39 protein-coding genes are annotated in these 45,192 nt (G+C 69.8%); 19 read left to right on the forward strand and 20 right to left on the reverse strand.

Translation table 11 applies throughout. From position 1 onward, the window contains the following. The coding region (locus tag HLK59_RS23265; RefSeq protein ID WP_240982598.1) for a protein kinase at positions 1 to 1,243 on the reverse strand (1,243 nt) is incomplete at its 3' end. Between the two features lie 336 nt (positions 1,244 to 1,579). Here HLK59_RS23265 and HLK59_RS23270 point away from each other — a divergent pair. Continuing rightward, the gene (locus HLK59_RS23270) at positions 1,580 to 3,199 is read left to right on the forward strand and encodes a protein kinase (protein ID WP_171143439.1); all 1,620 of its coding nucleotides are present in this window, start codon (positions 1,580 to 1,582) and stop codon (positions 3,197 to 3,199) included. A 203-nt stretch (positions 3,200 to 3,402) separates the two neighbouring features. On the opposite strand, the gene HLK59_RS23275 is transcribed toward HLK59_RS23270, so the two are convergent. Together HLK59_RS23275 and HLK59_RS23280 are read right to left on the reverse strand one after the other, a co-directional pair. Further along, complete coding sequence (locus HLK59_RS23275) at positions 3,403 to 4,695, reverse strand: MFS transporter (protein WP_171143440.1); 1,293 nt, start codon at positions 4,693 to 4,695, stop codon at positions 3,403 to 3,405. Continuing rightward, the gene (locus HLK59_RS23280) at positions 4,692 to 5,342 is read right to left on the reverse strand and encodes a GntR family transcriptional regulator (RefSeq protein WP_171143441.1); all 651 of its coding nucleotides are present in this window, start codon (positions 5,340 to 5,342) and stop codon (positions 4,692 to 4,694) included. Before HLK59_RS23280 ends, HLK59_RS23275 begins: the two co-directional genes overlap by 4 nt. A 260-nt stretch (positions 5,343 to 5,602) precedes the next feature. Between HLK59_RS23280 and HLK59_RS23285 the strand changes: the two genes are divergently transcribed. After that, positions 5,603 to 6,451 (forward strand): D-alanyl-D-alanine carboxypeptidase, encoded by an 849-nt coding sequence (locus tag HLK59_RS23285; RefSeq protein ID WP_171143474.1) that lies wholly within the window; start codon positions 5,603 to 5,605, stop codon positions 6,449 to 6,451. 61 nt (positions 6,452 to 6,512) lie between these two features. Here the strand turns inward: HLK59_RS23285 and HLK59_RS23290 are convergent, their stop codons facing one another. From HLK59_RS23290 to HLK59_RS23300, 3 genes are all read right to left on the reverse strand, one after another. Further along, complete coding sequence (locus tag HLK59_RS23290) at positions 6,513 to 6,974, reverse strand: GNAT family N-acetyltransferase (RefSeq protein ID WP_171143442.1); 462 nt, start codon at positions 6,972 to 6,974, stop codon at positions 6,513 to 6,515. Then, positions 6,971 to 7,492, reverse strand: coding sequence for a hypothetical protein (locus HLK59_RS23295; protein ID WP_171143443.1), 522 nt, complete (start codon positions 7,490 to 7,492; stop codon positions 6,971 to 6,973). The genes HLK59_RS23290 and HLK59_RS23295 overlap by 4 nt, the downstream gene beginning before the upstream one ends. An 86-nt stretch (positions 7,493 to 7,578) precedes the next feature. Continuing rightward, positions 7,579 to 8,403, reverse strand: coding sequence for a maleylpyruvate isomerase family mycothiol-dependent enzyme (locus tag HLK59_RS23300; protein ID WP_171143444.1), 825 nt, complete (start codon positions 8,401 to 8,403; stop codon positions 7,579 to 7,581). Positions 8,404 to 8,581: 178 nt separating this feature from the next. Between HLK59_RS23300 and HLK59_RS23305 the strand changes: the two genes are divergently transcribed. Then, positions 8,582 to 9,376 carry a carbon-nitrogen family hydrolase gene (locus HLK59_RS23305; RefSeq protein ID WP_171143445.1) on the forward strand — a complete coding sequence of 265 codons (795 nt, stop codon included), beginning with the start codon at positions 8,582 to 8,584 and terminating at the stop codon, positions 9,374 to 9,376. A gap of 15 nt (positions 9,377 to 9,391) precedes the next feature. On the opposite strand, the gene HLK59_RS23310 is transcribed toward HLK59_RS23305, so the two are convergent. Then, positions 9,392 to 9,889, reverse strand: a complete 498-nt coding sequence (locus tag HLK59_RS23310; RefSeq protein ID WP_171143446.1) for an LURP-one-related family protein — start codon at positions 9,887 to 9,889, stop codon at positions 9,392 to 9,394. Between the two features lie 69 nt (positions 9,890 to 9,958). Between HLK59_RS23310 and HLK59_RS23315 the strand changes: the two genes are divergently transcribed. Then, entirely contained in the window at positions 9,959 to 10,507 is a 549-nt protein-coding gene (locus HLK59_RS23315) for a hypothetical protein (RefSeq protein ID WP_206327500.1), read from the forward strand. On the opposite strand, the gene HLK59_RS23320 is transcribed toward HLK59_RS23315, so the two are convergent. After that, on the reverse strand, positions 10,422 to 11,429 hold the full coding sequence (locus HLK59_RS23320) for a helix-turn-helix domain-containing protein (RefSeq protein ID WP_171143447.1): 1,008 nt from the start codon (positions 11,427 to 11,429) through the stop codon (positions 10,422 to 10,424). The genes HLK59_RS23315 and HLK59_RS23320 overlap by 86 nt on opposite strands. A 53-nt stretch (positions 11,430 to 11,482) precedes the next feature. Between HLK59_RS23320 and HLK59_RS23325 the strand changes: the two genes are divergently transcribed. Then, positions 11,483 to 11,887, forward strand: a complete 405-nt coding sequence (locus HLK59_RS23325) for a cupin domain-containing protein (RefSeq protein ID WP_171143448.1) — start codon at positions 11,483 to 11,485, stop codon at positions 11,885 to 11,887. Positions 11,888 to 11,916: 29 nt separating this feature from the next. Next, entirely contained in the window at positions 11,917 to 13,746 is a 1,830-nt protein-coding gene (locus HLK59_RS23330) for a thioredoxin-like domain-containing protein (protein ID WP_171143449.1), read from the forward strand. Here the strand turns inward: HLK59_RS23330 and HLK59_RS23335 are convergent. The 5 genes from HLK59_RS23335 to HLK59_RS23355 form a co-directional block, all read right to left on the reverse strand. Then, complete coding sequence (locus tag HLK59_RS23335; RefSeq protein WP_171143450.1) at positions 13,734 to 13,973, reverse strand: DUF6458 family protein; 240 nt, start codon at positions 13,971 to 13,973, stop codon at positions 13,734 to 13,736. The two genes, HLK59_RS23330 and HLK59_RS23335, sit on opposite strands and share 13 nt — an antisense overlap. 73 nt (positions 13,974 to 14,046) lie before the next feature. After that, on the reverse strand, positions 14,047 to 15,678 hold the full coding sequence (locus HLK59_RS23340; protein ID WP_171143451.1) for a hypothetical protein: 1,632 nt from the start codon (positions 15,676 to 15,678) through the stop codon (positions 14,047 to 14,049). 163 nt (positions 15,679 to 15,841) lie between these two features. After that, positions 15,842 to 17,137, reverse strand: coding sequence for a M18 family aminopeptidase (locus HLK59_RS23345; protein WP_171143452.1), 1,296 nt, complete (start codon positions 17,135 to 17,137; stop codon positions 15,842 to 15,844). A 77-nt stretch (positions 17,138 to 17,214) separates the two neighbouring features. Next, positions 17,215 to 19,056, reverse strand: a complete 1,842-nt coding sequence (locus HLK59_RS23350) for an acyl-CoA dehydrogenase (protein ID WP_171143453.1) — start codon at positions 19,054 to 19,056, stop codon at positions 17,215 to 17,217. 134 nt (positions 19,057 to 19,190) lie between these two features. Beyond that, a complete protein-coding gene (locus tag HLK59_RS23355) occupies positions 19,191 to 20,054 on the reverse strand; it encodes an intradiol ring-cleavage dioxygenase (protein ID WP_171143454.1) in 864 nt (287 codons plus the stop codon). A gap of 169 nt (positions 20,055 to 20,223) precedes the next feature. Between HLK59_RS23355 and HLK59_RS23360 the strand changes: the two genes are divergently transcribed. The 3 genes from HLK59_RS23360 to HLK59_RS23370 all read left to right on the forward strand — a co-directional run bounded on the left by HLK59_RS23360 (position 20,224) and on the right by HLK59_RS23370 (position 23,111). Next, positions 20,224 to 20,691, forward strand: coding sequence for an SseB family protein (locus HLK59_RS23360; protein WP_171143455.1), 468 nt, complete (start codon positions 20,224 to 20,226; stop codon positions 20,689 to 20,691). A 122-nt stretch (positions 20,692 to 20,813) separates the two neighbouring features. Continuing rightward, complete coding sequence (locus HLK59_RS23365) at positions 20,814 to 21,785, forward strand: pirin family protein (RefSeq protein ID WP_171143456.1); 972 nt, start codon at positions 20,814 to 20,816, stop codon at positions 21,783 to 21,785. 336 nt (positions 21,786 to 22,121) lie between these two features. Continuing rightward, the gene (locus HLK59_RS23370) at positions 22,122 to 23,111 is read left to right on the forward strand and encodes an AI-2E family transporter (RefSeq protein ID WP_240982599.1); all 990 of its coding nucleotides are present in this window, start codon (positions 22,122 to 22,124) and stop codon (positions 23,109 to 23,111) included. Here the strand turns inward: HLK59_RS23370 and HLK59_RS23375 are convergent. Continuing rightward, positions 23,081 to 25,240, reverse strand: a complete 2,160-nt coding sequence (locus HLK59_RS23375) for a SpoIIE family protein phosphatase (RefSeq protein ID WP_171143458.1) — start codon at positions 25,238 to 25,240, stop codon at positions 23,081 to 23,083. The genes HLK59_RS23370 and HLK59_RS23375 overlap by 31 nt on opposite strands. A gap of 183 nt (positions 25,241 to 25,423) precedes the next feature. On the opposite strand from HLK59_RS23375, the gene aspS reads away from it, so the two are divergent. The 4 genes from aspS (at position 25,424) to HLK59_RS23395 (ending at position 30,161) form a co-directional block, all read left to right on the forward strand. Beyond that, complete coding sequence (aspS, locus tag HLK59_RS23380; RefSeq protein WP_171143459.1) at positions 25,424 to 27,187, forward strand: aspartate--tRNA ligase; 1,764 nt, start codon at positions 25,424 to 25,426, stop codon at positions 27,185 to 27,187. A gap of 134 nt (positions 27,188 to 27,321) precedes the next feature. After that, on the forward strand, positions 27,322 to 28,275 hold the full coding sequence (locus HLK59_RS23385) for an intradiol ring-cleavage dioxygenase (protein ID WP_171143460.1): 954 nt from the start codon (positions 27,322 to 27,324) through the stop codon (positions 28,273 to 28,275). 154 nt (positions 28,276 to 28,429) lie between these two features. After that, entirely contained in the window at positions 28,430 to 29,359 is a 930-nt protein-coding gene (locus tag HLK59_RS23390) for an intradiol ring-cleavage dioxygenase (RefSeq protein ID WP_171143461.1), read from the forward strand. Positions 29,360 to 29,561: 202 nt separating this feature from the next. Then, positions 29,562 to 30,161, forward strand: coding sequence for a hypothetical protein (locus HLK59_RS23395; protein WP_171143462.1), 600 nt, complete (start codon positions 29,562 to 29,564; stop codon positions 30,159 to 30,161). A gap of 4 nt (positions 30,162 to 30,165) precedes the next feature. Here HLK59_RS23395 and HLK59_RS23400 read toward each other — a convergent pair whose 3' ends face one another. Beyond that, positions 30,166 to 31,560, reverse strand: coding sequence for an FG-GAP repeat protein (locus tag HLK59_RS23400; RefSeq protein WP_171143463.1), 1,395 nt, complete (start codon positions 31,558 to 31,560; stop codon positions 30,166 to 30,168). Positions 31,561 to 31,647: 87 nt separating this feature from the next. Continuing rightward, a complete protein-coding gene (locus HLK59_RS23405) occupies positions 31,648 to 34,719 on the reverse strand; it encodes a VCBS repeat-containing protein (protein ID WP_171143464.1) in 3,072 nt (1,023 codons plus the stop codon). Between the two features lie 127 nt (positions 34,720 to 34,846). Here HLK59_RS23405 and HLK59_RS23410 point away from each other — a divergent pair, with 127 nt between their 5' ends. Genes HLK59_RS23410 through HLK59_RS23420 form a run of 3 tightly spaced genes read left to right on the forward strand, consistent with a single transcriptional unit; the run spans position 34,847 to position 38,033 of the window. After that, positions 34,847 to 35,458 (forward strand): DUF4956 domain-containing protein, encoded by a 612-nt coding sequence (locus HLK59_RS23410; protein WP_171143465.1) that lies wholly within the window; start codon positions 34,847 to 34,849, stop codon positions 35,456 to 35,458. Next, positions 35,455 to 36,237 carry a polyphosphate polymerase domain-containing protein gene (locus tag HLK59_RS23415; protein ID WP_171143466.1) on the forward strand — a complete coding sequence of 261 codons (783 nt, stop codon included), beginning with the start codon at positions 35,455 to 35,457 and terminating at the stop codon, positions 36,235 to 36,237. Before HLK59_RS23410 ends, HLK59_RS23415 begins: the two co-directional genes overlap by 4 nt. After that, positions 36,234 to 38,033, forward strand: coding sequence for a carbohydrate-binding domain-containing protein (locus HLK59_RS23420; RefSeq protein WP_171143467.1), 1,800 nt, complete (start codon positions 36,234 to 36,236; stop codon positions 38,031 to 38,033). Before HLK59_RS23415 ends, HLK59_RS23420 begins: the two co-directional genes overlap by 4 nt. A gap of 2 nt (positions 38,034 to 38,035) precedes the next feature. Here the strand turns inward: HLK59_RS23420 and HLK59_RS23425 are convergent, their stop codons facing one another. Further along, positions 38,036 to 38,401 (reverse strand): PH domain-containing protein, encoded by a 366-nt coding sequence (locus HLK59_RS23425; RefSeq protein ID WP_046261125.1) that lies wholly within the window; start codon positions 38,399 to 38,401, stop codon positions 38,036 to 38,038. Positions 38,402 to 38,465: 64 nt separating this feature from the next. Then, positions 38,466 to 38,930, reverse strand: coding sequence for a hypothetical protein (locus HLK59_RS23430; RefSeq protein ID WP_171143468.1), 465 nt, complete (start codon positions 38,928 to 38,930; stop codon positions 38,466 to 38,468). 149 nt (positions 38,931 to 39,079) lie between these two features. Here HLK59_RS23430 and HLK59_RS23435 point away from each other — a divergent pair, with 149 nt between their 5' ends. Continuing rightward, complete coding sequence (locus tag HLK59_RS23435; protein WP_171143469.1) at positions 39,080 to 40,432, forward strand: polysaccharide lyase family 1 protein; 1,353 nt, start codon at positions 39,080 to 39,082, stop codon at positions 40,430 to 40,432. A gap of 360 nt (positions 40,433 to 40,792) precedes the next feature. Here the strand turns inward: HLK59_RS23435 and HLK59_RS23440 are convergent, their stop codons facing one another. Continuing rightward, on the reverse strand, positions 40,793 to 41,164 hold the full coding sequence (locus HLK59_RS23440) for a hypothetical protein (protein WP_171143470.1): 372 nt from the start codon (positions 41,162 to 41,164) through the stop codon (positions 40,793 to 40,795). 136 nt (positions 41,165 to 41,300) lie between these two features. On the opposite strand from HLK59_RS23440, the gene HLK59_RS23445 reads away from it, so the two are divergent. Together HLK59_RS23445 and HLK59_RS23450 are read left to right on the forward strand one after the other, a co-directional pair. Then, positions 41,301 to 42,320, forward strand: a complete 1,020-nt coding sequence (locus tag HLK59_RS23445; protein ID WP_171143471.1) for a hypothetical protein — start codon at positions 41,301 to 41,303, stop codon at positions 42,318 to 42,320. Between the two features lie 125 nt (positions 42,321 to 42,445). Further along, complete coding sequence (locus HLK59_RS23450; RefSeq protein WP_171143472.1) at positions 42,446 to 43,123, forward strand: hypothetical protein; 678 nt, start codon at positions 42,446 to 42,448, stop codon at positions 43,121 to 43,123. 42 nt (positions 43,124 to 43,165) lie between these two features. Here the strand turns inward: HLK59_RS23450 and metG are convergent, their stop codons facing one another. Next, entirely contained in the window at positions 43,166 to 44,893 is a 1,728-nt protein-coding gene (metG, locus tag HLK59_RS23455; protein ID WP_171143473.1) for a methionine--tRNA ligase, read from the reverse strand. Positions 44,894 to 45,192 lie beyond the last annotated feature (299 nt).

Genomic DNA, 45,192 nt, shown 5'->3' on the forward strand with positions numbered 1-45,192 from the left:
TTCTCACCTCGGTACTCAACCCTTCCCTTTCTTCGGCCGCGGCAGGTGTGCATACGGTCCAGATGGCGATCACCGCGAGCACGGCGAGGATCCACAGCTTGCCGCGGCCGCTGCCCCGGTTGCCGTGGCCCTCGAAGCCGCCGTCGTCCCCGCCGCCGTAGCCGCCCGGCAGGATCGGCTGCGGGATCTGCGTGGTGCCGGAGGCGTCACCGGGGTGCTGCATGACGGTGGTGCCGGCGAAGCCGCCCGAGGGGGTGTGCCGGCCGTCGTGCATCGCGACCGGCCCGGTGTTCCAGGTGCCGGTGTGACCGCCCTGCTCGTACAGCATCTGGAGCCCGTACTGGACGAGCCCGCGCATCTCCTCGGCCGTCTGGAACCGGTCGTCCGGATCCTTGGCGAGCGAGCGCATGACCAGGCCGTCGAGCTCCGGAGGCGTGGCGTCGGAGACCTCGGACGGCGGCGTCGGGATGTCCTGGACGTGCTGGTAGACGACGGACAGCGGGGTCTCACCGGTGAACGGCGGCCGCAGCGCGAGGAGTTCGTAGAGGAGGCAGCCCGTCGCGTACAGGTCGGAGCGGTGGTCCACCGCCTTGCCGAGCGCCTGCTCGGGCGACAGGTACTGAGGGGTGCCCATGACCATGCCGGTCTGCGTCATCGTCGACTGCGCGCCGTGCAGCGCGCGGGCGATGCCGAAGTCCATCACCTTCACGGCGCCGCCGTGGGTGATGATGACGTTGGCCGGCTTGATGTCACGGTGCACGATGCCGTGCTGGTGCGAGTAGGCGAGCGCCTCCAGGACACCGGAGACGATGATCAGCGCCTGCTCGGGCCCGGGGGCCTCGGCGTTGATCAACAGGTCGCGGATCGTGCGGCCTTCGACGATCTCCATGACGATGTACGGAACGGCCTGGCCGTTCACGTAGTCCTCGCCGGAGTCGTACACGGCGACGATCGCGTGGTGGTTGAGACCGGCCACGGACTGGGCCTCGCGGGTGAAGCGGGCCTTGGAGACCGGGTCCTCGGCGAGGTCGGCGCGCAGCAGTTTGACCGCCACGGTGCGGCCGAGCCGTACGTCCTCGGCCGCGAACACCTCGGCCATGCCGCCCCGGCCGAGTCTGTGTGTCAGCCGGTACCGGCCGTCGCCGACCAGTCCGCCGTTGCCCCACATCTCCGGCGCGTCTGACATCCCGCCGCCAGTCGCCTCGGGGTCGGACGGGCCCTGAGCGCGCTGCTGCTGTGCCATCGGTCCTCGCCGTCGTTTCTGCCCGCGGTGCGCGCGGTGTTGTTACGGTCTCCGTCGGCCACGCTACAGCCTCCGCGCAAGCCTCCGGTCCGGGATGAGCCCGGGGACCGGCCAGAGACGGACCGGTCATCAAAGCGGTAGCACGCGCTGTCGTGCAAATTCTGTGTACCGGCGGTAGGCCACCTGTAACGCTTCCGCGACGCTTCTTTCGCGTACGGTCACGGATCGGGCACCTGGCTTGACCTGTCAGTGCCGTGGGGCAGACTTGGCCGGGAATGAGCCATTCGATCAACGACAGTCGGGCCGGCGCCTGATGGCCGATGGGGGACGCGGAACATGAGCCAGGACGGCGCACACGGCCGGTATGCGGGGCGGGCGATCGCCAACAACCGCTATCAGCTGCGCGACTTGCTCGGTGAGGGCGGTATGGCCTCGGTGCACCTCGCGCACGACACCGTGCTCGACCGTCCCGTCGCCATCAAGACGCTCCACACCGAGCTGGGCCGCGAGCAGGCCTTCCGCGAGCGGTTCCGCCGCGAGGCCCAGGCCGTGGCCAAGCTCACGCACACCAACATCGTCTCGGTCTTCGACACCGGCGAGGACAACCTCGACGGGATGACGATGCCGTACATCGTCATGGAGTACGTCGAGGGCCGGCCGCTCGGCTCGGTGCTCGACGAGGACGTACGGCAGTACGGCGCGATGCCCGCCGACAAGGCGCTGAAGATCACCGCGGATGTGCTGGCGGCGCTGGAGATCAGCCACGAGATGGGCCTGGTCCACCGCGACATCAAGCCCGGCAACGTGATGATGACCAAGCGCGGCGTGGTCAAGGTCATGGACTTCGGCATCGCGCGCGCCATGCAGTCGGGCGTCACGTCGATGACGCAGACCGGCATGGTGGTCGGCACCCCTCAGTACCTCTCCCCCGAGCAGGCGCTGGGCCGTGGCGTGGACGCCCGCTCCGACCTCTACTCGGTCGGCATCATGCTGTTCCAACTGGTCACCGGACGGCTGCCGTTCGACGCGGACTCGCCGCTGGCGATCGCGTACGCGCATGTGCAGGAAGAGCCGGTGGCCGCGTCGCAGGTCAACCGGTCGCTGCCGCCCGCCGTGGACGCGCTGATCGCCCGCGCCCTGAAGAAGAACCCGAACGAGCGCTTCCCCAGCGCCGAGGCCATGCGCACCGAGTGCCTGCGGGTGGCGGCGTCCTTCCAGGCGGCCGCGCCGAGCATCGTCCCCGGCGCGCAGACGTCGAGCGGGGCGGGCGTGGGTTCGGCGGTGTTCCCGCCGGTGGACCAGGGGACTCCGGCGCCGGCCGGCCCGGTCCAGACGCCGTACCAGCCGGCGCCGACGCCGAACCCGTACGGCACCCCGCCGCCGTCGGCGCCTTCCCCGGCGTACGGCTATCCGCAGCAGGGCGGCTACCAGGTCCCCACGCCGGCGCCGAACGCGTACGCCTCGACGCCGCCGCCGTACAACATCGCCCCGCAGCAGGCACCGCCCTCGGGCGGCGGCCGCAAGAGCAACAGGCCGGTGGTGCTCGGCTCGATCATCGTGTCCGTCGTGGCGGTCGGCGGCCTCATCGCGGCGCTGGCGCTGAACGGGGGCGGGACGGACGACGACGCCGGCGGCGACGACAGCGCGAGCCCGACGGTGGCGGCGAGCCACAGGGGCCCCGACACCTCACGGACCATCGAGACGACGAAGTGCACCGAGCCGCTGGAGTCGTACGACGACCCGGACAAGGTGCAGGTACCGGACTTCACCTACAAGAACTGGGACTCGGTGCTGTCCTGCCTGACGGCGGCCGGGTGGAACTACGACAAGAACCCGGTGGACGAGAACACCTACGGCCAGGACACCGTGATGCGGCAGTCCCCCAAGGCCGGCACCGACGTCGACCCGAACGAGGTGGACATCCAGTTCGACATCTCCACCGGCGACCCGTCCTGACGCGTCGCGGGACGGGACCCGAGTTCCCGTCCCGCGCCGTTCTCAGCTGTAGGGGTTGTCGTCGGTGAAGCTCGTGCAGCCGTTCAGACAGGTGCTGCCCTCGAAGCGACCCGAGCGGGATGGACAGGCGGGCGAGGGCGCCTGCGGTGACGAGGGCGTGCCTCATCTTCATCCGGGATCCTCCTGATGCTCGGGCCCCGGGGTTACGCAGGTACGTGCACCGTCTCCACCCGGCTCGCCACCAACCGCTCCCGCTCCCGGCGGATCGCCCGCTTCCGCAGCCGCAGGACCTGGCTGATCCCCAGCGCCTGGAGCACGAAGACCGCGGAGAAGGCGACCCGGTAGTTGTTCCCGGTCGCGTCCAGCAGCACCCCGACCGCGAACAGGGTCGTCATCGAGGCGACGAAGCCACCCATGTTGGTGATGCCGGACGCCGTGCCCTGCCGCTCCGGCGGGTTCGCCGGCCGCGCGAAGTCGAAGCCGATCATCGAGGCCGGCCCGCACGCGCCCAGCACCGTGCACAGCACCACGAGCAGCCACATCGGCGCATGCTCACCCGGGTACGCCAGCGTCACCGCCCACACCAGCCCCGTCGCCCCCACGGTGCCCAGCGCCAGCGGCAGCCGTGCCTCGTGATGCCGGGCGACGACCTGGCCGTAGACCAGCCCGATCACCATGTTCGACAGCACGACCAGGGTCAGCAGTTCACCGGCGACCGCACGGGACAGCCCCTGCGCCTCGACCAGGAACGGCAGGCCCCACAGCAGCAGGAACACCATCGCCGGGAACTGGGTCGTGAAGTGCACCCACAGGCCGAGCCGGGTGCCGGGCTCCCGCCAGGAGGCGGCGATCTGACGTCGTACATAGGCCGCGCCCTGGTGCGGGAAGGGCTCCGGCTCGTGTCCCTCGGGGTGGTCCTTGAGGAAGAGCAGCAGCAGGACCAGCACCACCACGCCCGCGAGCGCGCTGCCCGCGAAGGCCGCCGTCCAGCCGATGCCGTGCAGCAGCCGGGCCAAGACCAGGGTGGAGACCAGGTTGCCCGCCATGCCGACCAGCCCCGCGAACTGCGCGACCATCGGACCGCGCCGGGCCGGGAACCAGCGGGTGCCGAGCCGCAGCACACTGATGAACGTCATCGCGTCACCGCAGCCCAGCAGCGCGCGCGAGGCGAGGGCCATGCCGTACGAGGGGGAGAAGGCGAAGCCGAGCTGTCCGGCCGTGAACAGCACCACCCCGATGGTCAGCACCTTCTTGGTGCCGAGCCGGTCGACGAGCAGGCCGACGGGTATCTGCATGCCCGCGTACACGAGCAGCTGGAGGATCGAGAAGGTCGACAGCGCGGAGGCGCCCACGTGGAAGCGGTCGGCGGCGTCGAGGCCGGCCACCCCCAGCGAGGTACGGAAGATGACGGCGACGAAGTAGACGGAGACGCCGATGCCCCAGACGGCCATCGCGCGCCGGCCGCCCGGGGGGTCGCCCGGAAGGGTGGTGCTCATCGGACCTCGCCCCGTGCCAGGTGGGAGAACCATTCGACGTGCCCGTGGATGAGCCCGACAACCGCCGCCGCGTCGCCGGAGCGCAGCGCGTCGAGGATCTGCTCGTGCTCGGTGAGGGTCTTGGTGATGCGGTCGGGGTGGGCGTGCATCACGGCGACGCCCATGCGGAGCTGCCGGTCGCGCAGCTGGTCGTAGAGCCGGGACAGGATCTCGTTGCCCCCGCTGCGGACGATCTCGGCGTGGAAGCAGCGGTCGGTGACGGCGGCGCCCGCCAGGTCCCCGGCGGCGGCCTGTTCCTTCTGCCGGGCGAGGAGTTCCTCAAGGCGTGCGATGAGCTGCGGCGACGCCGGTACGGCCTTGCGCGCGGCGTGTTCCTCGACGAGCTGGCGGGTCTCCACGACGTCCGCGATCTCCTGCGCGGAGACGGGCAGGACCAACGCGCCCTTCTTCGGGTAGAGCTTGATCAGCCCCTCCACCTGGAGCCGCAGCAGCGCCTCCCGCACCGGTGTCCGCGACACCCCCACGGCCTCGGCGAGCTCGCCCTCGGTGAGCAGGGTCCCGCCCTCGTAACGGCGCTCCAGGACGCCCTGTTTGACGTGGTCGTAGACGCGGTCGGCGGAGGACAGGGCGGCTGGGGCTGAAGGCATGCGCACATCATAGATACAACACGTACGCATCAGGTGCGGCCGTCCATCATGCGGACCCCGGCGCCCCTCCTGACAGTCAAATCCCATCCCGCCCCAATGGCCGCACAACCTTCTGTGCTACTTAGACGTCAGACACATGCGGCCCCACTGCTTTCTGGGCTCAACTCGGCCGCACGCCAGAGGAATTCAACATATTCGGGGTACCTCACTTGATTACCGGCATTCAGGGCATTCGTATCCGCAGGGCCGTAGCCGTGGCCGTGACCACCGGCTCGCTGTTCGCCACCGGAGCCCTCACCGCAGCGCCGGCGCAGGCAGTCACCGCGCCCACCATCACCGCCAAGGGCGGGTTCCTGATGAACAGCGCCACCGGCACGACTCTCTTCTCGAAGTCCGCCGACACCAAGCGGCTCACCGCGTCCACCACGAAGGTCATGACCGCGAAGGTCGTCCTGTCGCAGTCGAACCTGAACCTGGACGCCAAGGTCACGATCAAGAAGGCCTACAGCGACTACATCGTCGCCAACGGCGCCTCGTCCGCGAACCTGATCGTCGGCGACAAGGTCACCGTCCGCCAGCTGCTCTACGGGATGCTGCTGAAGTCGGGCTGCGACGCCGCGATGGCGCTCGCCGACAAGTACGGCTCCGGCTCGACGGTCGCGGCCCGCACCAAGAGCTTCATCAGCAAGATGAACGCCATGGCCAAGACGCTGGGCATGACGAACACGAAGTTCGACTCGTTCGACGGCATCAGCAAGGGCGCCAACGCCTCGACGCCGCGCGACCTGACGAAGCTCGCCCGCAGCGCGATGAAGAGCTCCACCATGAAGACCGTCGTCAAGACCAAGTCGTACACGGCCAAGACGATCACGAAGACGGGCTCCACCCGCACGATGGCGGCCTGGAAGAACACCAACACCCTGCTCGGCTGGAACGGCACGCTCGGCGTGAAGACCGGCTCCGGCACCGAGGCCAAGTACTGCCTCATCTTCGCCGCGACGAAGAACGGCGAGTCGGTGATCGGCACGGTCCTCACCGCGTCCTCGGAGGCCAACCGCACCGCGGACGTGAAGAAGCTCATCAACTACGGCTACGCGAAGATCAGCTGACACGCTGACTCGCTCACGCGAGAACCTGGGAACGGGGGCCTGCGGCGGCAGGCCCCCTTACTCATGTCACGGGCAGGAAGAAGCGCCGCTTGTCCTTGGACTTGGCCCCGATCCGCCCGTAGAACCGGATCGCCCCGTCGTTCCACGCCGGCGTCTGCCACTGCACCTGACCGAGCCCGAGGGCCCGCGCCTCGTCCCGTACGGCGGCCATGAGGGACTCGCCGATGCCGAGCCCGCGGTGTCCGTCCCGCAGGAACAGGCAGTCCATGTGCAGGTACTCGGCGCCGTCCCAGGTGGAGACCTCGGTGGAACAGGTGGCGTATCCGACGACGGACCCGTCCAACTCCGCGACGAGACACCGCAGCCGCGGCTCGGGGCTCCCGAACAGCAGGGGCCGCAACCGGTCCGCGAGCCCGGGGGCGGGCGGCTCGGCCTTCTCGTACACGGCGTGCTCGGCGATCAGGGCGACGACCTCCGGCAGGTCCTCCACCCGCGCCCGTCGCACCACGGGAACACCGCTCACCGGACCTCCCCCTCCAGCACATCCGCGGACCAGGCGGCGAGCCGTGCGTCGAACTCCCCGTCCCCGTCCAGCACACACCGCACCCAGGCGTCCCGCTCGTGCGCGAGGACGGCCGCCTCCCACACACACGGAGCCAGCCCCTGCCGCCCCGGCCGCAACCCCTCCGGCTGCCCGGCGGGCCCGACGAACACCGCGAGATCGGACATGTACCCCTCGATCCACGTGTGCACGAGCACGTAGTCCCCGTCCCCACCGGCATGCACCAGCAGCACGGCGACCCCGAGAGAGCCACGCGGACCGGCGCCGGCAAGGTGCGCCTCGGCGACCGCCAGCCCGCCCTCCGCGCCCTCGACCTCCCGCCCGGGCGCCTCGATCGCGTACGCCTTCACCAGATGCCCGGCGACCTCGTGCGTCCCCAACGGCCTTACGGCACGCGGGTGATGGGTGTCGGCGAGGGCGGCCAGCGCGGGCACGTCCACGGACGCGGGCACTGCTGAGACGGTTCGGAGATCGGCCATGCGGCCATGATGCCGGGTCCTGGCCGCAGGCGAAGGGGCGGCCGCGATCCGAGGTCGCGGCCGCCCCTTCGAGGTGCACGGTCCGGCTACTGCGTCACCGTGAAGTTCCGCAGGATCGCCGCCGTCAGTGCCGGGTCGCCCTCCGCCTTCACCCGGTCCGGTACCGCGTCCGCCGTCACCCGGCCGCAGGCCAGGCGGACGTAGGTCTCCCAGTCGAGGGTGAGGGTGGCGGCGGGGCCGAGGGCGGGGGCCGTCTCCAGGGTGCCGCGGCCCTGGATGTCGACGCGGATCGTGCGCAGGAACTCGATCGGGCCGTGGACATCGAGGACGATCGCCGAGCTGCGCGGGGCGTCGGACTTCTCGGCGACTATGGCGGGCAGCTCGGCGAGCAGGACGTCACGGGCGATGTGCGCGCCGGGGGAGTCCAGGTTGCCGGGACGGCCGAGGGCGGCGCGGAGGTCCTGCTCGTGCACCCAGACGTCGAAGGCGTGCCTGCGCATGGACTCTTCGAGTGTCAGTTCGCTGCTGAGGGGGCCGCGCACCTTCGTACCCGGATCCCGCGACTCGTTCCGCAGCTGGCGGTTGCGGCGGATGATCACGTACTCCAGCTCGGACGTCATCTCCGGCGCCGTGTGGTGGCGGCGGACGTCGACCTGCATCTCCGTGTACCGCTGTTGCTCATTGGTGACGTGGTAGAGGTCGCGAGGCAGTGAGTGGATGGGGCGAGGGTCGCCCAGCATCTCCGTGTCCAGACCGATGACATGGGACACGACGTCCCTCACCGACCAGCCGGGGCACGGGGTACGCCGGTTCCACTCGCCTTCCACGAGCGGCGTCACCAGCTCGGATATCGCATCGATGGAGTGGGTCCAGGCGTCGGCGTAGGGCTGGAGGGTGGGATGCAGACTCACGGAACGGGACCCCTCGGCGGTCGGAGCACGGGCTGGTGATGGCGGCGTTGCCAATGGAGGTGGCTGTCGGCGGGTGTCTTGGAACGCTAAGTTACGCTGCTGTGAGGCACCCCGGCAGTGCTTTCGTGTGACGATCGTAGGCCCGTGTGGACGGCTCGAATGCCAGGACGGTGGTAGTGTGCGCGCCTCGTTGATTCAGATCGCCGTAAGTGAGGGCGAATCGGTCGAATCGCGCCGACGACGGGTGGCCTCGCTGGTACGGGACCAGTCCGGTGCCGATCTGGTCGTGCTGCCGGAGCTGTGGACCACGGGCGCGTTCGCCTACGAGGGGTTCGGCAGCGAGGCCGAGTCGCTGGAGGGGCCGACGTACGAGGCCATGGCGAAGGCCGCGAGCGACGCGGGCGTCTGGCTGCACGCGGGCTCGATCCCGGAGCGCACTCCCGAGGGCACCCTCTACAACACCTCCCTGATCTTCTCCCCGTCCGGCGACCTGATCGCCGCCTACCGCAAGATCCACCGCTTCGGCTTCGACAAGGGCGAGGCCGTGCTGATGGGCGCGGGCCGCGACCTGGTGACGGTCCGTCTGCCCGAGACCACCCTCGGCGTGGCCACCTGCTACGACCTCCGCTTCCCCGAACTCTTCCGCGGCCTCGTCGACGCCGGCGCCGAGACCCTGGTGATCCCCGCGGGCTGGCCGGAGCGCCGCCGGGCGCACTGGACGCTGCTGGCCCAGGCGCGGGCGGTCGAGAACCAGGCGTACGTGCTCGCCTGTGGAACGGCCGGGACGCACGCGGGAGTTCCACAGGCCGGTCACTCGATCGTGGTGGATCCGTGGGGCGAGGTGCTGGCCGAGGCCGGCGCCGGCGAGGAGGTCCTCACCGTCGAGTTCGACCCCGGCAAGGTGGCCGTGACACGGGATCAGTTCCCCGCGCTGAAGGACCGGATGCTGGGCCTCGACGCACCCCGGCGCTAGGGCCCGTCCGGGGTCTCAGTCGGACTCCCGCTCCTTCTCGGCGAGGTGGATCACGCACACCGCCACCGCGATCAGCAGCGCCGGGTCCGCGTCCTCGCGCACGACGTCCAGGCCGTAGGTCTCCCGCACGTGCAGCCATCGCCGGGAGACCACGGCGAGCAGCTCACCGTCGTACTCGACCGCGAACTCCCGGTCGAGGATCTTCCCGCTGACATCGAGTTCGGTGCTGCCGTCCGCCAGGGACACCCGGTAGTGGTTGCGCAGCAGGGACAGCCGCTTGCGCTTGACGGTGGCCAGCGGTTCGCCGTCCCGCTCGATGAGCATCGTGTCGCGCAGGGCGAGCATCTTCTGCCGGATGTCGATCAGGACGCGCCCACGGGTGTCCTTCAGCTCGAAGGTGTCCCGCAGCCGCATGGCCTTGCCGTCGACGAGGAACACCTTGTTGCCCTGGTCGTCCTCGATCCAGTAGTCGTCACCGAAGCCGAGGAGCCGGTCGCGTACGAGGAATCTCATGCCGTTACGGCTTCCCCGACCTGCGCGGCCGAACGCAACCAATAGGCCGTCGGGATGGTCGACACCCCCATGAGAAAGATCGGACGGGTGTACGTCCCCGTCGCCCTCGCCGTCGCCGCTTCCCTCGCGGTCCTGACCGGGTGCACCGACCCGACGCCCTGTGCCGGGGTCGGTGTGGTGTCCGAGCTCGGTGTGTACGTCGTACAGGAGGACTTCGGCGGTCTCGAGGGCGCCTCCTACGAGTTGTGTTCGCGGGGCGACTGCGTCGAGGGTGAGCTCGGAGGGGAGTCCGTCTCCAGGGTGTTCCTCTCGTTGCCCGACGACGTCGACCCCGACACCGCCCCGGTCCGCCTCACCGTCACCCGCGCGGGCGCCGGGACGCCTCTTGTCGACGACTCCGTCGACGTGAAGCTGCTGCGCCAGTCCGACGGCTGCGGCGGGGGCGGCTGGTCCCGGGGGCTGGCCCTCACCAAGGCGGACGGTCTGCTGCCGAACGTCCCGAAGAGGGTCTCCGCGGCCTGGATGCGGCAGGTCAGGGCCGCGGCCACGGCGTCTCCGTCACCGTCATCGCCTCCGTCACCGACGTCCCGAACCGCCTCCGGTACGCCGACGGGCTGAGGCCCGTCTCGCGTCGCACGCGCGTGCGGAGGTTCGCGGCGGTGCCCAGGCCGCTGCGGGAGGCCACCACGTCCAGGCGTTCCTCGCCCCGCTCGATCATCCGGCAGGCCAGTGCCACGCGCTCCCCCGTCAGCCAGGCCAGCGGTGTCGTGCCGAGCTGGGCCTGGAAACGGCGGTGCAGCGTGGCGGGGGAGACGGCCGCGCGGGCGGCGAGATCCGCCACCGTCAACGGCTCCCCCAGCCGTTCCTGCGCCCACGCCAGCAACGGCGCCAGCGACTCGTCCGGCACCTCGGGCACCGGACGCTCCACGAACTGCCGCTGTCCGCCGTCGCGGTGGGCGGCGAAGACCAGGCGCCGCGACACGTGGTTGGCGATCTCGGCGCCGTGGTCCCGTCGTACGACATGCAGCCCCAGGTCGAGCGCGGAAGCGCTGCCGGACGCGGTGAGGATGTCCCCGTCGTCGACGAAGAGCACGTCCGGCTCCAGCAGGACACGCGGGAACCGGGACCGGAAGGAGTCGGCCCACATCCAGTGACAGGCCGCCCGCCGGCCGTCCAGCAGCCCGGCCTCCGCCATGGTGAACGCGCCCGAGCAGAAGCCGACGAGACGGGCGCCACGCGTGTGTGCCCGCCGGACGGCGTCCAGGACGTGGGGCGGGCGCGGGGTGTCGGTGTCGGGCCGGTTCGGCACGATCAGGGTGTCCGCGTCCTCGGTGGCCTCCAGACCGGCGACGCCGGTGAGCGTGAAGAAGCCGTCCCGCATGCGGGTGCTCGGGGCGGCGGCGCACAGCTGGAAGTCGTACAGCTCCCGTCCCAGTTCCGGCCGTCGCAACCCGAAGATCTCGATGGCACAGCTCATCTCGAACGGGTTCGAGTTCTCGTCCACCAGCAGGACGACACGGTGAGAGGATCCTTGCGACATATGCGATTCCTAGCACTCGTCCGCCGGTGCCGTCACGCCCGACGATGACGGACATGAGCGAACCCGTCTCCCTTGAGCCGATCTCCCTGGAAAAGGCCCTCGCGTCCTTCACGGACCGCTGGAGCCCCCGGATCGTCACCACCGTCAACGACTACGACGTACGCGTCGCCAAGGTCGAGGGCGAGCACGTGTGGCACGTCCACGACCACACCGACGAGTTCTTCCTGGTCCTCGACGGCGAACTCCACATCGCCCTGCGCGAACCGGCCGGCGAACGCACGGTCGTCCTCCCCAAGGGCTCCGTCCTCACGGTCCCCCGCGGCACCGAACACAAGCCCTACGCCCCCGTCCCCTCGACGATCCTCGTCCTCGAACCCACCGGCACCCTCACGGTCGGCGACCGCCACGAGGACGTGCCGGAGCATGTGGACGCCACGACGGGCCACACGCTGAGGTGACTGTCGGTGGCGGGTGGCACCCTTGATCCATGAGCGACTCCGCACCCCGCCGTGTCCGCGTCCGCGCCCCCGAGCTCGTCGGCAAGGGCGGCTGGCTGAACACGGGCGAGAAGCAGTACACCCTCGCCGACCTGCGGGGCCGCATCGTCGTTCTCGATTTCTGGACGTTCTGCTGCATCAACTGCCTGCACGTCCTCGACGAGCTCCGGGAGCTGGAGCACAAGCACCCCGACACCGTCGTCGTCATCGGTGTCCACTCGCCGAAGTTCGCGCACGAGGCCGAGCACGGGGCGGTCGTGGATGCCGTCGAGCGGTACGGGGTGGAGCATCCGGTGCTCGACGACCCGGAGTTGGCGACGTGGAAGCAGTACGCGGTGCGGGCCTGGCCGACGCTTGTCGTGGTCGATCCGGAGGGGTATGTCGTCGCGCAGCATGCCGGGGAGGGGCATGTGCACGCTATCGAGCGGCTCGTGGCGGAGCTTGAGGCCGAGCACGGGGCGAAGGGCACGTTGCGGCGCGGGGACGGGCCCTATGTGGCGCCGGAGCCGGAGGCGACCGTGCTGCGGTTCCCGGGGAAGGCGTTGCTGCTGCCCTCGGGGAACTTCCTGGTCAGTGACACCACCCGGCATCAGCTGGTGGAGCTGGCGGCGGACGGGGAGACCGTGGTGCGGCGGATCGGGCAGGGCGATCACCGGGGCATGACGGACAGTACGTCGGTCCGCTCACGGTTCAACGAGCCGCAGGGGCTGGCGCTGCTGCCGGACGGCTCCGTGGTCGTCGCCGACACCGTGAACCACACGCTGCGCCGCTACGACCCGGAGGCGGGCCGCACCACCACCCTCGCCGGCACCGGCTACCAGTGGATGCGGGGCGACGACACCTCGGGACCGGCCCGCGAGGTCAACCTCTCCTCCCCCTGGGACGTGGCCTGGTGGCAGGGCAAGGTGTGGATCGCCATGGCCGGCATCCACCAGCTGTGGACGTACGACCCCGACGACGGGACGGTCGCCGTCGCGGCCGGCACCACCAACGAGGGCCTCGTCGACGGGCCCGCCGCCGAGTCCTGGTTCGCCCAGCCCTCCGGGCTCGCCGCCACCCCCGAGCGGCTGTGGATCGCCGACTCCGAGACGTCCGCGCTGCGCTGGATGGACCTCGACGGCACCGTCCACACCGCCGTCGGCACCGGGCTCTTCGACTTCGGGCACCGCGACGGCCCCGCCGAACAGGCTCTGCTCCAGCACCCGTTGGGCGTCACCGCGCTGCCCGACGGCTCGGTCGCGGTCAGCGACACCTACAACCACGCCCTGCGCCGCTACGACCCGGCGACAGGCGAAGTCACCACCCTGGCCACGGACCTGCGCGAGCCCAGCGACGCCGTTCTCGTCGGCGACGACCTCGTGGTCGTCGAGTCGGCCCGGCACCGGCTGACCCGGCTGCGGCTCCCGGAGGAGGCCGTACGCGTGGAGTCGGTCGCCCATCGCACCCAGCGCGCCGCCACCGAAGTCGCCCCGGGCGGACTGAGGCTGGACGTGGTCTTCCAGGCCCCGGCGGGTCAGAAGCTCGACACGCGACACGGGCCGTCGACCCGGCTGCTCGTCTCCGCCACCCCGCCCGAGCTGCTCGCCGAGGGCGAGGGGGCGGGCACGGACCTCTCCCGCACCCTGCACCTCGATCCGGCCGTCACCGAGGGCGTGCTGCACGTCTCGGCGATGGCCGCCTCCTGCGACGACGACCCGGCGATCGAGTACCCGGCCTGCCATGTCCACCAGCAGGACTGGGGCGTGCCGGTCCGTCTCGTCGAGGGCGGTGCGGACCGGCTGCCCCTCGTGCTGGCCGGTATGGACGATCAGGCGCTGTAGCCGCCCCCGCGCCGGTGGTGGTCGTCCTCGACCACTGTCGTCGTGGACGGCGGTACCACCACCCGCCTGCGGCGGGCGATGCTGCTGAAGGTGCTGACGCCGATCAGGCCGACGATCATGAAGATGACGCCGACCAGGTCGAGATTGACGCCCTGCATCTCCCAGTCGGTCGCGAACGTGAGGATGGCTCCCGCGGCGATGAGGATGATGCATCCGCCGAGGCCCATAGGTGTCGCCTCCCTGTCCGGTCCGGTCGGTCCGGTCCGGACGCCGGGTACCCGGGGAGGCGACACCCATGCCTCACCGCACGTCGACGAAGTCCTCGCGCCCGGCGCTCACCAGGTGGTCGCCGTCCGGGTGGAGCAGCACGGCGACCCAGGTGCCGTCCTTCGAGGCTTTGGAGCCCTTGCTGAAGGTGCCGTCGGAACGCGTGGTGGCGTTGCCCATGTCCTGCCAGGTGCTGGCGCCCTTGGCCCGGAAGAGGATCTTCACCTTCTGGTCGGCGTAGGCCTTCCAGGCGCCCGAGGTGTAGTGCTGCAACTTGCCCTTGCAGGTGATCGTGCGCCCCTTGCGGACCGGCTCGGGGGAGGCGTTGCCGTCGAGGACGCGGGTCGGGGTGCGCTTGGCGTACACGACCGGGCTGTATGACTCCTGCCAGGTGCGGCCGCCCTTGAAGTGGGCGCGGTAGTAGCCCTTGGAAGGCGCCGCGAAGGCGCCCTTGAACGATGCGCCGAAGTCCGGGTCGTAGTCGGTCGGCGTGACCGTCTTGACGGTCGTCCAGCCGGTCTTCCCGTCGGCCGAGTACTGGAGTTCGACCTTGTTGTACTCGTCGGCCGGCATGCTCGTGCCCGTGTGAAGCAGGCCCTTGGCGGTGAGCTTGGAGTTCTTGTCCAGCTTCGCCGTGAAGTCGGAGACCGACGTCTTCCTCGCGACGTAGACCTTGACCTTCTGGGTCGGGCTCGTGTCGAGGAACGTCGTGCCGCGCACGTTCACCTCCACCGAGCCGGAGCCCGACAGGGTCAGCTGCCCGGTGAAGCGGCCGTCGGTGCCGGTGACCGGCCGTGCGGCCGCGCCGCCCAGGTCGCTCGACCACACCTCGTCGACGGTGGCCCCGGACAGCGGCTTCCACGCTCCGCCGACGTTGACCTCGGCGGTGCCGGAGATCTGCGCCGACTGCCCTGCCTTGACGTCCAGTTCGGTGGCGTCGAGGGTCACGCGGGTGTCCGACCGCACGGCCCGGACCTCGATGCTCTGGTTGGCCCTGGACTGGTACCAGGGCTCGTTCAGCCGCAGCCAGGCGTTGACCGAGGTGTAGGCCGAGTCGGTCACCTTGTAGGCGGCGGTGAAACGGCCGTCGGCGCCGGTCGTGGTCGTCCTGCTGTCCGCGCCGGAGATTTCCAGGTCCACCTCGGCGCCCGCCGCGGGCGTCGTCCCGCCGGTGCGCGGGTCGGTGATCGTGAAGCCGCCGGAGACGGTGACGTCCTGGTGCTCGTGGTCCGGTGCCCGCGGCGTGGCCTGGAGGTCGGTCAGATCGGCTTCGAGCTGGTACGCGTAGGTGCCCTCGGCCGTGGTGGTGTCCCCGTCGGCGTCGGTCAGGTCGACCACGACGCGATAGGTGCCGAGATCGGCCAGGCGCAGCGGGGTGGTGGTCTGCCACAGGCCCGGGTGGCCGGTGCCGGACACCAGGGTGAAGTCGCTGACCTCGGCGACTTCCTGGGCGTCGGCGGCGGAGCCCGGCGCGTACAGGTGCGCGGTGATCGAGGTGACGGCGGTGTCGGAGGAGGCCGACACCGACACCAGGCCCGCTCCCGGGTGGTCACCGCTGCCGACGCCGTACAGCACCGGCGTCACCGCCGCGTGTGCCGCCGGTACGGGGCCGAGCAGCAGGCCCGCCGCGACGGACGCGCAGGCCAGCACCGACTTTCTTCGCATGAAGTCCCCCCACGAGACCTTGGATGATGAAGATCGCAGCGCATCGTACGCCGCCGGAACCCGTCTTGAACAGGTTCAAAAAGGTGGTGCGTGGGGGGCGGGGACTTCCCCGAACTCAGCTCTCCCCGAACTCAGCTCTCCCCGAACTCAGCTCTCCCCGAACTCAGCTCTCCAGGAACGCCACCAGCGCGTTCGCCAGCAGATACGGGTCGTCGGCGCCGCACAGCTCGCGGGCGCTGTGCATCGAGAGGATCGCGACGCCGATGTCGACGGTCTTGATGCCGTGGCGGGCCGCGGTGATGGGGCCGATGGTGGTGCCGCAGGGCATGGAGTTGTTGGAGACGAAGGACTGGAAGGGGACCCCGGCCTTCTCGCAGGCGGCGGCGAAGACCGCGCGGCCCGAACCGTCCGTGGCGTAGCGGTTGTTGACGTTGACCTTGAGGATCGGGCCGCCGTTGACGCGCGGGTGGTGCGTGGGGTCGTGGCGCTCCGCGTAGTTGGGGTGGATCGCGTGGCCCGTGTCGGAGGAGAGACAGACCGTGCCGGCGAAGGCGCGCGCCCGGTCCTCGAAGGACCCTCCGCGCGCGAACACCGAACGCTCCAGCACGCTGCCGAGCAGCGGCCCGTCCGCGCCGGTGTCCGACTGCGAGCCGTTCTCCTCGTGGTCGAAGGCGGCCAGTACGGGGATGTGGGAGAGAGCCGAGCCGGCGGAGACGGCGGCCAGCGCGGCGACCTCGGCGTGCACGGACAGCAGGTTGTCCATGCGCGGGCCGGCCACCAGCTCCTTGTCGCGGCCCAGATAGGAGGGGGGCTCCACGGAGTGCACCATCAGGTCCCAGCCGGTGACCTCGCCCGCCGGGATCCCGTTCTCCTCCTCCAGGAAGGCGATGAGGTCGCCCTCGCGGATGTCGTCGCCGAGCCCCCAGATGGGCTGGAGATGCCGCTGCTTGTCGAGCTTGAGGCCCTCCGTCGACACCGAACGGTCCAGGTGGACGGCGAGCTGCGGGACCCGCAGCAGCGGCCGGCCCACGTTGACCAGACGCGTCGAGCCGTCCCGCAGTGTCAGCCGGCCCGCGAGCCCCAGGTCGCGGTCGAGCCAGGAGTTCAGCAGCGGTCCGCCGTAGATCTCCACGGCGACCTGGCGCCAGCCGTGCGCCCCGGCGTCCGGCAGCGGCTTGACCCGCAGGTTGGGGGAGTCGGTGTGCGAGCCGACGATCCGGAACGGGGTGTGCGGTTCGGCGCCCTCGGGGACGTACCAGGCCACGATCGCGCCGCCGCGCAGCACGTACTTGCCGCCGGTCGTCCCGTCCCAGGCGTCCGTCTCCGCGACCTGCCGGAAGCCCGCCTTCTCCAGTCGCTCGGCGGCGTTCGCCACGGCGTGGTACGGCGAGGGGCCGGCAGCCAGGAAGGACATGAGGTCGTCGGTGTGACCGCGGTCGAAGCGGGAGGGTTCGCTCATGGGGTTCACCTTAACGACGTACGAAGGCCCGCTCCCGGTGGTGGGAGCGGGCCTCGGGGGAGCTGTGCGGGTGTGTCCTAGAACGCGGCCTCGTCCAGTTCCATCAGGTCGAGCTCGACGCCCTGGGCGAGCTTGCGGGCACCGGTGACGCCGGGCAGGACGTTGGCCGCGAAGAACTTCGCCGCCGCGATCTTGCCGGTGTAGAACGCCACATCCTTGGAAGACACAGCCTTCGCGGAAGCCGTCTCCAGCTTCTCGGCGGCCACCGCCGCGCCCTTGAGGAGCAGGTAGCCGACGACGACGTCGCCGGAGGCCAGCAGCAGGCGGGTGGTGTTCAGGCCCACCTTGTAGATGTTCTTGACGTCCTGCTCGGTGGCCGCGAGGTCGGTCAGCATCAGACCGACGATCGCCTCCAGCTCGACGGCCGCTTTGGCCAGGTGCTCACGGGCGCCCGCCAGCTCCTCGCCGCCGGTGCCGAGCGCCAGGAACTTCTTGATGTCCTCGGCGAGACCGTTCAGCGCCGCGCCCTGGTTGCGGACGATCTTCCGGAAGAAGAAGTCCTGGCCCTGGATCGCCGTGGTGCCCTCGTACAGGGTGTCGATCTTGGCGTCGCGGATGTACTGCTCGATCGGGTACTCCTGGAGGAACCCGGAGCCGCCGAAGGTCTGGAGCGACTGCGCGAGCTGCTCGTAGCCCTTCTCGGAGCCGTAGCCCTTCACGATCGGCAGGAGCAGGTCGTTCAGCGCGTGCTCGGCCTTGGCGTCCTCGCCGGCGGCCTCCTTGACGGCGATCGCGTCCTGGATCGAGGCGGTGTAGAGGACGAGGGCGCGCATGCCCTCCGCGTACGCCTTCTGCGTCATCAGCGAGCGGCGCACGTCGGGGTGGTGGGTGATGGTGACCTTGGGCGCGGCCTTGTCGCCGAAGGCGGCCAGGTCGGAGCCCTGGACGCGCTCCTTGGCGTACTCCAGGGCGTTGAGGTAGCCGGTCGACAGCGTCGAGATGGCCTTCGTGCCGACCATCATCCGCGCGAACTCGATGATGCGGAACATCTGGCGGATGCCGTCGTGCTTGTCACCGATCAGCCAGCCCTTGGCGGGGTGCCGGTCGCCGAAGGTCATCTCGCAGGTGTTGGAGGCCTTCAGGCCCATCTTGTGCTCGACGTTGGTGGCGTAGGCGCCGTTGCGCTCGCCCAGCTCGCCGGTCTCGAAGTCGAACAGGTACTTCGGGACCATGAAGAGGGACAGGCCCTTGGTGCCGGGGCCGTGGCCCTCGGGGCGGGCGAGGACGTAGTGGAGGATGTTCTCCTCCATGTCGTGCTCACCGGACGTGATGAAGCGCTTGACGCCCTCGATGTGCCAGGAGCCGTCCTCCTGCTGGATCGCCTTGGTGCGGCCGGCGCCGACGTCCGAACCCGCGTCGGGCTCGGTCAGCACCATGGTCGAACCCCAGGTCTTCTCCACGGCGATCTGGGCGATGTTCTTCTGTACGTCATTGCCCTCGTCGTAGAGGATCCCGGCGAACGCCGGGCCGGAGGAGTACATCCACACGGCCGGGTTCGCGCCCAGGATCAGCTCCGCGTACGACCAGATCAGGGACGGCGGGGCGGTGGTGCCGCCGATCGCCTCGGGTACGCCGAGCCGCCAGTACTCGGAGTCCATGAACGCCTTGTAGCTCTTCTTGAAGGACGCGGGGACCGGCGCGGTGTTGGTCTCCGGGTCGAAGACCGGCGGGTTGCGGTCGGCGTCCGCGAAGGACTCCGCCAGCTCGTTCTCCGCGAGGCGCGTCAGCTCGTCGAGGATGCTCTTCGCGGTCTCGACGTCCATCTCCTCGAACGGACCCGTGCCGTACAGCTTGTCGCGGCCGAGGACCTCGAAGAGGTTGAACTCGATGTCGCGGAGATTCGACTTGTAGTGCCCCATGGCGACGGCTCCCGTAGAGAGACGGGCGAGGCACTGGATCCTCGCGCTAGTTCACGTACCAACAAGTAGCTTCGATACGATGATGCTACCCGCCAGTAATAAACCGCAACCCTGATCCGGCCATCTGTGACGGTTCACACCGGAACGGTGAGGGTGGCGGTGTACCCCGCGTCCACACTGCCCTTCACCGTCGCCAGCTGCTGGTCGTAGCCGTCACTGAAGATGTTGTCCGTCTCCAGCGAGAGCTGGCCGAGGTTGGACACGCTGCGGCTGTACCCGTCCGTCGCGTACACCGTGTCGCAGACGTCCTTGGGGAACGCGAGCTGCGAGGTGTTGGTGATCGAGGTCGCCGCCGTGGCGTCCTCCAGGCTGCCGTAGACCTCGAAGTGGATGTGCGGCCAGCGGCCCGTGTAGCAAGCCGGGAAGATGCTCTTGAAGGTGACCTGGCCCTTGTCGTCGGTCTCCTGGACACCGCGCAGGTAGTTCTCCTCCGTGACGCCCTCCGAGTACAGGGAGTAGTTGCCGTCCCGGTCGCAGTGCCACAGGTACACGGCCGCGCCCTCCTTCGGCGTACCGCAGCCGGACGCGGCGTCCACGACCGTCAGCGTGATGGTCAGCGGCACGCCCTCGGCGGTGCCGCCCGCGGAGTCGCCGAAGCTCTTGGTGATGTCGCTGCGGACGACACCGCTCTCCTTGAGGACGTTCACACCGTTCGAGCCGTCACCGGGGTAGGGGCCGGCGGTCTCGTTGGGGATGACGGAACACTCGGCGGAGCCGGAGGAGGTGCTTCCGGAGGAGCTGCCACCGGACGAGCTTCCGCTGGAGGAGGCCGAGGAGGCGCTGTCGCCGTCGTCGGACGAACAGCCGACCAGCGGCACCAGGCTCGCCCCGGCGAGCAGCCGGATCATCCGGCGGCGGGCGAGGACGGGAAGGTCGTAGGACAGCCCCCGGTCGTGCTCGTGGACCTCGGTGTCGTCGTGGTGGTGGTGTCCGCTCATGACCCTCTCCCCTTGCCTGTGCTTTGCACTTCTATGGCGCTTTCTTTGATGTGGCGGACGCTATGGGTGTCCACTGTGCGAAACCAGAGCCCCGCCTGTGAACTCCCCGTGGAAGCCCGCACCCCGGTACCGCCTCACTCGCCCCGCCCCGCTCGGTACGCTTGCGCCCATGTACGGCTACGACCAGAGCGCGGGTACGCAGCAGCAGTACGCCGCGCCGCAGCAGCAGATGCCGGGCGGGTACGGCCAGCAGCCGCCGCTGTATCCCGAGCCGTCCCCGCCGTCCCTCGCGGACGCGGTGCGCGCCTTCACGACGGGCCAGTTGGCGGCGGAGGACTTCCAGCAGGTCTTCGCCACGTCGAAGGTGTACTGCCCGCGCGGCGACAACCCCGGTTTCCTCGCCCTGCACAACACCCAGCAGCCCGTGATCCCGATGTTCACCTCGCTGAAGGAACTGCGGAGGTACGCGGGCAAGGAGTCCAAGTACTTCGTGATCACCGGCGCGGAGGTGATCGACCTGCTGCCGACCGGCTACGGCTTCGTCCTCGACATGGAGGGCGAGCACCGGATGGTCTTCGACGCGAAGGCCGTGGAGCAGATGGTCGAGTTCGCGATGCGGCGGATGTACGGCGGCTAGGGGCCCCTAGCGGCCGGCTTCGGCAACGGGAGACCCGGAGGGAATGCCCTCCGGGTTTTGTCTGTTCAGGGTGGCAGGAAGTTCAACGCTCAACTAAACTGGACGCACAAGGAGGTACCGACATGCCCGCAGTGACCGTAGAGAACCCGCTGACGCTGCCCCGCGTGGCCGCCCCGGCCGACGCCGTGGCCCGTCCCGTGCTCGGTGTCACGACCGCGCCGAGCGGTTTCGAGGGTGAGGGATTTCCGGTGCGGCGTGCGTTCGCCGGGATTCATTACCGGCATCTGGATCCGTTCATCATGATGGATCAGATGGGCGAGGTCGACTATGCGCCCGGGGAACCCAAGGGGACGCCCTGGCACCCGCACCGCGGCTTCGAGACCGTCACCTACATCATCGACGGCGTCTTCGACCACCAGGACAGCCAGGGTGGCGGCGGCACCATCACCAACGGCGACACGCAGTGGATGACGGCCGGCTCGGGCCTGCTCCACATCGAGGCCCCGCCGGAGTCCCTGGTCATGTCGGGCGGCCTCTTCCACGGCCTCCAGCTGTGGGTGAACCTGCCCGCCAAGGACAAGATGATGGCCCCGCGCTACCAGGACATCCGCGGCGGCAACGTCCAGCTGCTGACGACGCCGGACGGGGGTGCGCTGCTGCGGGTGATCGCCGGTGACCTCGACGGGCACGCCGGTCCCGGCGTCACGCACACGCCGATCACGATGGTCCACGCGACGCTGGCGCCGGGTGCGGAGCTCACGCTGCCGTGGCGGGAGGACTTCAACGGGCTGGCGTACGTCCTCGCCGGCCGGGGATCGGTGGGTGCCGAGCGGCGTCCGATCCACCTGGGTCAGACGGCGGTCTTCGGTGCCGGCGGGTCCCTGACCGTCCGCGCGGACGAGAAGCAGGACTCGCACACGCCGGACATGGAGGTCGTGCTCCTGGGCGGACAGCCGATCCGTGAGCCGATGGCGCACTACGGGCCGTTCGTGATGAACACCCAGGACGAGCTCAAGCAGGCGTTCGAGGACTTCCAGAAGGGCCGGCTGGGGACGGTGCCCGCGGTGCACGGGATGTCGGAGGGTGGCCTGTAAGGGCTGCCGAGGTTCGCTGGGTTGCGAGGAGGCCCGAAGCCGCAAGTTCGAGGTGCGGCTTCGGGCCTGTCTTCGCTGGAGCCGGTTCCAGGGAGTGGGAGCCGTCGCGCTGGATGGTGGCGATGGCTTGGAGGTGGAGGGGCAACTCGCGTTCGTATTAAGGATGTTCGCCCGAAAGGTGGACATGGATATCGATTCTGCATGATCTGCGGACTCGTTTGGACGTTCCGGCGCGACACCGGATCTGGCGTATGGCCAGATGGGAGGGTGTCCGCGTCTCCGCTGTTGCTTCCCGGTCCCGTTCGGCGGCTGGCTGCGTGGTGTGTCGTCATTCTGTTGGTCGCCGGGGTCGTGTATGTCGGGATCCGGTTGGCCGTGGAGTTTCGGACCGCTGTGGTGCCTGTGCTGCTCGCGCTGTTGGGGACTGCGCTGCTGGGGCCTCTTCACCGGTGGCTCGTCAAGGGGAGGGTCAATCGGTCGCTTGCTGCCGGGCTCACCTGTGTTGCCGTCGTCGGTGTCGTCGGTGGGGCCGTCTATATCGTTGTCGCGGCTCTTATCGATACCGGGGATCAGATCATCGCCTCGCTCAAGACCGCGGCTCAGGATCTCGCCGAGCACTTCGGGGCGGCGGGGACCTCGCTCGACGACCTTGCCTCCAATGCGAAGGAACTGCTCGGGAAGTTCGGGGGGACGGCCGCTTCCGGGGTGATCAGCGGGGTGAGCGTCGTCGGTGAGGCCATCGCCATGGCTGTGCTCGCGCTGCTGCTCGTCTTCTTCTTTCTGCGGGATTCGCATCGGGCCGTCGGGATGCTGCGCTCCCTCGCTCCCCGGTCGTCCGCCGATGTCGTCGAGGCCATGGCGCGGCGGGCCTTCGAGGCGGTCGAGGGGTTCATGCGGGGGACGACGATCATCGCGTTCATCGATGCCCTGTGCATCACTGTCGGGCTGCTCGTTCTCGATGTGCCGGGGGCTGTGGGGCTGGGGGCGCTCGTCTTCGTCGGGGCCTATATCCCCTACCTCGGTGCCTTCATCTCCGGGGCCGTCGCCGTGCTGGTCGCGCTTGCCGACCGGGGGTTCGTCATCGCTCTGTGGGCGCTGGGGATCGTGATGGCCGTGCAGGTGCTCGAAGGGCATGTGCTGCAGCCGATGATCCAGAGCCGGACCGTGCAGATGCATCCCGCCGTGGTCATGGTGGCGATCACCGCGGGGGCTTCGGTGGCCGGGATTCTCGGGATGCTGCTCGCCGTGCCGCTCACCGCTGCCGCGTTCGGGGTCGCGCACGAGTTGCGGGAGCTCTATTCCGGGGCTTCCGCCGTCGACTCGTAGAGCTCGAACCAGATGCTCTTGCCCTCGCCCCGCGGGTCCACCCCCCAGGTGTCGGCGAGGAGTTCGATCAGCATCAGCCCGCGGCCCGACGAGGCCAGTTCGCCGGGGCGGCGTACGTGGGGGAGGTCGTCGCTGGTGTCGGTGACCTCCACGTGCAGACGGCGGGTGCCCTGTTCGCCGCGTACCTCTGCCAGGAGCAGCGCGTCCGCGTCGGTGTGGACCAGGACGTTCGTCAGCGTCTCGGAGAGGAGGAGGACCGCCGAGTCGATCTGGTCCTGCGAGCGCCAGTCGTGGAGCAGTTCCCTGAGTTGCTGGCGGGCGACCGCCACGCGTTCCGGTTCGGCCTGGGCCACCGACAGCATGGTGCGGCGGATCTGCGGTGTCGTCACGACGGTGTCGCCGCAGCCGCAGCCCTCTCCCTCGCGGCACAGCAGCAGCACCGCTATGTCGTCCTCGCGGCGGTCCGCCAGGGGGCCCGTGGTGTGGTGGGAGGAGGGGCCGTGCACCGCCTGGACCAGGGCGTCCGCGAGTTCCTCCAGGTCGCCCTTGTGTTCTTCGAGGATCTGGCGGACCCGCTGCCAGCCCGTCTCCAGGTCGTGGCCGCCGGTCTCGATCAGACCGTCGGTGCAGACCATCATCGTCTCGCCGGGTTCGAGGGTGAGGCGGGTCGTGGGGTAGTCGGCGTCGGGGTCGATGCCGAGGGGGAGGCCGCCGTCGGTGCGGCGGACCAGGACCGTGCCGTCCGCCATGCGGATCGCGGGGTCGGGGTGGCCGGCGCGGGCGATGTCGAGGCGGCCGGTGGCGGGGTCGACCTCGACGTAGAGGCAGGTCGCGAAGCGCTGGTCGGTGGGGTCGTCGGCGTCGTACGTCATGCCGTGCAGGAAGCGGGAGGCGCGGGACAGGACCGCGTCGGGGCGGTGGCCCTCCGAGGCGTAGGCCCGCAGGGCTATGCGGAGCTGGCCCATCAGGCCGGCCGCGTGGACGTCGTGGCCCTGTACGTCGCCGATGACCAGGGCGAAGCGTCCTCCCCCGGTCTCCGTCCGGGAGGTGCCCCCGGGCAGCGGGATCATGTCGTACCAGTCGCCGCCCACCTGGAGGCCGCCGCCGGTGGGGACGTAGCGGGCCGCCACGCTCATGCCCGGTATCTCGGGGCCGAGCTTGGGGAGCATGGAGCGCTGGAGGCCGTCGGTGAGCTCCCTGGCGGATTCCGCCGCCTCCGCGCGGGACAGCGCCTGGGCGAGCATCCGGGCGACCGTCGTGAGGACGGATCGCTCGTCGGGGGTGAAGGCGACCGGGTAGGCGAAGGCCGCCATCCACGCGCCCATCGTGCGGCCCGCGACCGTGAGGGGGAGGAAGGCCCAGGACTGGCGGCCGAAGTGGGCCGCGAGGGGCCAGGTGACCGGGTAGCGGCCCCGGTACTGCTCGGGGGTGGACAAATACACCGCGCGGCCGGTGCGGACCACCTCTGCCGCCGGGTAGTCCGTCTCCAGGGCCATGTGGGAGAAGGGGCCCTCGTCGCCGGGCTGCTGGCCGTGGTGGCCGATGATCTTCAGGCGGTCGCCCTCGACGCCGAAGACCGCGAGGCCGTCCGGGGAGAAACCCGGCATCGACAGGCCGGCGGCGACCCGGAGGACCTCCTCCGTGGAGCGGGCCTCGGCCAGGGCGCGGCCCGCGTCCAGGAGGAAGGCCTCTCTGGAGCGCCGCCAGTCGCCGGTGACCGCGACCGCGCTGCGGGCGGCCGGGGTGCCGGGGGACGGCTCGGTGACCTCCTGGAGGGTGCCGATCAGGACGAAGGCGCGGCGCTCGGCGTCGTAGGAGGGATTCGAGCGGCTGCGGACGACCCGCACCACCCGGTTCTGTTCGTCCATGATCCGGATGCGGACTTCGGCGAGGGTGCCCTCGGCGACGGCGAGCTGGATGACGCCGGTGATCTCGTTCCAGTCGACGGCGTGCATGCGCGCGCGTGCCTGGACCTCCGTGAGTGTGGTCGGGGCAGCGGGCAGCCCGAGCAGCCGTGCGGCCTCGGCATCCACGGTGACCTGGCCCGTTGCGGTGTCCCAGTGCCACAGGCCGGTCGCGAGGGCGGCGAGGACGTCCCCCACGGCGGGCAGGGGCTCACCAGTGCGCATTGCCCCACTGTAGGGAGAGGTGATCGGGGGCTGCCACCGATGGCGGAGGGGAGAGGGCGCGAACAATGGTGGGGAGGCGATCTTGGGGTGGCCGGTACCCTTGGCAGGTCCGGGCACCATGGCCCGTTCCTGGTCGGGGAGTGACCCTCGGCACAGCCCAAGATGTAAGGACGATGAACGACGATGCATCGGTACAGGTCCCACACCTGCGGCGAGCTCCGCGCCTCTGACGTCGGCACCGACGTCCGGCTGAGTGGCTGGCTGCACAATCGGCGCGACCTGGGCGGCATCCTCTTCATCGATCTGCGCGACCACTACGGCATCACGCAGCTCGTCGCCCGGCCGGGTACGCCCGCGTACGAGGCCCTGGACAAGGTCTCCAAGGAGTCCACGGTCCGGATCGACGGTCGCGTTGTTTCACGTGGAACCGACAACGTGAACGCCGACCTGCCGACCGGTGAGGTCGAGGTCGAGGTCTCGGAGGTCGAGCTGCTCGGTGCGGCCGCCCCGCTGCCGTTCACGATCAACACCGAGGACGGGGTCAACGAGGAGCGGCGTCTTGAGTACCGCTTCCTGGACCTGCGCCGCGAGCGGATGCACAAGAACATCCTGCTGCGTACGTCGGTGATCAGCGCCATTCGTCACAAGATGACGGCCCTCGGCTTCAACGAGATGGCCACGCCGATCCTGTCCGCCACCTCCCCCGAGGGCGCGCGTGACTTCGTCGTGCCGTCGCGTCTGAACCCGGGCAGGTTCTACGCCCTCCCCCAGGCGCCGCAGCAGTTCAAGCAGCTGCTGATGATCTCCGGCTTCGACCGGTACTTCCAGATCGCGCCCTGTTTCCGTGACGAGGACGCCCGCGCGGACCGTTCGCCGGGCGAGTTCTACCAGCTCGACGTCGAGATGAGCTTCGTCGAGCAGGAGGACGTCTTCCAGCCGATCGAGAAGCTCATGACCGAGCTGTTCGAGGAGTTCGGCAACGGGCGTCATGTGACCTCGCCGTTCCCGCGGATCCCGTTCCGCGAGTCGATGCTGAAGTACGGCTCCGACAAGCCGGACCTCAGGGCCCAGCTGGAGCTCGTCGACATCACCGATGTCTTCGAGGGCTCGGAGTTCAAGGCGTTCGCGGGCAAGCACGTGCGGGCGCTGGCGGTGCCGGACGTCGCGGGTCAGCCCCGTAAGTTCTTCGACCAGCTCGGCGACTACGCCGTCTCGCAGGGCGCCAAGGGCCTGGCCTGGGTGCGGGTCGCCGAGGACGGTTCGCTGTCCGGGCCGATCGCGAAGTTCCTCACCGAGGAGAACGTCGCCGAGCTGACCAAGCGCCTGTCGCTGGCCGCCGGGCACGCCGTGTTCTTCGGCGCGGGCGAGTTCGACGAGGTCTCGAAGATCATGGGCGCGGTGCGGGTCGAGGCCGCCAAGCGCGCCGGGCACTTCGAGGAGGGCGTCTTCCGGTTCTGCTGGATCGTCGACTTCCCGATGTACGAGAAGGACGAGGACACGGGCGCGATCGACTTCTCGCACAACCCGTTCTCCATGCCGCAGGGCGGTCTTGAGGCCCTGGAGACCCAGGACCCGCTGGACATCCTCGGCTGGCAGTACGACATCGTCTGCAACGGCGTCGAGCTGTCCTCCGGCGCGATCCGGAACCACGAGCCCGAGATCATGCTGAAGGCCTTCGAGATCGCGGGCTACGACCGCGAGACCGTCGAGGAGAAGTTCGCCGGCATGCTGCGCGCGTTCCGCTTCGGCGCCCCGCCGCACGGCGGGATCGCGCCCGGCGTCGACCGCATCGTCATGCTGCTCGCCGACGAGCCGAACATCCGCGAGACCATCGCCTTCCCGCTCAACGGCAACGCCCAGGACCTGATGATGGGCGCGCCGACGGAGCTGGAGGAGGCGCGGCTGAAGGAGCTGCACCTGTCGGTGCGCAAGCCGCAGCCGAAGTAAGGCAAGACTCAGGAATAGCGTGACCGCAAAGGGACCTGAAATCGCCCGTCGATTTCAGGTCCCTTTTGCATGCGCCAGGAAAAGGGGCTGTTTTCCTAGCTCGTTGACAGGCTTCTTACCTAGCTTCCAGCCGCATGACAGCGAATCACCAGCCTCAAGAAGCAGCAGACGTACGGGATGTGACGCGCCGTAAGGTCGTCGCGGTGGGCGCCGGAGCGGTCGCGGCGGCGGGCCTGGGCGGCAGCGCGTACGCGGCGAACGCCAGGGCGGGGGAGAAGAGACGGCCACCGGCGCCGGCGGCCGAGGAATGCTATGTGCTGACCTCGGAGACCACCGAGGGCCCGTACTACATCGACGCGGACAAGATCCGCCGGGATGTCACCGAGGACCGGCCGGGCATTCCGTTCGCCCTCAGGATCAGGGTGATCGACAACGAGACCTGCCGGCCGGTGCGGAACGCGGCCGTGGACATCTGGCACTGCGACGCGGTGGGCGTCTACTCCGGGTACGAGGACATGGGCAGCGGCGGCGGTGGCGGTCCGGCTCCCACGGGTACCCCCACGGACACGCCGACCGGCACCCCCACCGATGCTCCGACCGGCCCTCCCCCGGGCGGTGGCGGCGGCCATCAGGAGCCCACCGACGACACCCGCTATCTGCGCGGCACCTGGCGGACGGACCGGCACGGGTTCGTCACCTTCAAGACGGTCTTCCCCGGCTGGTACCGGGGCCGCACCGTCCACATCCACACCAAGGTGCATGTCAACGGCGAGTGGACGGACGCCGGTTACGAGGGCGGCAACACCTGCCACACCGGCCAGTTCTTCTTCGACGAGGAGTCGGTCATCGCGACGACGACGCTGGAGCCGTACGCCTCCAACACCGCCGAGCGCACCACCCTCGACGAGGACACGATCTACGACGGCAGCGGCGTCCAGGGCGGGCTGCTGAAGCTCAAGTACCGCAAGGACGACATCGCCAAGGGCGTCCACGGGTCGATCACGGTCGGCGTGGACCCGGAGGCGACGAACTCTGGGCAGGACACCCCGCCGGCGGCGAGTGCGTCACCGTCCGCGAGCGCGAGCTGACGGGCTGACGGGCTGATCACGCAGAGGGCCCCGCATGGCGCGGGCCAGGGGCCCTCTGCTGAAGCGCAGGTAAGGCTTACCTGGCTTTAGCCTGTGAAATGATCACAGTGCGGTCCCACTGTCCTGACAGCCTTCTTACCTACGTTCGTTGTCCATGACGGGAAACCAGCAGGACAACGAGCCGAAGCACAAGCGGGACCTGACGCGTCGCAAGGTCGTCGTGGCGGGCGCGGGTGCCGCCGTGGCCGTGGGCGCGGGCGCCACCCTCGCCTCGGGCGCCTTCGCGGGCGAGAAGAAGGGCACCGCCGCCGCCTCCGCGAGCAGCACCTCCTCCGAGGTCTGCTACAAGCTCACCTCGGAGACCACCGAGGGGCCGTACTACATCGACGCCGACAAGATCCGCCGTGACATCACCGAGGACAAGGAGGGCATCCCGCTCGTCCTGGACCTCAAGGTGATCGACTCCGAGACCTGCAAGCCGATCCGCAACGCCGCCGTCGACGTCTGGCACTGCGACGCGCTGGGCATCTACTCGGGCTACGAGAGCCTGTCGACCGGCGGTGGCGGCACGGCCCCGACCGACGCGCCCACCGACACCCCCTCGGGTACGCCCACCGGTGAGCCGCCGTCCGGCGCGCCCTCCGGCGGTACCGGCGGTGGCGGTCACGAGGAGCCCACCGACGACGAGCGCTACCTGCGCGGCACGTGGCGGACGGACAAGCACGGCAAGGTCACCTTCAAGACCATCTTCCCGGGCTGGTACCGGGGCCGCACCGTGCACATCCACACCAAGGTGCACGTGGGCGGCGAGTGGACGGACGCCGGTTACGAGGGCGGCAACACCTGCCACACCGGCCAGTTCTTCTTCGACGAGACGTCCGTGCTCGCCTCCGCCGAGGTCGAGCCGTACTCGACCTCGACGACCGAGCGCACCACGCTCGACACGGACACCATCTACGACCAGAGCGGCACCACGGGCGGCCTGCTCAAGCTGAAGTACAACAAGAAGAACATCGCCAAGGGCGTCGTCGGCTCCATCACGATGGGCGTCGACCCCGACGCGACGAACGAGGGCACCTCGTAACGACCGCGCACACGCACGAGGGCGCCCGGGACGGCCATGTCCCGGGCGCCCTTTTTCGACAGCGACAGCCGCCATGGTTTTCTCACAGGAGCCGAACAGAGGGCTCGACGCATCCGCACAGCGGCCCGGGGTCTCATGAGGACATACGGGGTCGGGTCGCCCCGCCCCGCCCCGTGGGACACCGCAAGCGCTGGAGGAAGCGATGGGTTACGTCGTACTCGCACTGTTGCTGATCGTCGGAGCGGCCGCCGCGGTCGCCGTACAGCGGAGGCAGGGCGGTCGGGCGGAGCCTGTCGTGCCGGTGGCCGTGCCCCTGTCGCCTGCTATTCCCGAGCCCGGGCCCCGGCCCGAGTCCGAGTCCGAGTCCGGTGCCCGTGTCGAGGCCGAGCGGTGGGTCGAGCGGCTCGGGGCCGGGCCGGCGGGGATCGACGCGGCCGGGGACAAGGCGGCCGTGCAGGCCCTCGCCGACGCGACCGAGCGGTACCGCGCCGCGAAGGAGGAGCTCGCCGCCGGGCGGTACGACACGGCCGCGCGGACCGCCGTCGAGGGACTGCACTACGTCCGCGCCGCCCGCACCGCGCTCCGCCTGGACCCCGGCCCCGTCCTGCCCGGCCTGGGCACGCCCGCGGTCACCGCGCGGGACGGGCGGGTCATCCTGGACGAGCGGACGTACACGGTCTCCAACCGCTGGCGGGACGGAGTGACGCCGTACTACTACGCGGGCGGGATCGTCGCCGGGCGCCGGGTCCCCGGGGGCTGGTACAGCTCGCCCTGGTGGAACCCGGCGCTGGCGGTCGCCTGAGCGGTCAGATCGCCGAGAGCAGACCGAGGCCGCCGAGCGTCGTACCGAACTGCTGGGTGAGCCCCACCGACGAGGCCGTGAACAGCTTGCTGCCCGAGGCCGTCGGGCGGGACGGGCCGCCGGGGAACACCCACACCGCGCCCGTGGCGTTGTTCTCGCCGGACGCGCCGACGAACAGCTCCGGCCTGCCGTCCTTGTTCACGTCGCCGACCGAGACCGTCGTACCGAACAGGTCGTCGGTCTCGGCGGCGCCCGGGACGGACGCCGTGTCCTGGGAGAAGGAGTACGAGCCGGTGCCCAGGGCGCCGGAGGCGCGGCCGGGGATCACGGTGACCTGGCCGGCGCGGTTCTTGGCGAGGTCCTCGTACGGGGTGCCGACGACGATGTCCGCGAGGCCGTCCCGGTTGAGGTCGGCGACGGCCAGCGCGCCGCCGAAGTTGTCGCCCTTCTCGCTGCTGCCGGGGACTCCGGCGGTGTTCTGCGTGATCCGCACCGGGGCGGTGTCGGTCGAGATGCCGGTCGCCGAGCCGTACCAGACCAGGATCCGGCCGCCCAACGCGCCGTCCGTGCCGGCCACTTCGGGCTCGTCCGGGTCGCCTGCCACGAGGTCGGCGTATCCGTCGCCGTCGATGTCGCCGGTGGCCACGATGAGGCCGTCGCCCTGGAGTTCGTTGCCGTAGGCGGGGTTCGCGAACACGTCGCCGCCGCTGCCGTCGCCCAGGCGGACGGTCGCGGAGGCCGGATCGGGAACCTTGTCGCCGTCGAGGTCGCCGAGGGCGACGGAGCCGGTGGAGGGGGTGTCGTCGTTGTAGGTGACGGACCCGAAGCCGCCGTTGCGGCTGAACGGCCCGCTGAAGTACACGGACGCGTCCCAACCGGCCACCGCCACCCGGGTCTTCGCCCCGGCCCCGGTGCCGAGGGCGGCGATGTCCAGCCCGTAGTGGCCCGGGTCGGCCGCCGGTGTCGGCAGGTCCGTCCCGCTCGTCAGCCCGTTCGCGCTCCCCCAGAGCACGGTCACCGCACCGGAGTCGGCGCCCTTCGACGTGTCCTCCTGCGGCGACCCCACCAGCAGGTCCGCGTACCCGTCCCGGTTCAGGTCCGCCGTCGCGGTCGCCTCGCCGAACCGGTCGTACGCCTCCGCCGTGCCCGGCACCCCCGACGTGTTCTGCGTGATCGTCTTCCGGCGGCTCGCGGCCAGGCCCGACTTCGAGCCGTACAGCACGACCACCGCGCCCGCCGCCTCCTTGCCGGACACGTTCGCCCCCGGCGCGGGCAGCACCGCGTCCTTGTAGCCGTCGCCGTTGAAGTCCCCCGGCACCGCGCCGTGCACGGCCGTCGCCGGTACGGCCGGCAGCAGCATTCCCCCGACCGCACCCGCGATCACGAACCACTTGCGCATCAGATCCCCCTCCTGAATCTTCGCGGGAAGTGTAAAGGCGCCCGGGGCCTGATGGACCCCGGGCGCCTCAACCTGTGAACTCCTTGTTCAGGAAAGGGACTTGTAGCTCCCGAATCCCGACGCGATCTTCGTGCGGCCGCCGAACGACCCCTTCCCGTCACCGCTGTTGCGGTACAGGTTGCCGCTGGTGTCGCGGGACACGAGGTCGGCCTTGCCGTCGTCCGTGATGTCACCGACGCCGACGACCGCGTTGTAAGAGCCGCCCCAGTTCGAGAACAGCTTCACGCGGGCCTCGAAGGTGCCGTTGCCCTTGCCGTCGTAGCGGTACAGGACGTTGGACTTGTCCTGGGCCAGCAGGTCGCCGATGCCGTCGCCGTCGAGGTCTCCGGCGCCGACGATCTTCTTGTAGCCCTTCCAGTTGTCGTAGAGCTTCACGCGCGACGACAGCTTGCCGGTGCTGGTGCCCTTGTAGAGGTACACCGTGCCGGTGGAGGAGTTCCGGGCGATCAGGTCGGGACGGCCGTCGCCGCTCACGTCACCCGGCGAGGTCAGGACGTCGTACTGGGTCCAGCCGCTGGTCGCGAGGGTCGTGTAGGACGTCGAGGGCTTCAGCTTCGCGCCGCAGCCCGGCTTGTACAGGCGCAGGGCGCCCGAGCCGTAGCGGACGAGGACGTCGTTGCAGCGGTCGCCGCTCAGGTCGCCGAAGGGGATGGCCTTGACGGACGTCGCCCAGCCGGTGCCGGTGAACTTCTCGCTGAACTTGCCGCCGCCCGTGCCCTGGTGGAAGGTCAGCCCGCCGGAGGAGCTGAGGGTGAGCAGGTCGCCGCGGCCGTCGGGGCCGTCGACGCTGACGTGGTCGTGGCGCACGGCCGCCCCGTCCGACAGGAAGACCTCACCGGAGGACACCGTGCCGCTCGTGGCGGTCCCGAGGCCGGTCGCCTTCAGGGTCCACCTGAGCTCACCGTTGGGGAACCAACTCCCGCTCTCCGTCCTGCCGTTCCAGGACACCTCCACCCGGGCCGCGGTCGCGCCGCCGGTGAACGTGCGGGTGGCCTTGCCGGTCGCGCCGCTCTGCACCGAGGTGAAGGTGAGCGACCAGGAGGTGACCGGGCGGGACAGCACCCAGTCGCTGACGAAGGTGTCCCCCGGGGACACGTAGTAGTCGGGCGACCAATCGAAGGCCGTCACGGTGGACGGGGTGACGCCGGTGGTGGTGACGCGGGTGCGCTCGTAGTCGTCGAACCAGGCGACCAGACCCGTGTACTCGTCGACCGTCCAGCGGTAACGGCGGTCCACGGTCAGGCCCTTGTCGGGCAGACCGGAGGCGATCGTGCGGATGGTGCCGGTGGCGGCCTCGGTCAGCACCAGGGTGCCCGTGGTGTGGTCGTGGCGGACCGTGAAGCCGTCGCCCAGGAGGACGTCACCGGGGGTGACCGCCGTCGACGTACCGGCCTTGGTGTCGTACACCCCTGCCGACTCCGTCCCGCACGCCCAGTACACCCAGCGGCCCGCCGCCTGGAGCTCGCTCGGCACACAGGCCAGGCCCGGGACGGTCACCGTGGAGAGCGTCTTCTCCAGCGGGATGCCGTACGAGGTGAGCTTGCCGGCGGTCGTCGTGGCGCTCCACAGGGTGGAGCCGTTGAGGGCGGCGGCGCGGACGCTGCGCTTGAGCTGCTGGCCCTGGCCGAACTCGCCGACGTACTGCGTCGGCGTCGTACCACCGGAGTCGTAGACCGCGTAGCTGTCGGAGACGTCGACGACCGAACCGCCGGTGGTGCCGAACTCCAGCGGGTTGTAGCCGATGCTCGCCAGCTGGTCCTCGCCGGAAGCCGTGCGCAGATAGACGTCCTCGCCGTCGAGGTTCCCCCACAGCTGCACGCAGGTGGTGTCGGCGTACGGGCATACCGCGGTCGAGGACACCGAGGCGTCGGCCGTCGCCGCGGACGCCGTCAGCTCGGTGGAGCCGTTCGTGGTGAGGGCGCGTACCGAGGTCGTACGGTCGGACTCGGCGACCCGCAGGCTGCCGCGGCTGAGCGCGATACCCGTCTTGGCGTTCTCCACCGCCGGGGACTGCTGGACCTTCTCCAGCTTCAGCGTGCCGTCCGCGGCCTGGCTCACCCGCCGCACCCACCAGTCGGTGGCGTCGGTGCCACCGGTGACCAGCGCGGTGCCGTCGCCGGCCGCCAGGGTGTACTCCTCGGCGCTCGTCAGCAGGGTCTGCTGCACCGAGGGGTCGTCGACGTTCACCGCGAGGAGCTTGGAGCCGAGCGCGCTGGAGGACAGCGGCAGCAGCAGCCAGTCGCCGACCAGGACCGGGTCGCCGTCGAGGGTGCCCGGGTCCGAGGGCAGGGTGACGACCTGCTCGGCGGCGGTGAGGTCGGAGCGGGACTGAAGGTGCAGTTCGGCGTTCTGGTACCAGCCGATGCGGTCCGCGCTCATCACGTACTCAGGGCTGGTGCCGGCCTCGGGGAAGACCGCGGTGCTCACGGCCGACTCGATGTCGATGTAGTGGAGCGTTCCGAAGGTGCTGTTCTGCGCGAACAGACCGGAGGCGTCCGCGCCGAGGAGCTCCCCCGCCCCCACACTCGGTGTGTCACCGGTCAGTCTGCGGGTCTTCCACGCGCCGTCGACCTTGTCGAGCAGGCCGTAGGTGGTGACGATCGTGTTCCCGGCCAGTGCCCGGTAGTCCCCCAGGCCGCTGCTCCAGCTCACCTTCTTGGAGGTCGCCGTCGCCGGGTCCCACAGGGTGGCGAACTCGTCGCCCGTGGACGTCGGCAGGGCGACCAGGTCGCTGTCCGAGCCGTACCAGGCGGGGTAGCAGTCCCAGCCCAGGTACTTGCAGTTGCCGACGGGTGTGTAGACACCGGCGGCGTTCTCGACCGTGGTGCTGACGCCCGTCGTGTAGTCCGTCCACTGGAGCCCGGTCCGGCCCGTCTGCCAGTGCAGGAAGCCGCTGTCGCCGCTGACGTACGGCCGATCGGTACGAGGTGTGGTGTCGCTCGGGTCGGTCAGCGTGACCGCGGTGGTGCCGGCGGTCTCCGCCGCCTCCGCCGAGTCGCCGCCCTCCGACAGGACGACGACGGATGCGGCCGCGACGGCGACCGCGAGCGAGGAGACGGCAGCGGCGAGACCGCCCCGTCTCAGGGCGTGTCTGCCCACGTGTGTTGTCCCCTCCCGCCACGAGGGCCCCTGCCCTCGCACAAGTGGCCGGATATTACCAAGACTTCTTAAAGTCGCTTAACGCTTCTCAAAGGGACTTCACAGGCCGTTCCCCGAATGTTCTCCCATGACGTCAACAGCCGTTCACCAGCTGGTACTTGTCGCCTCCGACCTCGCCGCAGTCTCGGTGCTCGTCTTCGGCGTCTACTTCCCGCGCCACCACCGCCGCGACCTGGTCGCCTCCTTCCTCGGCGTCAACGTCGGCGTGCTCGCCGTCGCGATGACACTGAGCTCGGCGTCCGTGGGCATCGGGCTCGGGATGGGCCTGTTCGGTGTGCTGTCGATCATCCGGCTGCGGTCGTACGAGATCGCCCAGCACGAGATCGCGTACTACTTCTCCGCCCTGGCCATCGGCCTGCTCGGCGGCCTGCCCGCCGAGGCCAACCCGCTGACCGCCGCGATGACGGCCCTGATCGTCGCCGTGATGTACCTCGGCGACCACCCCCGCCTCTTCCCCCGCCACCGCCAGCGCAGCCTGCGCCTGGACTCCGCCTACACCGACGACGACGCCCTGCGCGCCCACCTCGAAGTCCTGCTCGGCGGCCGGGTGGTCAACCTGACCGTGCGCAGCGTCGACCTCGTCAACGACACCACCCAGGTCGAGGTCCGCTACATCGCCTCCGGCACCCCGGTCCCGCAGGAGGCCGGCACCCCCGCCGAACAGGACATCCGGGCGTGACCGCGCTCGACTCCGTCCACACGGCGGTAGGCCTGCTGCGCCCGGTCGGTCTCGACGCGCTCCCGCCGCTGCTGACCCGCCTCGACCGCAAGTACGTCCTGCCGCTGGTCGACCTGCCGATCCTGTTCGGCGGCCTGGACGAGGAGGTACGGGTCCTGGAGATCGACGGCGAACGGCGGTTCGGCTACCGGTCCCTGTACTTCGACACCCCCGGCCTGCACGGCTACCTCGGCGCCGCCCGGCAGCGCAGACGCCGCTTCAAGCTGCGCCTGCGCACCTATCTGGACCCCGGGGAGCGCTTCGTCGAGGTCAAGACGCGCGGCCCGCGCGGCATCACGGTCAAGGACCGCATGCCGTACGACGGTGATCCGCACCGGCTGTCCGCCGAGGCCCGCGCCTACGCCGACGACGTGCTCGCCGGGGCCGGCATCGACATCCGGCACCTGCGGCTGGAGCCCACCCTGACCACGGCGTACCGCCGCACCACGCTCTTCCTGCCCGCCACCGACAGCCGCCTCACCGTGGACACCGGCCTGACCTGGTCCCTCCCGGACGGTGTGACCCAACTGCGCACCCCCGACCGGGCGATCGTCGAGACCAAGGCCGGCCGGGCCGGCTGCGGTGCGGACCGGCTGCTGTGGTCCCTGCGCCACCGTCCCCTGCCGGTGTCCAAATACGGCACCGGACTCGCCGCCCTGCGCCCCGAACTGCCCGCCAACCGGTGGCTGCCGGTGCTGCGCCGCCACTTTCCGAACGCGCTCGACGGGAGCCTCGCATGAGAACACGCCTGCGTACGAAGATCACGGGTGCCCTCGCCTCCGCCGTACTCGGCGCCGCGGCGCTGGCCGGGTGCTCGTCGTCCTCCTCCTCGGACTCGGAGGAGGAGACCGGCGGGAGCTCGTCCTCGGCCGCCGCTTCCGTCGACGGCTCCCAGAAGGCCGCCGCCGTGCTCGCCGCCGACAAGGAGGCGCACGAAGGGGACTGGGACGAGTCCGGTGCCGAGGACGTCGCGCTCGACGGGAAGACCGTCACCCTCACCGAGGGCGGCACGTACCGCCTCAGCGGCAAGCTCTCCGACGGGCAGGTCCTCGTCGACGCGCCCGGCCAGAAGGTGACGTTGATCCTCGACGGGGTCGACATCTCCAGCTCCTCCGGTGCGGCGATCGCGGCGACCGAGGTCGAGGAGCTGGTGGTCGTCCTCGCCGACGGCAGCGCCAACACCCTCTCCGACGCCGACTCCTACGCGGAGGACGAGGACGCCAACGCCGCTCTCTTCAGCGCCGGGGACCTGACCGTCGGGGGCGAGGGCTCGCTCACCGTGCACGGGAACGGCAACGACGGGATCGCCGGCAAGGACGGCCTGGTCATCGCGTCCGGCACGGTTACGGTCGAGGCCGCCGACGACGGCGTACGCGGCAAGGACTACCTCGTCGTCAAGGGCGGCTCGGTGAAGGTGAGCGCCCAGGGCGACGGGCTGAAGGCCGACAACACCGAGGACAAGACGGCGGGTTACATCGCCCTGACGGCAGGGACGGTCCAGGTGACGGCCGCCGGCGACGGCGTCGACGCGGCCACCGACCTGGTCGTCACCGGCGGCACGCTCGACGTCACCGCGAAGGCCACCGACGACTCCTCCGCGCACGCCCTGAAGTCCGGGGTGATCACGGTCCTGGAGAAGGGCACCGTCGAGGTCGACGCCTCCGCCGACGGGCTGCACAGCGACGCGGCCGTGCACCTGGCCGGGGCCGAGGTGACCGTCGCGGCCGGGGACGACGGGGTGCACGCCGAGGGCGACCTGGTGATCAGCGGGGGCACGGTGGCGGTGACGCGCTCGAACGAGGGGCTTGAGGGCAAGGACATCACCGTCGCGGGCGGCTCGACGAAGGTGACCTCGGGCGACGACGGGGTCAACGCGTCGGGGAGTACGACGAGTTCCGACGACCAGGGAGGCGGTCAGGACGGCGGTCAGGGGGGTGGCCCGGGTGGCGGCGGCCCCGGCGCGGGTGGCGGTGGTGGTGGCGGTGGCGGTGGCGAGTCCGTGGGTGACTTCAGCCTGCAGGTCACCGGCGGCACCCTCGTCATCGACGCGGACGGCGACGGCTTCGACTCCAACGGCACCGCCGAGATCACCGGCGGCACGCTCGTCGTCAACGGCCCGGAGATGGGCGGCAACGGGGCGCTCGACGTCAACGGCAGCTTCACCGTCGGCGGCGGGGTGCTGCTGGCCGCGGGCAGCGCGGGGATGGCCGTGGCGCCGGACGAGGAGTCCGGGCAGGGGTGGCTGTCGGTGACGCTCGACTCGACGGTGGCGGCGGGGACGACCCTGCACGTCGTCGACTCCGACGGCGAGGTGGTCGCCTCGTACGTCACCTCGAAGGCGATCCAGAACGTCGTCTACTCCTCGAAGGCCGTCAAGAGCGGCTCGGAGTACCGGATCTACTCCGGCGGCAAGGCCTCGGGCGACGAGACCGGCGGGATGTACACGGCGGGCGACCTCGACGGGGCCGACGAGATCGCCACCGTGACAGCGGGCGACGCCCCCGAAGGAGGCTTCGGGGGCGGCCCGCGCAGGTAGTGCTAGCGCGCGACGTACTGGGTGAGGATCGCCTGCACCTCGTAGATGTCCACGCCCTTGGTGAAGGTCTTCTGGATCGGGACGGAGTTGCCGGAGACCCAGATCTTCAGCTCGGCGTCGAGGTCGAAGGTGCCGGCCGTCTCCACCGCGAAGTGCGTGATGCTGCGGTACGGGATCGAGTGGTACTCGACCTTCTTGCCGGTGATGCCCTGCTTGTCGACCAGGATCAGCCGACGGTCGGTGAACATGATGACGTCGCGCACCAGCTGGTACGCCGCCTGCACACCCTCACCGGCGCCCAGCAGCTTGGCGAAGTCCGAAGCCGCCTGTGCCGGATCGATGGTGTGCGCGTTGCCGAAAAGTGCCATGGATGAAACCCCCCACTAGTGATCTTCGGGCATGTATAGCGCCTTGTGGGGGCCTGTGCCTAGATCAGGTGTCGTAACTCCCGTCCCAGGGTGGCCCGAAGCCCAGATTGTCCGGGTACAGCTCCGCCCAGAGCTCGTCCTCGTCCTCCCCGGTGACCAGCCCGAACAGGACACCGTCGACGACGAGTTGGAAGGGCCGCACGGCGATGTCGGTGTACGTGCGCCGGGGCAGACTGCGCAGCAGCGTGGCGAGATGGGCCCGCGCCCGCCCGAGCACCGCACCGTCGCGCTGCTGCTCCGCCCAGGTGCCGGCACACCAGATCCGCGAGTCGCGGTGGTTGCCCTCCGCGTCGAAGGTGTGCAGCGCGGCGTAGAGGCGCTTGTGTTCCTCCCAGCCGCTGTCCAGCTGGAACCCCTTGGGGAAGGCATACGAGACCGACCCCAGGAACTGCCCCTCCGCGTAACGCCCGATCGCCTCGGTACGGCCATGCGGCTCGTAGGCGATCGGGATGATCCCAGGTACTGCCATGGCGCAAACCATACGTAGCTTCTCTGGCAAATTCCGCCCCCCATCCATCAGTTGAGCACTGATCGGCCGAAATTTTTACGGCAACCTTTTGGATCTCCACGACCACAGAAGAGTCGGAACTACCCTCCCGAGTACGTAAGGACTCCTCCGTGGCTGCTCCCGCACACCGCCGGTCCCTCCGCAAGCGCCGCACTCTCGTCGTCTCCGCCGCCGTGGTCGCGGCCGGTGTCGGCGCGGGCGCGCTCGTGCTCAACGCGAACGCCGGGACCGTCGACCTGTACCACGAGACCCTCGCCGCCAAGGACGGCTGGGCCGCCTCGGGGACGGGCACGACCGGTGGCACGAAGGCCGACGCCGCGCACACCTTCACGGTCTCCACCCGCGCCCAGCTGGTCAAGGCGCTGGGCTCGGCCTCCGACACCACGCCCCGGATCATCAAGGTCAAGGGCACGATCGACGCCAACACCGATGACGCCGGCAAGAAGCTGACGTGCGCGGACTACGCGTCGGGCACGGGCTACTCGCTCTCCGCCTATCTCAAGGCGTACGACCCGTCGACGTACGGCCGCTCCAAGCTCCCCTCCGGCACCCAGGAGAAGGCCCGCGCCGCCGCCCAGACCAAGCAGGCGAAGAACATCGTCCTCAAGGTCCCCGCGAACACGTCGATCGTCGGCGTACCGGGTACGAAGGCCGGTCTGACCGGTGCCATGCTCCAGATCCAGAACGTGGACAACGTCGTCGTCCGCAACCTCACCTTCGCCGCCACCGAGGACTGCTTCCCGCAGTGGGACCCGACCGACGGTGACGACGGCAACTGGAACTCCAACTACGACTCGGTGACGCTGCGCGGAGCGACCCACGTCTGGGCGGACCACAACACCTTCACCGACGCGCCCCACCTGGACTCCGCGAACCCCGACTACTACGGCCGCGAGTACCAGATCCACGACGGCGCGCTCGACATCACGAAGAGCTCCGACCTGGTGACCGTCTCCCGCAACGTCTTCTCCAACCACGACAAGACGACGCTGATCGGCAGCAGCGACAGCGAGCCCTCCGGCAAGCTGCGCGTCTCGATCCACCACAACATCTACAAGGGCATCACCCAGCGCGCCCCGCTGTCCCGCGTCGGCCAGGTCCACATCTACAACAACTACTACGACGTGACCCCGCTGAACGGCTACACGGTGCAGTACAGCATCAACTCCCGCGCCAAGGCCCAGGTGGTGGCGGAGAACAACTACTGGAAGGTCCCGTCGAGCGTGAAGGTCGCCAAGCTCCTGAGCGGCGACGGCACGGGTTCGATCAAGGGCTCCGGCAACCTGGTCAACGGGACCGTGACGGACCTGGTGGCGGCGTACAACGCGGCGTCGTCGAAGGACCTGAAGACGACGGTGAACTGGACGCCGACGCTGACGGCGGGCCTGGAGACGTCGACTTCGGCGGTGAAGGGGCTGCCGACTTCGCTGGGGACTACTGCGGGGGCGGGCGTTCTGAAGTAGAGGTCGAGGGCTCGGAGGAGGAAGGTGCTGAGACAACACGTCCATTCTCCGGGCCCACCGGTACGTAGGCTGTTTTCAGGAGCCAACAGCCAGTCTGCTGCGAACCAACGGGCGTGGCAGGCCGCTCCGTGCAACGGGCGGGAATGCCAGGCTCGTGCTCGGCGCGAGAAGCGATCTGGAGCCGCGCGCGATGGGTGTGCGGATGCAGGGAGCGCAGGCCGGACCGGAGCGTGGGGCGTCGGGATGCGGTGTCTCCGGTGCTGAGGCTTTGGGTAGAAGCAATCTACGTAGATTGCTTCTACCTTGTTTTCGCCTGTCTGGAGGCGCAGCGAAAGGTGCTCATGGCGTGGCCGTGCGTGCTTACCTGGTCTGCCGGATGCGGGAGCGGCCCCGGCCCCTCGCGCGTTGGACGAGGGAGGCTGCGGGCGTGGTCGGGCTGGGGGTGCCTGCTCCTCCCGACTGCTCGATGACGGCGTTGTCTGCGGCGTCGGCGATCTGGGTGATGCGTTGCGGCTGACTGTGCGCCGCCGGAGTGTCCGGTGGGGTCCACGAGGACAGGACGAACGGCACCAGGGTTGCCACCACGGCCCCCACCCCAGTGCCCAGGGCCAGGCGCTCGCCGCCGTCGTCGGGCAGCCAGCTCCAGGGAATGACCCGTACCACCCACACCACCAAGGTGAAGGAAGCCACCGACGACAGCGCCACCACAGTGCGTCGTACCGTGACCGACATAGGGCACCGCCTCCGTCCCACGACCCGCCGTCTGGGAGCGGATACTCCCGGCGACCTCGACCAAGATGACACAAGTGCGGTAGTGCTGTGGCGAATCGGCTGCAATCGATCATCGACTCGGCTCACACTGTGGCGCATGAGTCCGCGCCACCCCGACGACGGGGCACCCTCCGCTGAGCGGATCCGTATGGAGGCCCAGGCGGCGGGGCACGGACAGGTCTACCAAGTGGGCCAGGGCACCCAGCACATCGTGCACCACCACTACGGCACCGGTTTCCCGGCCCCGCTCGCCCTGCCCGACCTCCGGCTGTGGATCGCGCGGCTGGCCGAGGACTACGGAACCATCGTGCGGTCGGGGGAGGGCCCATCAGGGCGGCGTGAAGCCGCCGGGCACAGGCGCCAACTGGAGCGACTGGGCCATGAGTTGGATGGTTCCGCAGGCCGAGGGGACGGCAAGAACCAGCTGCGCCGCCTGCTTGCGGCGGGTGCGGTGCAGTATCTCGGACTGGCGTCGAGCGTTCCGAGCGATCCGCTCCCCGAGCAACTGATGCTCGACCTCGCGGTGTTCGCCCTGTGGCCGGTGGTCGTGACCCCGGACCTGCCTGACGACTGGCAGGACCACCTCGCCGAACTCACCGCGCCACGAGTGGCGATGCTGGTGCGACAGGTCCGCGAGCTGGGCGTACGGGGAAAGTCCGTCGCTCCTGAGAACTTCGGCCGCACGCTAGCGGAGAAGCCGTTCGCCCAGGGAGTGCTGGCCCTTCTGGAGGATCTGGCCGATCCGAAGGGAGGCGGCGCATGCCTGACGGCGATGTCGCTCGCCGGGCGGGTCACGGCACCGCCGCAGAAGGCAGGTGCGAAGGCTGTACTGACATGGCTGTTCGCGGCCGGAGCGGGTGCGGCGGCCGCGACCGAGGGTCCGGACCTCGTGGAACGCGTCTGGCGCTGGCTCCAGGACACGGCCCGCGGTGCTGCCCCGCGGTCGGGCGGTGGCCTCGGCGACTCCGGTTACGACGACGATCCGGACCGGCACCGCGGCGGGGGTCACGGCAGGCACTCCCACCTCGCGGGCGCGGAGTCGGCCATGGGGCCACCCGGCTCAGGATCGGGGGGTCAGGGCGGCTTCGCCGACTTCATCGACGACCTCTTCAGCTGATCTCCGGTCCGATCCGTCCCGGAACTCTTTCCGACCGGTCCCGATCGGCTTCCCACGGGTCCCCAGGTCGGCTTCCGGACAGTGACATAGCCGACGACATATGAACGGACGGGTGTACCCCAGCCATGCTGAACATCCTCAAACACCTCGCCATCAGTGCGCTGATCAGCTGCGTTGTATGGGTTGCGGTGACAGTACTTCTGGCTCTCCTCGCGTTCGGACACCTACAGATCATCCGCATCGTCCTCCGGGTGCGGAGGGGGTTGGCGCGGATGCCCCCGGGAGTCGTCTTCCACAGTCGCGACAACGTATTGGTGCTGACTGCTTACAACGCCGCCCAGGACGCGGAGAAGAACGTCCCCGTCGGCGTCTTCGGCTGGCCCAGCCAGCTCCACTGGAGTTCAGGAGCGGCGAGATCAAAGGCGACGCTGCGTCGCAAGGCGACAGCCGAAGCGGTCTGGCGGGCAGCCCTGTTCGTACTTGTCACCGTGCCGACCTTCGGTATGGCCGGATGGCTCGCGGCTACCGCGAATCCGCTGTGGATCTATGTGGTCCTGTTTCTCGTTGCCCACCAGATCCTGCTCACAGTGCTCGCCGGCCAGGTATACATCATCAAGTACGCGGGGCTGACCTACCTGACGACCTACCTGTTCCTGCACCGTACGGGTCTGTGGTGGCATCCCTCACCCTCACTCGCCGCAGGCTTGTACTTCGGCTTCAACATGCTCTCGATGGCTGCCGTGGGGTGGGTCGGGAAGTCCGCGCGGGCCGAGCGGGTGGAGGCGGCGGGGCTGGTGGCCTGAACCGCCCGCCCCTGCCCTTCCCGCTGTTCAGTTTGTACGGACCTACGCCGTAGCCTTGCCCCCGAAGCGCTCCTTGTAGGTCTCCAGGTCCTCGTCCGTCAGCTTGGCGAAGAGGACCGGGGGGACGGTGAAGGGGGTGCCGGCGGGGACGGCGGTGAGGGACTTGGCGTCGGACTCGGAGATCCAGGTCGCCGTGTCGTCCTTCAGGGCGAAGGCCTGGCGCATCGCCGTCGAGGTGGCCGGGATGAAAGGTTCCGAGACCACCGCGTAGAGGTGGATCAGGTTCATCGCCGTGCGGAGGGTGAGGGCGGCGGCTTCCGGGTCGGTCTTGATCTCCAGCCAGGGGGCCTTCTCCTCCAGGTAGGAGTTGCCGGCGGACCACAGGGCGCGGAGCGCTGCCGCGGCCTTGCGGAACTGGAGGGCTTCCATCTGGTTCTCGTACTCGGCCAGGAGCTCGGCGATCTGCTCGCCCAGCTTGGTCTCGGCCTCGCCGGGCTCGCCGCCCGCGGGGACGTCCTCGCCGAAGCGCTTCTTGGAGAAGGACAGGACGCGGTTGACGAAGTTGCCGAGGGTGTCGGCCAGGTCCTTGTTGACCGTCGCCGTGAAGTGCTCCCACGTGAAGGACGAGTCGTCCGATTCGGGGGCGTTGGCGATCAGGAAGTAGCGCCAGTAGTCCGCCGGGAGGATCTCCAGAGCCTGGTCCGTGAAGACGCCCCGCTTCTGCGAGGTCGAGAACTTGCCGCCGTAGTACGTCAGCCAGTTGAAGGCCTTGACGTAGTCGACCTTCTTCCAGGGCTCGCGGACGCCGAGCTCCGTCGCCGGGAACATCACCGTGTGGAAGGGGACGTTGTCCTTCGCCATGAACTCGGTGTAGCGGACCGGGTTCTCGCCCGCGTCGGACTCGTACCACCACGACTTCCAGTCCCGGTTCTCCGGGTCCAGGTCCGACCACTCCTTCGTCGCGCCGATGTACTCGATCGGGGCGTCGAACCAGACGTAGAAGACCTTGCCCTCGGCCGCCAGCTCCGGCCACGTGTCCGCCGGGACCGGGACGCCCCAGTCCAGGTCACGGGTGATCGCGCGGTCGTGCAGGCCCTCGGTCAGCCACTTGCGGGCGATGGAGGAGGCCAGCTGGGGCCACTCGTCCTCGTGGCGGGAGACCCACTCCTCGACCTCGTGCTGGAGCTTCGACTGGAGGAGGAAGAGGTGCTTCGTCTCGCGCACTTCGAGGTCGGTGCTGCCGGAGATCGCCGAGCGCGGGTTGATCAGGTCCGTGGGGTCCAGGACGCGGGTGCAGTTCTCGCACTGGTCGCCGCGGGCCTTGTCGTAGCCGCAGTGGGGGCAGGTGCCCTCGACATAGCGGTCCGGGAGGAAGCGGCCGTCGGTGGGGGAGTACACCTGGCGGATCGCCCGCTCCTCGATGAAGCCGTTCTCGTTGAGGCGGCGCGCGAAGTGCTGGGTGATCTCGACGTTCTGCTCGCTGGAGCTGCGGCCGAAGTAGTCGAACGCCAGCGCGAAGCCGTCGTAGACCGCCTTCTGGGCGTCGTGCGCCTGGGCGCAGAACTCGGCGACGCTGAGCCCTGCCTCCTTCGCGGCGAGCTCGGCGGGGGTGCCGTGCTCGTCGGTCGCGCAGATGTAGAGGACGTCGTGGCCGCGCTGGCGGAGGTACCGGGAGTACACGTCCGCCGGGAGCATGGACCCCACCATGTTGCCCAGGTGCTTGATCCCGTTGATGTACGGAAGGGCGCTGGTGATGAGGTGTCGAGCCATCGGGGGCTGCTCCCAGGTCGGAATTCTCGGTGCTTTGCGAACCAAGAAATCGTATCCGACATGGGTGGGCCGCCCGCTTCCCCCCCCCCAACCCCGGACCCGTGCGCCCCCCCCAAAGCGGACACCACTTCTGCGCTCGCCGCCCCCCGCCACTCCCCACCTGGCACCGCCCTCCGATGTCCCGCCCCCCCCTCCCCCCCCCCCCCCCGCGCACCCCACTCACCCCTCCCCCGTACCAGCACCGCACGCTCAGGCCACCAGCGCACGGCGACTCGCGGCAACTGACACCTAGCGGCGCA

Source organism: Streptomyces sp. S3(2020), assembly GCF_013044505.1.
In the GTDB taxonomy this organism is placed as follows: Bacteria; Actinomycetota; Actinomycetes; order Streptomycetales; family Streptomycetaceae; genus Streptomyces.

Excerpts from the sequence above, each read along its gene's own strand:
- HLK59_RS23270 (WP_171143439.1), top strand. The coding sequence starts at position 1,580 with ATGAGCCAGGACGGCGCACACGGCCGGTATGCGGGGCGGGCGATCGCC.
- HLK59_RS23275 (WP_171143440.1), bottom strand. The coding sequence starts at position 4,695 with ATGAGCACCACCCTTCCGGGCGACCCCCCGGGCGGCCGGCGCGCGATG.
- HLK59_RS23280 (WP_171143441.1), bottom strand. The coding sequence starts at position 5,342 with ATGCCTTCAGCCCCAGCCGCCCTGTCCTCCGCCGACCGCGTCTACGAC.
- HLK59_RS23295 (WP_171143443.1), bottom strand. The coding sequence starts at position 7,492 with ATGGCCGATCTCCGAACCGTCTCAGCAGTGCCCGCGTCCGTGGACGTG.
- HLK59_RS23310 (WP_171143446.1), bottom strand. The coding sequence starts at position 9,889 with ATGAGATTCCTCGTACGCGACCGGCTCCTCGGCTTCGGTGACGACTAC.
- HLK59_RS23315 (WP_206327500.1), top strand. The coding sequence starts at position 9,959 with ATGAGAAAGATCGGACGGGTGTACGTCCCCGTCGCCCTCGCCGTCGCC.
- HLK59_RS23320 (WP_171143447.1), bottom strand. The coding sequence starts at position 11,429 with ATGTCGCAAGGATCCTCTCACCGTGTCGTCCTGCTGGTGGACGAGAAC.
- HLK59_RS23325 (WP_171143448.1), top strand. The coding sequence starts at position 11,483 with ATGAGCGAACCCGTCTCCCTTGAGCCGATCTCCCTGGAAAAGGCCCTC.
- HLK59_RS23330 (WP_171143449.1), top strand. The coding sequence starts at position 11,917 with ATGAGCGACTCCGCACCCCGCCGTGTCCGCGTCCGCGCCCCCGAGCTC.
- HLK59_RS23335 (WP_171143450.1), bottom strand. The coding sequence starts at position 13,973 with ATGGGCCTCGGCGGATGCATCATCCTCATCGCCGCGGGAGCCATCCTC.
- HLK59_RS23340 (WP_171143451.1), bottom strand. The coding sequence starts at position 15,678 with ATGCGAAGAAAGTCGGTGCTGGCCTGCGCGTCCGTCGCGGCGGGCCTG.
- HLK59_RS23345 (WP_171143452.1), bottom strand. The coding sequence starts at position 17,137 with ATGAGCGAACCCTCCCGCTTCGACCGCGGTCACACCGACGACCTCATG.
- HLK59_RS23350 (WP_171143453.1), bottom strand. The coding sequence starts at position 19,056 with ATGGGGCACTACAAGTCGAATCTCCGCGACATCGAGTTCAACCTCTTC.
- HLK59_RS23355 (WP_171143454.1), bottom strand. The coding sequence starts at position 20,054 with ATGAGCGGACACCACCACCACGACGACACCGAGGTCCACGAGCACGAC.
- HLK59_RS23360 (WP_171143455.1), top strand. The coding sequence starts at position 20,224 with ATGTACGGCTACGACCAGAGCGCGGGTACGCAGCAGCAGTACGCCGCG.
- HLK59_RS23365 (WP_171143456.1), top strand. The coding sequence starts at position 20,814 with ATGCCCGCAGTGACCGTAGAGAACCCGCTGACGCTGCCCCGCGTGGCC.
- HLK59_RS23375 (WP_171143458.1), bottom strand. The coding sequence starts at position 25,240 with ATGCGCACTGGTGAGCCCCTGCCCGCCGTGGGGGACGTCCTCGCCGCC.
- aspS (WP_171143459.1), top strand. The coding sequence starts at position 25,424 with ATGCATCGGTACAGGTCCCACACCTGCGGCGAGCTCCGCGCCTCTGAC.
- HLK59_RS23385 (WP_171143460.1), top strand. The coding sequence starts at position 27,322 with ATGACAGCGAATCACCAGCCTCAAGAAGCAGCAGACGTACGGGATGTG.
- HLK59_RS23390 (WP_171143461.1), top strand. The coding sequence starts at position 28,430 with ATGACGGGAAACCAGCAGGACAACGAGCCGAAGCACAAGCGGGACCTG.
- HLK59_RS23395 (WP_171143462.1), top strand. The coding sequence starts at position 29,562 with ATGGGTTACGTCGTACTCGCACTGTTGCTGATCGTCGGAGCGGCCGCC.
- HLK59_RS23400 (WP_171143463.1), bottom strand. The coding sequence starts at position 31,560 with ATGCGCAAGTGGTTCGTGATCGCGGGTGCGGTCGGGGGAATGCTGCTG.
- HLK59_RS23410 (WP_171143465.1), top strand. The coding sequence starts at position 34,847 with ATGACGTCAACAGCCGTTCACCAGCTGGTACTTGTCGCCTCCGACCTC.
- HLK59_RS23420 (WP_171143467.1), top strand. The coding sequence starts at position 36,234 with ATGAGAACACGCCTGCGTACGAAGATCACGGGTGCCCTCGCCTCCGCC.
- HLK59_RS23425 (WP_046261125.1), bottom strand. The coding sequence starts at position 38,401 with ATGGCACTTTTCGGCAACGCGCACACCATCGATCCGGCACAGGCGGCT.
- HLK59_RS23430 (WP_171143468.1), bottom strand. The coding sequence starts at position 38,930 with ATGGCAGTACCTGGGATCATCCCGATCGCCTACGAGCCGCATGGCCGT.
- HLK59_RS23440 (WP_171143470.1), bottom strand. The coding sequence starts at position 41,164 with ATGTCGGTCACGGTACGACGCACTGTGGTGGCGCTGTCGTCGGTGGCT.
- HLK59_RS23445 (WP_171143471.1), top strand. The coding sequence starts at position 41,301 with ATGAGTCCGCGCCACCCCGACGACGGGGCACCCTCCGCTGAGCGGATC.
- HLK59_RS23450 (WP_171143472.1), top strand. The coding sequence starts at position 42,446 with ATGCTGAACATCCTCAAACACCTCGCCATCAGTGCGCTGATCAGCTGC.
- metG (WP_171143473.1), bottom strand. The coding sequence starts at position 44,893 with ATGGCTCGACACCTCATCACCAGCGCCCTTCCGTACATCAACGGGATC.